The sequence below is a fragment of the Streptomyces sp. HUAS TT7 genome (genome assembly GCF_051550175.1).
Classification (GTDB): Bacteria; Actinomycetota; Actinomycetes; order Streptomycetales; family Streptomycetaceae; genus Streptomyces.
Map to the genome: position 1 here is coordinate 7024697 of NZ_CP196175.1, position 57184 is coordinate 7081880.

General features: G+C 70.9%; 55 protein-coding genes (2 of these 55 cut by a window edge). 44 read left to right on the forward strand and 11 right to left on the reverse strand.

What is annotated here, in order from left to right; translation table 11 throughout:
* Positions 1 to 653, reverse strand: partial view of an elongation factor G-like protein EF-G2 gene (locus ACSHXC_RS31695; protein WP_438294813.1) — the 5' end (the start) only. Its footprint begins 1546 nt before the window's first position; the window shows 653 of its 2199 coding nt (coding positions 1-653); it begins with the start codon at positions 651 to 653; the stop codon falls past the left edge of the window.
* A 273-nt stretch (positions 654 to 926) separates the two neighbouring features.
* Between ACSHXC_RS31695 and pgsA the strand changes: the two genes are divergently transcribed.
* From pgsA to ACSHXC_RS31710, 3 genes are read left to right on the forward strand one after another with little or no spacing between them, the layout of a single operon-like run.
* Positions 927 to 1583, forward strand: a complete 657-nt coding sequence (gene pgsA, locus ACSHXC_RS31700) for a phosphatidylinositol phosphate synthase (RefSeq protein WP_344376046.1) — start codon at positions 927 to 929, stop codon at positions 1581 to 1583.
* Positions 1580 to 2476, forward strand: a complete 897-nt coding sequence (locus ACSHXC_RS31705) for a phosphatidylinositol mannoside acyltransferase (protein WP_438294814.1) — start codon at positions 1580 to 1582, stop codon at positions 2474 to 2476. Before pgsA ends, ACSHXC_RS31705 begins: the two co-directional genes overlap by 4 nt.
* Complete coding sequence (locus tag ACSHXC_RS31710; RefSeq protein WP_438294815.1) at positions 2473 to 3633, forward strand: glycosyltransferase family 4 protein; 1161 nt, start codon at positions 2473 to 2475, stop codon at positions 3631 to 3633. Before ACSHXC_RS31705 ends, ACSHXC_RS31710 begins: the two co-directional genes overlap by 4 nt.
* A 35-nt stretch (positions 3634 to 3668) precedes the next feature.
* Here the strand turns inward: ACSHXC_RS31710 and ACSHXC_RS31715 are convergent, their stop codons facing one another.
* On the reverse strand, positions 3669 to 4850 hold the full coding sequence (locus tag ACSHXC_RS31715; protein WP_438294816.1) for a hypothetical protein: 1182 nt from the start codon (positions 4848 to 4850) through the stop codon (positions 3669 to 3671).
* A gap of 135 nt (positions 4851 to 4985) precedes the next feature.
* On the opposite strand from ACSHXC_RS31715, the gene ACSHXC_RS31720 reads away from it, so the two are divergent.
* The 12 genes from ACSHXC_RS31720 to ACSHXC_RS31775 all read left to right on the forward strand — a co-directional run bounded on the left by ACSHXC_RS31720 (position 4986) and on the right by ACSHXC_RS31775 (position 17294).
* Entirely contained in the window at positions 4986 to 5531 is a 546-nt protein-coding gene (locus ACSHXC_RS31720; protein WP_438294817.1) for a hypothetical protein, read from the forward strand.
* Positions 5532 to 5661: 130 nt separating this feature from the next.
* Positions 5662 to 6582: a pyridoxal 5'-phosphate synthase lyase subunit PdxS gene (gene pdxS, locus ACSHXC_RS31725; RefSeq protein WP_053723628.1), complete on the forward strand. Its 921-nt coding sequence runs from the start codon at positions 5662 to 5664 to the stop codon at positions 6580 to 6582.
* A gap of 6 nt (positions 6583 to 6588) precedes the next feature.
* Positions 6589 to 7173 carry a pyridoxal 5'-phosphate synthase glutaminase subunit PdxT gene (pdxT, locus tag ACSHXC_RS31730; protein WP_386042410.1) on the forward strand — a complete coding sequence of 195 codons (585 nt, stop codon included), beginning with the start codon at positions 6589 to 6591 and terminating at the stop codon, positions 7171 to 7173.
* 62 nt (positions 7174 to 7235) lie between these two features.
* The gene (locus ACSHXC_RS31735) at positions 7236 to 7988 is read left to right on the forward strand and encodes a YebC/PmpR family DNA-binding transcriptional regulator (protein WP_328313930.1); all 753 of its coding nucleotides are present in this window, start codon (positions 7236 to 7238) and stop codon (positions 7986 to 7988) included.
* Positions 7989 to 8107: 119 nt separating this feature from the next.
* Entirely contained in the window at positions 8108 to 8638 is a 531-nt protein-coding gene (ruvC, locus tag ACSHXC_RS31740) for a crossover junction endodeoxyribonuclease RuvC (protein ID WP_438294818.1), read from the forward strand.
* On the forward strand, positions 8635 to 9240 hold the full coding sequence (gene ruvA, locus ACSHXC_RS31745; RefSeq protein ID WP_438294819.1) for a Holliday junction branch migration protein RuvA: 606 nt from the start codon (positions 8635 to 8637) through the stop codon (positions 9238 to 9240). Before ruvC ends, ruvA begins: the two co-directional genes overlap by 4 nt.
* Positions 9241 to 9323: 83 nt before the next feature.
* Positions 9324 to 10415, forward strand: coding sequence for a Holliday junction branch migration DNA helicase RuvB (gene ruvB, locus ACSHXC_RS31750; protein ID WP_344376063.1), 1092 nt, complete (start codon positions 9324 to 9326; stop codon positions 10413 to 10415).
* A 164-nt stretch (positions 10416 to 10579) separates the two neighbouring features.
* Positions 10580 to 11050 (forward strand): preprotein translocase subunit YajC, encoded by a 471-nt coding sequence (gene yajC, locus ACSHXC_RS31755; RefSeq protein ID WP_438294820.1) that lies wholly within the window; start codon positions 10580 to 10582, stop codon positions 11048 to 11050.
* A gap of 144 nt (positions 11051 to 11194) precedes the next feature.
* Positions 11195 to 12940: a protein translocase subunit SecD gene (gene secD / locus ACSHXC_RS31760; RefSeq protein WP_438294821.1), complete on the forward strand. Its 1746-nt coding sequence runs from the start codon at positions 11195 to 11197 to the stop codon at positions 12938 to 12940.
* 1 nt (position 12941) lies between these two features.
* On the forward strand, positions 12942 to 14045 hold the full coding sequence (secF, locus tag ACSHXC_RS31765) for a protein translocase subunit SecF (protein WP_438294822.1): 1104 nt from the start codon (positions 12942 to 12944) through the stop codon (positions 14043 to 14045).
* Entirely contained in the window at positions 14042 to 14593 is a 552-nt protein-coding gene (locus ACSHXC_RS31770) for an adenine phosphoribosyltransferase (protein ID WP_438294823.1), read from the forward strand. The genes secF and ACSHXC_RS31770 overlap by 4 nt, the downstream gene beginning before the upstream one ends.
* A gap of 196 nt (positions 14594 to 14789) precedes the next feature.
* Entirely contained in the window at positions 14790 to 17294 is a 2505-nt protein-coding gene (locus ACSHXC_RS31775) for a RelA/SpoT family protein (protein ID WP_438294824.1), read from the forward strand.
* Positions 17295 to 17356: 62 nt separating this feature from the next.
* Here ACSHXC_RS31775 and ACSHXC_RS31780 read toward each other — a convergent pair whose 3' ends face one another.
* Entirely contained in the window at positions 17357 to 18586 is a 1230-nt protein-coding gene (locus ACSHXC_RS31780; protein ID WP_438294825.1) for a DUF349 domain-containing protein, read from the reverse strand.
* A gap of 202 nt (positions 18587 to 18788) precedes the next feature.
* On the reverse strand, positions 18789 to 19571 hold the full coding sequence (locus ACSHXC_RS31785; RefSeq protein WP_438294826.1) for a peptidylprolyl isomerase: 783 nt from the start codon (positions 19569 to 19571) through the stop codon (positions 18789 to 18791).
* Between the two features lie 152 nt (positions 19572 to 19723).
* Between ACSHXC_RS31785 and ACSHXC_RS31790 the strand changes: the two genes are divergently transcribed.
* Together ACSHXC_RS31790 and hisS are read left to right on the forward strand one after the other, a co-directional pair.
* On the forward strand, positions 19724 to 20434 hold the full coding sequence (locus ACSHXC_RS31790; RefSeq protein ID WP_438294827.1) for an MBL fold metallo-hydrolase: 711 nt from the start codon (positions 19724 to 19726) through the stop codon (positions 20432 to 20434).
* A gap of 14 nt (positions 20435 to 20448) precedes the next feature.
* Positions 20449 to 21711, forward strand: coding sequence for a histidine--tRNA ligase (gene hisS / locus ACSHXC_RS31795; RefSeq protein WP_438294828.1), 1263 nt, complete (start codon positions 20449 to 20451; stop codon positions 21709 to 21711).
* 214 nt (positions 21712 to 21925) lie between these two features.
* Here the strand turns inward: hisS and ACSHXC_RS31800 are convergent, their stop codons facing one another.
* The 4 genes from ACSHXC_RS31800 to ACSHXC_RS31815 are packed head-to-tail and all read right to left on the reverse strand — an operon-like array spanning position 21926 to position 25474.
* A complete protein-coding gene (locus ACSHXC_RS31800; protein WP_438294829.1) occupies positions 21926 to 22546 on the reverse strand; it encodes a response regulator in 621 nt (206 codons plus the stop codon).
* Positions 22543 to 23802 carry a sensor histidine kinase gene (locus tag ACSHXC_RS31805; protein WP_438294830.1) on the reverse strand — a complete coding sequence of 420 codons (1260 nt, stop codon included), beginning with the start codon at positions 23800 to 23802 and terminating at the stop codon, positions 22543 to 22545. Before ACSHXC_RS31805 ends, ACSHXC_RS31800 begins: the two co-directional genes overlap by 4 nt.
* Positions 23760 to 24608 carry an ABC transporter permease gene (locus tag ACSHXC_RS31810; RefSeq protein ID WP_438294831.1) on the reverse strand — a complete coding sequence of 283 codons (849 nt, stop codon included), beginning with the start codon at positions 24606 to 24608 and terminating at the stop codon, positions 23760 to 23762. The genes ACSHXC_RS31805 and ACSHXC_RS31810 overlap by 43 nt, the downstream gene beginning before the upstream one ends.
* On the reverse strand, positions 24605 to 25474 hold the full coding sequence (locus ACSHXC_RS31815; RefSeq protein WP_438294832.1) for an ABC transporter ATP-binding protein: 870 nt from the start codon (positions 25472 to 25474) through the stop codon (positions 24605 to 24607). The genes ACSHXC_RS31810 and ACSHXC_RS31815 overlap by 4 nt, the downstream gene beginning before the upstream one ends.
* A 148-nt stretch (positions 25475 to 25622) precedes the next feature.
* On the opposite strand from ACSHXC_RS31815, the gene ACSHXC_RS31820 reads away from it, so the two are divergent.
* Both ACSHXC_RS31820 and ACSHXC_RS31825 read left to right on the forward strand, forming a co-directional pair.
* The gene (locus ACSHXC_RS31820) at positions 25623 to 26261 is read left to right on the forward strand and encodes a vitamin K epoxide reductase family protein (RefSeq protein ID WP_438294833.1); all 639 of its coding nucleotides are present in this window, start codon (positions 25623 to 25625) and stop codon (positions 26259 to 26261) included.
* A 55-nt stretch (positions 26262 to 26316) separates the two neighbouring features.
* Positions 26317 to 27672, forward strand: a complete 1356-nt coding sequence (locus ACSHXC_RS31825) for a replication-associated recombination protein A (RefSeq protein ID WP_438294834.1) — start codon at positions 26317 to 26319, stop codon at positions 27670 to 27672.
* 305 nt (positions 27673 to 27977) lie between these two features.
* Here the strand turns inward: ACSHXC_RS31825 and ACSHXC_RS31830 are convergent, their stop codons facing one another.
* A complete protein-coding gene (locus tag ACSHXC_RS31830; protein WP_438294835.1) occupies positions 27978 to 28658 on the reverse strand; it encodes a DUF2470 domain-containing protein in 681 nt (226 codons plus the stop codon).
* Between the two features lie 225 nt (positions 28659 to 28883).
* On the opposite strand from ACSHXC_RS31830, the gene rpsD reads away from it, so the two are divergent.
* The gene (rpsD, locus tag ACSHXC_RS31835; RefSeq protein ID WP_120728451.1) at positions 28884 to 29498 is read left to right on the forward strand and encodes a 30S ribosomal protein S4; all 615 of its coding nucleotides are present in this window, start codon (positions 28884 to 28886) and stop codon (positions 29496 to 29498) included.
* A 21-nt stretch (positions 29499 to 29519) separates the two neighbouring features.
* Here the strand turns inward: rpsD and ACSHXC_RS31840 are convergent, their stop codons facing one another.
* Positions 29520 to 31664: an ATP-binding protein gene (locus tag ACSHXC_RS31840; RefSeq protein WP_438294836.1), complete on the reverse strand. Its 2145-nt coding sequence runs from the start codon at positions 31662 to 31664 to the stop codon at positions 29520 to 29522.
* A 167-nt stretch (positions 31665 to 31831) separates the two neighbouring features.
* Between ACSHXC_RS31840 and ACSHXC_RS31845 the strand changes: the two genes are divergently transcribed.
* The 14 genes from ACSHXC_RS31845 to nusB all read left to right on the forward strand — a co-directional run bounded on the left by ACSHXC_RS31845 (position 31832) and on the right by nusB (position 45194).
* Entirely contained in the window at positions 31832 to 32272 is a 441-nt protein-coding gene (locus ACSHXC_RS31845) for a DUF948 domain-containing protein (RefSeq protein WP_053723652.1), read from the forward strand.
* Positions 32273 to 32279: 7 nt separating this feature from the next.
* On the forward strand, positions 32280 to 32609 hold the full coding sequence (locus ACSHXC_RS31850) for a DUF6167 family protein (RefSeq protein WP_344376093.1): 330 nt from the start codon (positions 32280 to 32282) through the stop codon (positions 32607 to 32609).
* Positions 32609 to 35278 carry an alanine--tRNA ligase gene (gene alaS, locus ACSHXC_RS31855; protein WP_438294837.1) on the forward strand — a complete coding sequence of 890 codons (2670 nt, stop codon included), beginning with the start codon at positions 32609 to 32611 and terminating at the stop codon, positions 35276 to 35278. The genes ACSHXC_RS31850 and alaS overlap by 1 nt, the downstream gene beginning before the upstream one ends.
* Entirely contained in the window at positions 35278 to 35742 is a 465-nt protein-coding gene (gene ruvX / locus ACSHXC_RS31860) for a Holliday junction resolvase RuvX (RefSeq protein ID WP_438294838.1), read from the forward strand. The genes alaS and ruvX overlap by 1 nt, the downstream gene beginning before the upstream one ends.
* 101 nt (positions 35743 to 35843) lie before the next feature.
* Positions 35844 to 37580 carry an endolytic transglycosylase MltG gene (gene mltG / locus ACSHXC_RS31865; protein WP_438294839.1) on the forward strand — a complete coding sequence of 579 codons (1737 nt, stop codon included), beginning with the start codon at positions 35844 to 35846 and terminating at the stop codon, positions 37578 to 37580.
* Positions 37561 to 38403: a shikimate dehydrogenase gene (locus ACSHXC_RS31870; RefSeq protein WP_438294840.1), complete on the forward strand. Its 843-nt coding sequence runs from the start codon at positions 37561 to 37563 to the stop codon at positions 38401 to 38403. Before mltG ends, ACSHXC_RS31870 begins: the two co-directional genes overlap by 20 nt.
* 233 nt (positions 38404 to 38636) lie before the next feature.
* Positions 38637 to 39821: a chorismate synthase gene (aroC, locus tag ACSHXC_RS31875; RefSeq protein WP_438294841.1), complete on the forward strand. Its 1185-nt coding sequence runs from the start codon at positions 38637 to 38639 to the stop codon at positions 39819 to 39821.
* The gene (locus ACSHXC_RS31880) at positions 39818 to 40336 is read left to right on the forward strand and encodes a shikimate kinase (protein WP_438294842.1); all 519 of its coding nucleotides are present in this window, start codon (positions 39818 to 39820) and stop codon (positions 40334 to 40336) included. The genes aroC and ACSHXC_RS31880 overlap by 4 nt, the downstream gene beginning before the upstream one ends.
* Complete coding sequence (aroB, locus tag ACSHXC_RS31885; RefSeq protein WP_438294843.1) at positions 40333 to 41427, forward strand: 3-dehydroquinate synthase; 1095 nt, start codon at positions 40333 to 40335, stop codon at positions 41425 to 41427. Before ACSHXC_RS31880 ends, aroB begins: the two co-directional genes overlap by 4 nt.
* The gene (aroQ, locus tag ACSHXC_RS31890; RefSeq protein WP_406509455.1) at positions 41424 to 41873 is read left to right on the forward strand and encodes a type II 3-dehydroquinate dehydratase; all 450 of its coding nucleotides are present in this window, start codon (positions 41424 to 41426) and stop codon (positions 41871 to 41873) included. The genes aroB and aroQ overlap by 4 nt, the downstream gene beginning before the upstream one ends.
* A gap of 131 nt (positions 41874 to 42004) precedes the next feature.
* Positions 42005 to 42958 (forward strand): Pro-rich N-terminal domain-containing protein, encoded by a 954-nt coding sequence (locus tag ACSHXC_RS31895; protein WP_438294844.1) that lies wholly within the window; start codon positions 42005 to 42007, stop codon positions 42956 to 42958.
* A 62-nt stretch (positions 42959 to 43020) separates the two neighbouring features.
* Complete coding sequence (locus ACSHXC_RS31900) at positions 43021 to 44127, forward strand: M24 family metallopeptidase (protein ID WP_438294845.1); 1107 nt, start codon at positions 43021 to 43023, stop codon at positions 44125 to 44127.
* A gap of 69 nt (positions 44128 to 44196) precedes the next feature.
* Entirely contained in the window at positions 44197 to 44763 is a 567-nt protein-coding gene (gene efp, locus ACSHXC_RS31905; RefSeq protein WP_053724515.1) for an elongation factor P, read from the forward strand.
* Positions 44764 to 44765: 2 nt separating this feature from the next.
* Positions 44766 to 45194: a transcription antitermination factor NusB gene (nusB, locus tag ACSHXC_RS31910; protein WP_189962228.1), complete on the forward strand. Its 429-nt coding sequence runs from the start codon at positions 44766 to 44768 to the stop codon at positions 45192 to 45194.
* A 156-nt stretch (positions 45195 to 45350) separates the two neighbouring features.
* Here the strand turns inward: nusB and bldD are convergent, their stop codons facing one another.
* On the reverse strand, positions 45351 to 45851 hold the full coding sequence (gene bldD, locus ACSHXC_RS31915; RefSeq protein ID WP_014044812.1) for a transcriptional regulator BldD: 501 nt from the start codon (positions 45849 to 45851) through the stop codon (positions 45351 to 45353).
* A 295-nt stretch (positions 45852 to 46146) separates the two neighbouring features.
* Here bldD and pyrR point away from each other — a divergent pair, with 295 nt between their 5' ends.
* From pyrR to gmk, 10 genes are all read left to right on the forward strand, one after another.
* On the forward strand, positions 46147 to 46749 hold the full coding sequence (gene pyrR / locus ACSHXC_RS31920; protein ID WP_189962229.1) for a bifunctional pyr operon transcriptional regulator/uracil phosphoribosyltransferase PyrR: 603 nt from the start codon (positions 46147 to 46149) through the stop codon (positions 46747 to 46749).
* Positions 46750 to 46845: 96 nt separating this feature from the next.
* Positions 46846 to 47829 (forward strand): aspartate carbamoyltransferase catalytic subunit, encoded by a 984-nt coding sequence (locus ACSHXC_RS31925; RefSeq protein ID WP_189962230.1) that lies wholly within the window; start codon positions 46846 to 46848, stop codon positions 47827 to 47829.
* 2 nt (positions 47830 to 47831) lie between these two features.
* Positions 47832 to 49118 (forward strand): dihydroorotase, encoded by a 1287-nt coding sequence (locus ACSHXC_RS31930; protein WP_438294846.1) that lies wholly within the window; start codon positions 47832 to 47834, stop codon positions 49116 to 49118.
* Complete coding sequence (locus tag ACSHXC_RS31935; protein WP_438294847.1) at positions 49115 to 49705, forward strand: PH-like domain-containing protein; 591 nt, start codon at positions 49115 to 49117, stop codon at positions 49703 to 49705. Before ACSHXC_RS31930 ends, ACSHXC_RS31935 begins: the two co-directional genes overlap by 4 nt.
* Entirely contained in the window at positions 49702 to 50844 is a 1143-nt protein-coding gene (gene carA, locus ACSHXC_RS31940) for a glutamine-hydrolyzing carbamoyl-phosphate synthase small subunit (protein ID WP_438294848.1), read from the forward strand. Before ACSHXC_RS31935 ends, carA begins: the two co-directional genes overlap by 4 nt.
* Positions 50837 to 54145 (forward strand): carbamoyl-phosphate synthase large subunit, encoded by a 3309-nt coding sequence (gene carB, locus ACSHXC_RS31945; RefSeq protein ID WP_438294849.1) that lies wholly within the window; start codon positions 50837 to 50839, stop codon positions 54143 to 54145. Before carA ends, carB begins: the two co-directional genes overlap by 8 nt.
* Positions 54146 to 54215: 70 nt before the next feature.
* A complete protein-coding gene (locus tag ACSHXC_RS31950; protein ID WP_438294850.1) occupies positions 54216 to 55328 on the forward strand; it encodes a quinone-dependent dihydroorotate dehydrogenase in 1113 nt (370 codons plus the stop codon).
* Positions 55325 to 56158: an orotidine-5'-phosphate decarboxylase gene (gene pyrF, locus ACSHXC_RS31955; protein ID WP_438294851.1), complete on the forward strand. Its 834-nt coding sequence runs from the start codon at positions 55325 to 55327 to the stop codon at positions 56156 to 56158. Before ACSHXC_RS31950 ends, pyrF begins: the two co-directional genes overlap by 4 nt.
* A 373-nt stretch (positions 56159 to 56531) precedes the next feature.
* Positions 56532 to 56855 carry an integration host factor gene (locus tag ACSHXC_RS31960; RefSeq protein ID WP_053724505.1) on the forward strand — a complete coding sequence of 108 codons (324 nt, stop codon included), beginning with the start codon at positions 56532 to 56534 and terminating at the stop codon, positions 56853 to 56855.
* Between the two features lie 38 nt (positions 56856 to 56893).
* Positions 56894 to 57184, forward strand: partial view of a guanylate kinase gene (gene gmk / locus ACSHXC_RS31965; protein WP_438294852.1) — the beginning only. Its footprint extends 303 nt past the window's final position; only the first 291 of its 594 coding nucleotides appear in the window; it begins with the start codon at positions 56894 to 56896; its stop codon lies beyond the right edge, outside the window.

Below are 57184 nucleotides of genomic sequence, written 5' to 3' on the forward strand. Positions count from 1 at the left end.
GTCTCCTTGCGCTCGCCGGACTCGTAGTCGAAGACCCGCTGCGAGAGCAGCCCGGTCAGGCCGGTCACCGGCGCGTGCCCGTCGGGGCCGGCCGGGCCGTGCACCGGGAGGTACAGCGGGAGCACCGCGTCGGGGTCGTCGCCGCCGAAGGCCTCGGCGCAGATCCCGGTCATCGCGTCGAAGTCGGCGCGGGCCGCCTCCAGGTGCGTGACCACGATCGCGCGCGGCATCCCGACGGCCGCGCACTCGTCCCAGACCATCCGGGTCGAGCCGTCCACGCCGTCCGCCGCCGAAACGACGAAAAGGGCCGCGTCCGCCGCTCGCAGACCGGCCCTGAGTTCCCCGACGAAGTCGGCGTATCCGGGGGTGTCCAAGATATTGATCTTGAAGCCGCCCCATTCGACCGGAACCAGCGACAGCTGTACGGAGCGCTGCTGCCGGTGCTCGATCTCGTCGTAGTCGGAGACGGTCCCGCCGTCCTCGACCCGGCCCGCGCGGTTGACGGCCCCCGCCGCCAGCGCGAGCGCTTCCACCAAGGTGGTCTTCCCGGATCCGCTGTGGCCGACCAGCACCACGTTCCGTACGGATGAGGGGTGGTCGGCCGCTGTAGCCCTGCCGGCGGCCCCGGGGTGTGCGTTTGCCTTGTCGCCCATGTCCGTTCCTCCCGGTTTCGTGCGCGGTGAGGTGGTGAGGGGGGCGCGGACACGCGGACTCCGCGTGCGGAGGCGGCATCTGCGACGCCCGCGGTAATTCGAGCTTTCCACTCCGGTCACTGTGCGTCCATACGTCGTACGGGACCGCACGCGGACAGTGGCCCGCCGGTCACGCGGCGGGTGCCCGGCGGTGCGGCCGCGCAGTCGTGGCTACGATGGGTCGGCCGGTGGCCAGCAGGGGCCGCGCGGCCACACCGACCCCTCGGGAAGGCCATGCTGAACAAGTACGCGCGTGCATTCTTCACGCGTGTCCTCACGCCGTTCGCCGCATTTCTGCTCCGCCGTGGAGTCAGCCCCGACGCGGTGACCCTCATCGGTACGGCCGGAGTGATGGCGGGTGCGCTGGTCTTCTTCCCTCGTGGAGAGTTCTTCTGGGGCACCATCGTCATCACCCTCTTCGTCTTCTCCGACCTGGTCGACGGCAACATGGCCCGCCAGGCCGGGATCTCCAGCCGCTGGGGAGCCTTCCTCGACTCGACGCTCGACCGGGTCGCCGACGGCGCGATCTTCGGCGGCTTCGCCCTCTGGTACGCCGGGCAGGGCGACGACAACGCGCTGTGCGCGGTGGCCATCTTCTGCCTGGCCAGCGGCCAGGTGGTGTCGTACACGAAGGCGCGCGGCGAGGCGATCGGGCTGCCGGTCGCGGTCAACGGCCTGGTGGAGCGCGCCGAGCGGCTCGTGATCTCGCTGGTGGCCGCGGGCCTGGCCGGACTGCACAAGTTCGGTGTGCCAGGCATCCAGGTGCTGCTCCCCATCGCGCTGTGGATCGTCGCCGTGGGCAGCCTCGTCACGCTGATCCAGCGCGTGGTGACGGTCCGCCGGGAGTCCGCCGAGGCCGATGCGCAGGCGGCCGGTGAGGCGGGCGCATGAAGGACAGGCTGACCGACGCGCTGTACGGCCTTGGCTGGGCCACCGTCAAAAAGCTGCCGGAACCCGTCGCGAACGGGCTCGGCCGGCGCATCGCGGACCAGGTGTGGAAGCGGCGTGGCAAGAGCGTGCTGCGCCTGGAGTCCAACCTGGCGCGCGTCGTCCCCGACGCCACTGGGGAGCGGCTCGCGGCCCTCTCGCAGGCCGGCATGCGCTCCTACATGCGGTACTGGATGGAGTCCTTCCGGCTGCCGTCGTGGAGCAAGGACCGGATGGCCAGCGGCTTCGTGCCCGAGGACGTCCACCACCTCACAGAGGGTCTCGCCTCCGGGCGCGGAGTCGTCCTCGCCCTGCCCCACATGGGCAACTACGACCTCGCGGGCGCCTGGGTCACCACCAAGCTGGACACCCCGTTCACCACGGTCGCCGAGCGCCTCAAGCCCGAGACGCTGTACGACCGCTTCGTCGCCTACCGCGAGAGCCTCGGCATGGAGGTCCTGCCGCACGTCGGCGGCTCCGCCTTCGGCACGCTGGCCCGGCGGCTGCGCGCGGGCGGCCTGGTCTGCCTGGTCGCCGACCGCGACCTGTCGGCGTCCGGCGTCGAGGTCAAGTTCTTCGGCGAGGCGACCCGGATGCCCGCCGGACCGGCCATGCTGGCCCAGCAGACCGGCGCGCTGCTGCTTCCGGTGACGCTCTGGTACGACGACTCGCCCATCATGAAGGGCCGGGTCCACCCGCCCATCGAGGTGCCCGAGACAGGTGACCGGGCCTCCAGGACGTCCTCGATGACACAGGCGCTGGCCGATGCCTTCGCCACCGGAATCGCCGACCACCCGGAGGACTGGCACATGCTGCAACGGCTGTGGCTCGCCGACCTTGAGGAGCGACGGCCGTGAAGGTCGGCATCGTCTGCCCGTACTCGTGGGACGTCCCCGGCGGCGTCCAGTTCCACATCAGGGACCTCGCCGAGCACCTGATCCGCCTCGGCCACGAGGTCTCGGTCCTCGCCCCCGCCGACGACGAGACCCCGCTGCCGCCCTATGTCGTCTCGGCGGGCCGGGCCGTCCCGGTCCCGTACAACGGCTCGGTGGCGCGGCTCAACTTCGGGTTCCTTTCGGCCGCGCGGGTGCGGCGCTGGCTGCACGACGGCACCTTCGACGTCATCCACATCCATGAGCCGGCCTCGCCCTCGCTCGGCCTGCTCTCGTGCTGGGCGGCGCAGGGCCCCATCGTGGCGACCTTCCACACCTCCAATCCCCGATCGCGCGCGATGATCGCGGCGTACCCGATCCTCCAGCCCGCCCTGGAGAAGATCAGCGCGCGCATCGCGGTCAGCGAGTACGCGCGGCGCACCCTGGTGGAACACCTCGGCGGTGACGCGGTGGTGATTCCCAACGGCGTCGACGTCGACTTCTTCGCGAAGGCCGAGCCGAAGAAGGAGTGGCAGGGCCAGACCCTCGGCTTCATAGGGCGCATCGACGAGCCCCGCAAGGGCCTGCCGGTCCTCATGAAGGCGTTCCCCAAGATCCTCGCGGAGCGCCCGGAGACCCGGCTCCTTGTCGCGGGCCGGGGCGACGAGGAGGAGGCGGTGGCCTCGCTGCCGGCCGAGATGCGCTCCCGGGTCGAGTTCCTGGGCATGGTGAGCGACGAGGACAAGGCGCGGCTGCTGCGCAGCGTGGATCTGTACGTCGCGCCCAACACCGGTGGCGAGAGCTTCGGGATCATCCTGGTCGAGGCGCTGTCGGCGGGCGCCGCGGTCCTCGCCAGCGACCTGGACGCCTTCGCGCAGGTCCTGGACCAGGGCGCGGCGGGCGACCTCTTCGCCAACGAGGACGCCGACGCGCTCGCCGCGGCGGCCGTACGCCTGCTCGCCGACCCGGCTCGCCGCGCGGGCCTGAGCGAACGCGGCTCGGCGCATGTGCGGCGCTTCGACTGGGCGACGGTCGGCGCGGACATCCTCGCGGTGTACGAGACGGTGACGCACGGGGCGGCGGCGGTGGCCACGGACGAACGCACCGGATTCCGGGCGCGGTTCGGGCTGGCCAGGGACTGACTCCGGCCCCGGCCGGGCTCGGCGGAGTGCGCCGGTCAGGCCGGGGTCAGCAGCGGCCACACGTCGGCGGCGGCCGTGGCGCCCCACACCGGGTCGCCGTGGCCGTACCCCGCCACCACGCGGAAGCCGACCCGGCCGTTGCCGCCGGCCCGGATCAGCTCGGCGCCCCGGGGGTGGTCGCCGCGGCCGAGCTCCGTGTTCACCCAGACCACCTCGGCCCGGATCCCCGCCCAGTCGACCGAGTACCCCGTGCCGTCGGCGGCCCACACCGACATCAGGTCGCGGAGCAGCGCGTTCGGCACGAGCCCACTGCCCAGCGCGGCGGTCGCCTCGGCCCACACCTCCAGCGGGCTGTGATCGAGTGCGAACCGGTCGTCCGCCGGACTCGCCCCGAACTCGTACGTCCCCGCGCTGAACCCCTGCCGGTAGATCCAGTTGGTGAGCCCGGGCAGTGAACTCGTGCGGATCAGCGCGAAGTGCGCGAGCCCCGCGTTGGTGAACCGGGCCGCCGGATCGGGCGGCCACGGCACCGGGCTCACCCCGCCGGGATCGGCCACGGCGCGCGCCAACAGCCCTTTCAGGCCAGGGTCGTTGACGTGCGTGCCCTGGTCGATGAGCCCCTGGAGCGCCGTGCGCGACTGTGCGGCGCGTACCGCGAGCTCGCCGGTGTACGGGCCCGTGGTGTCGAGGGCGACCACGCGGCGCAGCCGGTGCGAGGTGTCCGTGGACGCCAGGTCCAGGGCGAGCACGGCCCCGGCCGAATGGCCCACGAACTGGTGGGGGAGCGGAAGCACCCCGGTCACGGCGTCGATCACCGAGCGGGCGTCGCGGGCGTGTGCGGCGAGGCCCCACTCGGCCGTGATGTCGGCGGCCGTCGCCAGGTCCTCGCGCGGGCCGATCCCCACCACGAGCAGGCCCGTGCCGCGCAGGTGGTGGGCGAGGTTGCGGGCGCGCGGCGTGAAGAAGTTCGCGGCGAAATTGAGGCCGCCGCCGGGCAGCAGGAAGGCGATGCCGGTCGGCGGACGGCGGGTGTCGGCCAGCACGTCGACGCCGAGCGGCGCGCCCCGGCCGCCGACCGTGAACCGGGTGTGCGCCCAGCCGTCCCCGTGCTCGACCCGCGCGTCCCGGCCGCCGAGCGCCTCGGCGATCCGCCGTGCCGCGTCGCGCGGGACCGTCGCCCCGGCCGTGCTCCCGGTCACCAACTGGCGTGCGTCCACAGCCCGTTCCCCCTGTCCGTCCGATCCGCCCGTATCAAGGGATCCAGCCTTCCTCACGGCACCGCGCCTTCCAGGAGCGGGCTCGTCCCCTGGGCGGGACGGCCGGCCCCGGGCACCCCGGTAGCCTTGCCGCCCGTGACCGTAACCCTCATCTGGATCGTCGTCGCCCTCGTCGCGATCGGCCTCTATCTCAGCTGGACCGCCGGCCGGCTCGACCGGCTGCACGCCCGCATCGACCTGGCCCGCGCCTCCCTGGACGCCCAGCTGCTGCGCCGCGCCTCGGTCACCCAGGAACTGGCCACGAGCGGGGTGCTCGACCCGGCCGCCTCGATCGTCCTTTACGAGGCCGCGCACGCGGCACGCCAGGCGGAGGAGGAGCACCGGGAGGTCGCCGAGAGCGAGCTCAGCCAGGCGCTGCGGGCGGTCTTCGGGGAGCCCGCGCAGGTGGAGGCCGTACGGGAGGCGCCGGGCGGTGTGGAGGCCGCCGAGGAGCTGGCGCAGGCGGTGCGCAGGGTGCCGATGGCGCGGCGCTTCCACAATGACGCCGTCCGGGCGGCGAGGGCGCTGCGCAGGCACCGTACGGTGCGTTGGTTCCGCCTTGCGGGCCATGCCCCGTTCCCGCTGGCCGTCGAGATGGACGACGAGCCGCCGACGGCCCTGGCCGACCGCCCGGGCACCTGATCCGTAGCCATCGGCGGTGGCTGACCGGGGAAAACGATCCACCGGGTACACATTGGCCCTTGATGTGGACTGGTCCGCCGGGGTTCTCTCGGGGCAGCAGAATCCCTTCTTCACTCAGTGAGGTCGCTCCGTGTCCAGCACGCCTTCCAGCACCCCCCAGTCCGACAGCCCCGCCATCGGCACCGCCCGCGTCAAGCGCGGCATGGCCGAGCAGCTCAAGGGCGGCGTGATCATGGACGTGGTCAACGCCGAGCAGGCGAAGATAGCCGAGGACGCGGGCGCCGTCGCCGTCATGGCCCTGGAGCGGGTTCCGGCCGACATCCGCAAGGACGGCGGCGTGGCCCGGATGTCCGACCCGAACATGATCGAGGAGATCATCGGCGCGGTCTCCATCCCGGTGATGGCCAAGTCCCGCATCGGCCACTTCGTCGAGGCCCAGGTCCTGCAGTCGCTCGGCGTCGACTACATCGACGAGTCCGAGGTCCTCACCCCGGCCGACGAGGTCAACCACAGCGACAAGTTCGCCTTCACGACCCCGTTCGTGTGCGGCGCCACCAACCTGGGCGAGGCCCTGCGCCGCATCGCCGAGGGTGCGGCCATGATCCGCTCCAAGGGCGAGGCCGGCACCGGCAACGTCGTCGAGGCCGTCCGCCACCTGCGCCAGATCAAGAACGAGATCGCCAAGCTGCGCGGCTTCGACAACAACGAGCTGTACGCCGCCGCCAAGGAGCTGCGCGCCCCGTACGAGCTGGTCAAGGAAGTCTCCGAGCTCGGCAAGCTCCCCGTCGTGCTGTTCTCCGCCGGTGGCGTGGCCACTCCCGCCGACGCCGCGCTGATGCGCCAGCTCGGCGCCGAGGGCGTGTTCGTCGGCTCCGGCATCTTCAAGTCGGGCGACCCGGCCAAGCGCGCCGCCGCCATCGTGAAGGCCACCACCTTCTTCGACGACCCGAAGATCATCGCGGACGCCTCCCGCAACCTGGGCGAGGCCATGGTCGGCATCAACTGCGACACGCTGCCCGAGACCGAGCGCTACGCCAACCGCGGCTGGTAATCACTCATGAACACCCCCGTTATCGGTGTCCTGGCCCTCCAGGGCGACGTACGGGAGCACCTCATCGCCCTGGCCGCGGCGGACGCCGTGGCCAGGCCGGTCAGGCGCCCCGAGGAGCTCGCCGAGGTGGACGGCCTGGTCATACCCGGCGGCGAGTCCACCACCATCTCCAAGCTGGCCGCGCTGTTCGGCATGCTGGAGCCGCTGCGCGAGCGGGTCCGCGCGGGCATGCCCGTGTACGGCACCTGTGCCGGGCTGATCATGCTCGCCGACAAGATCCTCGACCCGCGTTCGGGCCAGGAGACCATCGGCGGCATCGAGATGATCGTCCGCCGCAATGCCTTCGGCCGCCAGAACGAGTCGTTCGAGGCGACCGTGGAGGTTTCGGGCGTCGGCCCCGTAGAAGGCGTGTTCATCCGCGCGCCCTGGGTCGAGTCCGTCGGCGCCGAGACCGAGGTGCTCGCCGAGCACGGCGGCCACATCGTCGCGGTACGCCAGGGCAACGCCCTCGCGACCTCGTTCCACCCCGAGCTGACCGGCGACCACCGCATGCACGCCTTGTTCGTGGACATGGTGCGCGCCGCAGGGTGACAAGGTCCCGGTAGGATCTCTGCCGAACGACGCAGAATGGGTTACGCGAAGGAGACAGGCAGATGTCCGGCCACTCTAAATGGGCTACGACGAAGCACAAGAAGGCCGTGATCGATGCCAAGCGCGGCAAGCTCTTCGCGAAGCTGATCAAGAACATCGAGGTCGCGGCCCGCACCGGCGGCGCCGACATCGACGGCAACCCGACGCTCTTCGACGCCGTACAGAAGGCCAAGAAGCAGTCGGTGCCCAACAAGAACATCGACTCCGCGCTCAAGCGCGGTGCCGGTCTCGAGGCGGGCGGTGCCGACTACGAGACGATCATGTACGAGGGTTACGGCCCGAACGGTGTCGCGGTGCTCATCGAGTGCCTCACCGACAACCGCAACCGTGCCGCCTCCGACGTACGTGTCGCGATGACCCGCAACGGCGGCTCCATGGCCGACCCGGGATCCGTCTCGTACCTGTTCAACCGCAAGGGTGTTGTCGTCCTGCCCAAGGGCGAGCTCTCCGAGGACGACGTCCTGGAGACGGTGCTCGAAGCGGGCGCCGAGGAGGTCAACGACCTCGGTGACTCCTTCGAGATCATCTCCGAGGCCACCGACATGGTCGCGGTCCGCACCGCGCTCCAGGAGGCCGGCATCGACTACGACTCGGCCGAGGCCAACTTCGTCCCGACCATGCAGGTCGAGCTGGACGAAGAGGGCGCGCGGAAGATCTTCAAGCTGATCGACGCGCTGGAGGACAGCGACGACGTCCAGAACGTCTTCGCCAACTTCGACGTCTCCGACGAGGTCATGGAGAAGGTCGACGCGTAGCGCTGCCGCGATGTGAGCGGTTCCGGCGGGCCGATGGGACACGTCCCATCGGCCCGCCGCCGTTGTCAGTGGCAGCGGATAGCCTGGCAGCAGGTCAAAGATCACCGAGGGGAGGGGCCGTGCGCGTACTGGGGGTGGACCCCGGGCTGACCCGGTGTGGTGTCGGCGTGGTCGAGGGGGTCGCGGGCCGGCCGCTGACGATGCTCGGAGTCGGCGTCGTACGGACCCCGGCGGACGCCGAGTTGGGCCACCGCCTCGTCGCCATCGAGCGCGGCATCGAGGAGTGGCTCGATGCCCACCGGCCCGAATGCGTCGCCGTGGAGCGGGTGTTCAGCCAGCACAACGTGCGTACGGTGATGGGCACCGCCCAGGCCAGCGCGGTCGCCATGCTGTGCGCGTCCCGGCGCGGCATCCCCGTCGCCCTGCACACGCCCAGCGAGGTCAAGGCCGCCGTCACCGGCAGCGGAAGGGCCGACAAGGCGCAGGTCGGCGCCATGGTGACCCGGCTGCTCCGGCTCGACGCCCCGCCCAAACCGGCCGACGCCGCCGACGCGCTCGCCCTCGCCATCTGCCACATCTGGCGCGCCCCCGCGCTCAACCGGCTCCAACAGGCCCACGCCCAGCACTCCGTACGGAAGGTCACCCGATGATCGCCTTCGTCAGCGGCCCGGTCGCCGCCCTCGCTCCCGACACCGCGGTGGTCGAGGTCGGCGGCATCGGCATGGCCCTCCAGTGCACGCCCAACACCTTGGCCGAACTGCGCATCGGCCAGCACGCCAAACTCGCCACGTCGCTGGTCGTACGGGAGGACTCGCTGACCCTGTACGGCTTCGCGGACGACGACGAGAAGCAGGTCTTCGAGCTGCTCCAGACCGCCAACGGCGTCGGCCCCCGCCTCGCCCAGGCAGTCCTTTCCGTGCACACCCCGGACGCGCTGCGCCGCGCGTTCGCCACCGGTGACGAGAAGGCGCTCACCGCGGTGCCCGGCATCGGCAAGAAGGGCGCCCAGAAGCTCCTCATCGAGCTGAAGGACCGGCTCGGCGCGCCCGTAGGCAACGCCCCGGCGGTCGGCGCGCCGGTCACCTCGGGCTGGCGCGACCAGCTGCACGCGGCCCTCATCGGCCTCGGCTACGCGACCCGGGAGGCGGACGAGGCGGTCGCCGCCGTGGCCCCCCAGGCCGAGGCCTCGGACCGGCCGAACATCGGGGCCCTCCTCAAGGCCGCCCTGCAGACCCTGAACCGCGCCCGCTGAACCAGGGGGTGTCCGGCCCCGACCCACCGGGCACCCCGTAGCACCCGCACCACCCATCGCGACCACGATCCGAGGCACACGTCATGAACTGGGAAGACAGCTCCGACACGGCGGATCTGTCCGCGACGGCCGGCGACCGCCTCGTCGGGGCCGACGCCGACGGCGAGGACACCGCCGTCGAAGCCGCCCTGCGCCCCAAGGACCTGGACGAATTCGTCGGCCAGGAGAAGGTCCGCGAGCAGCTCGACCTGGTCCTGCGCGCGGCCCGCGCCCGCGGCGCCACCGCCGACCACGTCCTGCTCTCGGGCGCCCCCGGCCTCGGCAAGACCACCCTCTCGATGATCATCGCGGCCGAGATGGGCGCCCCGATCCGCATCACCAGCGGCCCCGCCATCCAGCACGCGGGCGACCTCGCCGCGATCCTGTCCTCCCTCCAGGAGGGCGAGGTCCTCTTCCTCGACGAGATCCACCGGATGTCCCGGCCGGCGGAGGAAATGCTCTACATGGCGATGGAGGACTTCAGGGTCGACGTCATCGTCGGCAAGGGCCCCGGCGCCACCGCCATCCCGCTGGAGCTGCCGCCCTTCACCCTGGTCGGCGCCACGACCAGGGCCGGCCTGCTGCCGCCCCCGCTGCGCGACCGGTTCGGCTTCACCGGGCACATGGAGTTCTACGAGCCCTCCGAGCTGGAGCGGGTCATCCACCGCTCGGCCCGCCTGCTCGACGTGGAGATCGACACCGGCGGCGCCGCCGAGATCGCGGGCCGCTCGCGTGGCACCCCCCGCATCGCCAACCGGCTGCTGCGCCGCGTCCGCGACTACGCCCAGGTCAAGGCGGACGGCGTCATCACCCCGGAGATCGCCTCGGTGGCACTCGGCGTGTACGAGGTTGACGCCCGCGGCCTGGACCGCCTGGACCGAGCCGTCCTGCAGGCCCTCCTGAAGCTGTTCGGCGGGGGCCCGGTGGGCCTGTCCACGCTGGCGGTCGCCGTGGGGGAGGAGCGCGAAACGGTGGAGGAGGTGGCCGAGCCCTTCCTGGTCCGCGAGGGCCTGCTCGCCCGTACCCCGCGCGGCCGGGTGGCCACACCCGCCGCCTGGGCCCACCTCGGCCTCGTACCGCCGCAGCAGGGCGGCGGCACGGCAGGAAGCGGACAACAGGGTCTGTTCGGGGCGTGACGGCGCGGAGGGTCGCACCGCGAGGAACCCCGGTGGGATGCTGGGCGTTGTTCCATCTGTGCGGACTCGCTTAGACTCCGCCGATGCCGCCCTTCCAGGTTGGCGTACCCACCCCCGAAGATCAGGCCGCGATCCGTCGCGGTCGTGCGAAGGAAGTTCCCCCCGTGAGTCTCGTGACCCTCCTCCCCTTCATCGTGCTCATCGGGGCCATGTTCCTGATGACGCGGTCGGCGAAGAAGAAGCAGCAAGCGGCCGCGGCCATGCGAGATGAAATGCAGCCCGGCACCGGTGTCCGCACGATCGGGGGCATGTACGCGACCGTCAAGGAAGTCGGTGACGAGACCGTACTTCTGGAGGTGGCGCCCGGCGTCCACGCCGTCTACGCGAAGAACGCCATCGGCGCGGTCCTGGACGACGCGGAGTACAACCGCATCGTGCACGGCGACACCGAGGAGGAGCTCCCGGCGGTGCCGGACGACGCCTCTTCGCTGACCGAGGCCGCCGCCGAGGCCGCCGACACCAAGGACGGCAAGGACGCCAAGATCGACCTGGGCAAGAAGGACGAGGCGGAGGACGCCGCCGAGCCCAAGGACGGCAAGGACGGCAAGGCCGACGGCGGGGCCGACGCGAAGTAGTCACGCACCGGGACCGCACGGCGCCCGACCGGCGCGGGCGGTCCCCGGAGCGCGCCCACTTCCGCGGGGGACGTCCCCACAACACTTCGTGGCCGCCTACGCGCATACCCGGCGCGGGGTGGTTGGACAGGGAGAAACGACAAGGTGGCAGCACCGAACAAGGGCCGAAGGCCGGCGGCGGGGGGTCAGAGCAAGCCGGGCCGTGCCCTGGCCTTCATCCTCATCGCCATGGTCGCGCTCACCGGTGGGATGTTCATTTCCCACAACACCACTCCGAGGCTGGGGATCGACCTCGCGGGCGGTACGAGCATCACGCTCAAGGCCAAGCCCGAGCCTGGCCAGGAGTCGGCGATCAACAAGGCCAACATGGACACGGCGGTCTCCATCATGGAGCGGCGTGTCAACGGTCTCGGTGTGACCGAGTCCGAGGTTCAGACCCAGGGCAGCGACAACATCATTGTCAACATCCCCAAGGGTACGAACTCCGAGCAGGCCCGCCAGCAGGTCGGCCAGACCGCCAAGCTGTACTTCCGGCCGGTCCTGACCGCCCAGCCCACCGCGGCTCCCACCCCGAGCGCTTCCCCGAGCGCCTCGACCAGCGGCAAGCCCACCCCCTCGGGCACCCCCAGTGCCTCCGGCAAGGGCACGCCGTCCGGCTCCCCGAGCGCCTCCGGCTCGCCCAAGGGCCGTGCGCTCTCCGACGCGCTGAAGGCCTCGCCCACGCCCGGCGCGAGCAAGCCGAGCAGCCCCACGCCGAACCCGTCGGCCCCCTCCGGTGACGCGGCGGCCGCCGCCAAGCTCCAGGCCCAGTTCGCCGCGCTCGACTGCTCCACCAAGGAAGCCCGCTCCAAGGCCGGCGAGGGCGCCAAGTCCACCGAGCCGACCGTGGCGTGCGACCAGACCGGCGCGGAGAAGTTCATCCTCGGCCCGGCCGAGGTCGACGGCACGGACGTCTCCAAGGCGCAGGCCGTGATCAACCAGCAGAACGGTCAGTGGATCGTTCAGATGGACTTCACCGGCGGCGGCTCGAAGAAGTTCGCGTCGATCACCGGCAAGCTCTCGAAGCAGCAGTACCCGAACAACCGCTTCGCGATCGCGCTGGACAACCAGGTCGTCTCGGCCCCCACCGTGAGCACCACGCTCAGCGGCTCCGCCGAGATCTCCGGCAACTTCAACCAGCAGACCGCGCAGGACCTGGCCAACGTGCTCTCCTACGGTGCGCTGCCGCTCACCTTCCAGGAGCAGAGCGTCACCACGGTGACCGCGGCCCTCGGCGCCGACCAGCTGCACGCCGGTCTGATCGCCGGTGCCATCGGCCTCGCGCTGGTCATCATCTACCTGGTCGCCTACTACCGCGGCCTCGCGCTGATCGCCATCCTCAGCCTCGTCGTCTCGGCGATCCTGACCTACACGATCATGGCGCTGCTCGGCCCGGGCATCGGCTTCGCGCTGAACCTGCCCGCGGTCTGCGGTGCGATCGTCGCCATCGGTATCACCGCGGACTCGTTCATCGTGTACTTCGAACGCATCCGTGACGAGATCCGCGAGGGCCGCACCCTGCGTCCCGCCGTCGAGCGGGCCTGGCCGCGTGCCCGGCGCACCATCCTGGTCTCCGACTTCGTGTCGTTCCTGGCCGCAGCGGTGCTGTTCATCGTGACCGTCGGCAAGGTCCAGGGCTTCGCGTTCACGCTGGGCCTGACCACCCTGCTCGACGTGGTCGTGGTGTTCCTGTTCACCAAGCCGGTGATGACGATCCTCGCCCGCAGGAAGTTCTTCGCGAGCGGCCACCCCTGGTCCGGTCTGGACCCGAAGCGGCTCGGCGCCAAGCCCCCGCTGCGCCGCGCCCGCCGCACCACCTCCGCCCCTGTCGACAACCCGAAGGAGGCGTGAGATGTCGAAGCTCGGCACTCTCGGCGCCAAGCTGTACCGCGGTGAGGTCGGTTACGACTTCGTCGGCAAGCGGAAGATCTGGTACGGCATCTCGATCCTGATCACCATCACGGCCATCGTCGGCCTGGCGGTACGGGGTCTGACGATGGGCATCGAGTTCCAGGGCGGCGCGGTCTTCACCACGCCCAAGACCTCGGTCTCCGCCTCGCAGGCGGAGGACGCGGCGCAGACCGCGTCCGGGCACGACGCCATCGCCCAGAAGCTCGGTGACGGCACGGTCCGCATCACCATCGGCGGTGTCGACACCGCCAAGTCCGACCAGATCAAGACGCAGCTCGCCAAGGACCTCAAGGTCAACGCGAACGACATCAACGCCGATCTGGTGGGCCCCAGTTGGGGTGAGACGATCGCCAACAAGGCCTGGACCGGCCTGATCGTCTTCATGATCCTGGTGGTGATCTACCTCGCCATCGCCTTCGAGTGGCGCATGGCGCTCGCGGCCCTGGTCGCCCTGATCCACGACCTCACGATCACGGTCGGCATCTACGCCCTGGTCGGCTTCGAGGTCACCCCGGGCACGGTGATCGGTCTGCTCACGATCCTCGGTTACTCCCTCTACGACACCGTCGTCGTCTTCGACGGGCTCAAGGAGGGCCAGAAGGGGATCACCAAGCAGACCCGCGTCACCTACAGCGAGATGGCGAACAAGAGCCTCAACGGCACCCTGGTCCGCTCCATCAACACCACGGTCGTGGCGCTGCTCCCGGTCGCGGGCCTGCTGTTCATCGGTGGCGGCGTCCTCGGCGCCGGCATGCTGAACGACATCTCGCTCTCGCTGTTCGTCGGCCTCGCGGCCGGTGCGTACTCCTCGATCTTCATCGCCACTCCGCTGGTCGCCGATCTGAAGGAGACCATGCCGGAGATGAAGGCCCTCAAGAAGCGGGTGCTCGCCAAGCGCGCGGCGGCCGCCGCCAAGGGCGAGAGCGCGGAGCCGCAGGACGAGGCGCCGTTCGAGGACGCCGAGGACGACGACGCGACGCCCGCCGGTGCGGTCGTCGGCCAGCGCCGCCAGCCGAACCGCAACAACCGGGGGAAGCGCCGATGACCAGCGTCTCCACCGAGACCGCGGGGCTGCTCCTCAGCCGCATCCGTGACGTGCCGGACTATCCCAAGCCGGGCGTGATGTTCAAGGACATCACCCCGCTGCTCGCGGACCCGGAGGCGTTCACGGCCCTCACCGACGCGCTCGCCGCTCTGTGCGTCCGGCACGGCGCGACGAAGATCGTCGGCCTGGAGGCGCGCGGCTTCATCCTGGCGGCCCCCGTCTCGGTCCGCGCCGGGATCGGCTTCATCCCCGTACGCAAGGCGGGCAAGCTCCCGGGAGCGACGCTCAAGCAGGCGTACGAGCTGGAGTACGGCACCGCGGAGATCGAGGTGCACGCCGAGGACCTCAGCGCGGGCGACCGCGTCATGGTCATCGACGACGTGCTCGCCACCGGTGGCACCGCCGAGGCCTCCCTGGAGCTGATCCGCCGGGCCGGAGCCGAGGTCGCGGGTGTCGCGGTTCTGATGGAGCTCAGCTTCCTCAGCGGCCGGGAGCGCTTGCAGAGCGCCCTGCGCGGCGCCCCGCTGGACGCCCTGATCACGGTCTGAGCAGGCAGCAGAACACCGCCGAGGCGGGCCCGGAGGAATCCGGTGCCCGCCTCTGGTGTTTCTTCAGGCAGAGCCGTCACACCGGCCGAGGGCGAGCGGAGGCTCTTGGCTCGATACCATGGGTACTTCCGGGCCTGACCGGGGGACCCGGACCCTCCCCCAGACTCCGTCCGGGGGGACCCCCAGAGGAGCGCTTTTGCCAGACGAGGCCCAGCCACTCTCCGCCGCGCAGCCCGACCAGCAGGCCACACAGCCCGCGGCGGTCCCGGCCACGCCCCCCGAGCCCGCGGCGAAGCCGAAGCCCGCGGCGCCCGAGGGCGCGCCGGCCAAGGCACCGGCCAAAACTCCCGCTCCGGCGCCGGTCGCCAAGCCCGTGGTGCCGGCCGGCTCCGTGTCGCGCTCCGGCGGCGGCTCGTCCAACCGGGTGCGCGCCCGCCTCGCCCGGCTGGGCGTACAGCGCTCCTCCGCGTACAACCCGGTGCTCGAACCGCTGCTGCGGATAGTGCGCAGCAACGACCCCAAGATCGAGACGGCGACGCTGCGCCAGGTCGAGCGCGCCTACCAGGTCGCCGAGCGCTGGCACCGCGGTCAGAAGCGCAAGAGCGGCGACCCGTACATCACGCACCCCCTCGCGGTGACGACGATCCTCGCCGAGCTCGGCATGGATCCGGCCACCCTGATGGCGGGCCTGCTGCACGACACCGTCGAGGACACCGAGTACGGCCTGGACACTCTGCGCCGCGACTTCGGCGACCAGGTGGCGCTGCTCGTCGACGGCGTCACCAAGCTCGACCGGGTGCAGTTCGGCGACGCCGCGCAGGCCGAGACCGTACGCAAGATGGTCGTCGCCATGGCCAAGGACCCCCGCGTCCTGGTCATCAAGCTCGCCGACCGCCTGCACAACATGCGCACCATGCGGTATCTCAAGCGCGAGAAGCAGGAGAAGAAGGCGCGCGAGACCCTGGAGATCTACGCGCCGCTCGCCCACCGCCTGGGCATGAACACGATCAAGTGGGAGCTGGAGGACCTCGCCTTCGCGATCCTCTACCCCAAGATGTACGACGAGATCGTGCGCCTGGTCGCCGAGCGCGCCCCCAAACGCGACGAGTACCTCGCCATAGTGACCGACGAGGTCCAGTCCGACCTGCGCGCGGCCCGCATCAAGGCGACCGTCACCGGCCGCCCGAAGCACTACTACTCCGTCTACCAGAAGATGATCGTCCGCGGCCGTGACTTCGCGGAGATCTACGACCTGGTGGGCATTCGGGTCCTGGTCGACACGGTCCGCGACTGCTACGCGGCCCTCGGCACCGTGCACGCGCGATGGAATCCGGTCCCCGGCCGGTTCAAGGACTACATCGCGATGCCCAAGTTCAACATGTACCAGTCGCTGCACACGACGGTGATCGGCCCCAACGGCAAGCCGGTCGAGCTCCAGATCCGTACGTTCGACATGCACCGCCGCGCCGAGTACGGCATCGCCGCGCACTGGAAGTACAAGCAGGAGGCCGTCGCCGGTGCCTCCAAGGTGCGCACCGACGTGCCCCGCAAGACCGGCAAGGACGACCACCTCAACGACATGGCGTGGCTGCGCCAGCTGCTCGACTGGCAGAAGGAGACCGAGGACCCCAGCGAGTTCCTGGAGTCCCTGCGCTTCGACCTGTCGCGCAACGAGGTCTTCGTCTTCACCCCCAAGGGCGACGTCATCGCGCTCCCGGCCGGCTCGACCCCCGTCGACTTCTCGTACGCCGTCCACACCGAGGTCGGCCACCGGACCATAGGCGCACGGGTCAACGGGCGCCTGGTTCCGCTCGAATCGACCCTGGACAACGGCGACCTGGTGGAGGTCTTCACCTCCAAGGCGGCCGGTGCGGGCCCCTCGCGGGACTGGCTCGGCTTCGTCAAGTCGCCGCGCGCCCGCAACAAGATCCGCGCCTGGTTCTCCAAGGAGCGCCGCGACGAGGCGATCGAGCAGGGCAAGGACGCCATCGCGCGCGCCATGCGCAAGCAGAACCTGCCGATCCAGCGGATCCTGACCGGCGACTCGCTGGTCACCCTCGCCCACGAGATGCGCTACCCCGACATCTCCTCGCTGTACGCGGCGATCGGCGAGGGCCATGTGGCCGCCCAGGGCGTCGTCCAGAAGCTGGTGCAGGCGCTCGGTGGCGAGGAGGCCGCCAACGAGGACATCGCCGAGTCGGCGCCGCCCTCGCGGGGCCGCAGCAAGCGCCGCAAGAACGCGGATCCGGGCGTGGTCGTCAAGGGCGTCGACGACGTCTGGGTCAAGCTCGCCCGCTGCTGCACGCCCGTCCCCGGCGACCCCATCATCGGCTTCGTCACCCGTGGCAGCGGCGTCTCGGTGCACCGGGCGGACTGCGTGAACGTGGACTCGCTGTCCCAGCAGCCCGAGCGGATCCTCGAAGTGGAGTGGGCGCCGACCCAGTCCTCGGTCTTCCTGGTCGCCATCCAGGTCGAGGCCCTGGACCGCTCGCGCCTCCTGTCGGACGTCACCCGTGTCCTGTCCGACCAGCACGTCAACATCCTCTCGGCCGCCGTACAGACCTCCCGCGACCGCGTCGCCACCTCGCGCTTCACCTTCGAGATGGGCGACCCCAAGCACCTCGGTCACGTACTGAAGGCGGTCCGGGGAGTCGAGGGCGTGTACGACGTGTACCGCGTGACCTCGGCGCGCCGGCCGTAGGACAGGACGAAGCCCCCGGAACCGCAGGGTTCCGGGGGCTTCTCCATGCGGTGGCGGACCGATCAGCCGCCGAACTCCTCAAGGCCCTTCAGAGCCTGGTCGAGCAGGGCCTGGCGGCCCTCCAGCTCGCGGGCGAGCTTGTCGGCCTTCGCGTCGTTGCCGGCCGCGCGGGCCGCGTCGATCTGCTTCTGCAGCTTGTCGACGGCGTCCTGGAGCTGGCCCGTGAGGCCCGCGGCACGCGCCCGCGCCTCCGGGTTCGTACGACGCCAGTCGGCCTCCTCGGCCTCCTGGATCGCCCGCTCCACTGCGTGCATCCGGCCCTCGACCTTGGGACGCGCGTCCCGGGGTACGTGGCCGATGGCCTCCCAGCGCTCGTTGACCGAGCGGAACGCGGCGCGGGCCGCCTTCAGGTCGGTCACCGGGAGGATCTTCTCGGCCTCGACGGCCAGCTCCTCCTTGAGCTTGAGGTTCTCGGTCTGCTCGGCGTCACGCTCCGCGAACACCTCGCTGCGCGCCGCGAAGAAGACGTCCTGGGCGCCGCGGAAACGGTTCCACAGCTCGTCCTCGGCCTCGCGCTGGGCGCGGCCCGCCGCCTTCCAGTCCGCCATCAGATCGCGGTAGCGCGCCGCCGTCGCACCCCAGTCCGTGGACCCGGACAGGGCCTCGGCCTCGGCGACCAGCTTCTCCTTGACCTTGCGGGCGTCCTCGCGCTGCGCGTCCAGGGACGCGAAGTGCGCCTTGCGGCGCTTGGAGAACGCCGAGCGGGCGTGCGAGAAGCGGTGCCACAGCTCGTCGTCCGACTTGCGGTCCAGGCGCGGCAGACCCTTCCAGGTGTCCACCAGGGCCCGCAGCCGCTCGCCCGCCGAGCGCCACTGCTCGCTCTGCGCCAGCTCCTCGGCCTCGGCGACCAGCGCCTCCTTGGCGTGCTTGGCCTCGTCGGTCTGCTTGGCCTTCTGGACCTTGCGCTCCTCGCGGCGCGACTCGACGGTCCCCACGAGCTTGTCGAGGCGCCCCCGCAACGCGTCGAGGTCACCGACGGCGTGATGCTCGTCCACCTGCGAGCGCAGATGGTCGATCGCGGTCTGCGCGTCCTTCGCCGACAGGTCGGTGGTCTTCACCCGTCGTTCGAGGAGGCCGATCTCGACTACCAGGCCCTCGTACTTGCGCTCGAAGTAGGCCAGGGCCTCCTCTGGAGAGCCCGCCTGCCACGATCCGACGACCACTTCGCCCTCGGCTGTACGCACATACACGGTGCCCGTCTCGTCGACGCGGCCCCACGGGTCGCTGCTCACAGCGCCTCCTCCACATGATGCCTGCGCGGGGGGTTCGTCCCCCGGGGCATCGTCCACAGTTTCCCGGCGGGTCTCGCCCGCCCTCCACAGCGCGTACGAGCCCGCGCTGCACAACGCCAATCTAGGCGACCGGCCGCCCGGCTGTCCGCACTCAGCGCGGCCGAATTCAGCGGTTCACGCCCGGTGCCGGGCGGCCTGGGCGTCACTCTTTGGTGACGGCGGCCTTCTCGATGCTGACGGCCTTCTTGGGCGCCCCGTCGCCCGAACCGCCCTCGACACCCTCCTTGGCGACGTCCTCGACGGCCTTGAGACCGGCCGCGTCCATCGTGCCGAACGGCGTGTAGCTGGGCGGCAGCTTGGTGTCCTTGTAGACCAGGAAGAACTGGCTGCCGCCGGTGTTCGGCCGGCTGGTATTGGCCATCGCGACCGTGCCCGCCGGGAACGTCACCGTGCCGTCCGCGCCCGCCTTGCCGAGGGCGGTCAGATTCTCGTCGGGGATCGTGTAGCCGGGGCCGCCCTGACCGGTGCCCTGCGGGTCGCCGCACTGGAGCACGTAGATGTTCTGCGTGGTCAGCCGGTGGCACTTGGTGTTGTTGAAGTAGCCCTTGTCGGCGAGGGACTTGAACGAGTTCACGGTGTGCGGGGTCTTGGCCGCGTCCATCGCGATCTTGATCTCGCCGGCGTTGGTCTTCAGCGACATGTCGTACTTGGCCTTCGCGTCGATCGCCATCTTCGGCTCCGGCGACGCGCTGGGCTGCGCGGACGGGCTGTCCGAAGGGGACGCGGTGTCCGACTTCTTGTCGCTGTCGCCGGAGAAGGCGCCCGTGGCGAAGGCCGCGCCGCCCGCCGCCACGACCACCGCGAGGGCGGCCGCGATGACGGTGTTGCGACGCCTGGCCTTGCGCCGCGCTTCCTCCCGGCGCTTCTGCTGCCGCTCGAACTTCTCGCGCGCGAGCTGGCGCCGACGCTGTTCGCTGCTGACCACCGGTCGTCTCCTTGTGCGGTCTCGTGGGGTGCGGGTACGTGCGTACGAGCTGACTGTGACCCGTACCGTATATGGGTTCGCTGTGACCGGAGCAGCGCCGGTAGGCTCTGAGCAGCCGTAATCACCCGCCGCGCAAGAAATCGAGGACGATCGTGCTGATTGCCGGGTTCCCCGCCGGGGCCTGGGGGACCAACTGCTACCTGGTCGCCCCCGCCGCAGGCGAGGAATGCGTGATCATCGACCCCGGCCACCAGGCCGCCCAGGGCGTCGAGGAAACGCTGAAGAAGCATCGGCTCAAGCCCGTCGCCGTCGTCCTCACCCACGGCCACATCGACCACTGCGCCTCGGTCGTCCCGGTCTGCGGAGCCCACGACGTACCCGCCTGGATCCACCCCGAGGACCGCTACATGATGAGCGACCCGGAGAAGGCGCTCGGCCGAGCCTTCGGCGCGCAGCTCATGGGCGAGCTCACGGTGGGGGAGCCGGACGACGTCAAGGAGCTCACCGACGGCGCCCAACTGGCGCTCGCGGGCATGGAGCTCACCGTGTCGCACGCGCCCGGCCATACCAAGGGGTCGGTGACGTTCGGGCTGCCCGAGGCGGAGGACATCCCTCCGATCCTGTTCTCGGGCGACCTGCTCTTCGCCGGCTCCGTCGGACGCACCGACCTGCCCGGCGGCAGCCACGCCGAGCTCCTCGAGTCGCTGGGCCGTGTGTGCCTGCCGCTCGACGACTCGACCGTGGTGCTGTCCGGCCACGGCTCCCAGACGACCATCGGCCAAGAGCGCGCCACCAACCCGTATCTGCGGCAGGTGGCCGCCGGCCAGGGAGAGGGCATCGCCTCTCCCCGACGAGGAATGTGACGAGAAGCCTTCCCATGAGTACTTTCCAGGCCCCCAAGGGCACCTACGACCTGCTCCCGCCGGACTCGGCGCGCTTCCTCGCCGTGCGCGAGGCCATCGCCGCGCCCCTGAAGCGGTCCGGTTACGGCTACATCGAGACCCCCGGCTTCGAGAACGTCGAGCTCTTCGCGCGCGGTGTCGGCGAGTCCACCGACATCGTCACGAAGGAGATGTACGCCTTCACGACCAAGGGCAACGACAAGCTCGCACTGCGCCCCGAGGGCACCGCCTCCGTGCTGCGCGCGGCCCTGGAGGCCAACCTGCACAAGGCGGGCAACCTCCCCGTCAAGCTCTGGTACTCGGGCTCCTACTACCGCTACGAGCGCCCGCAGAAGGGCCGTTACAGGCACTTCTCGCAGGTCGGCGCCGAGGCGATCGGTGCGGAGGACCCGGCGATCGACGCCGAGCTGATCATCCTGGCGAACGACGCGTACCGCTCGCTCGGCCTGCGCAACTTCCGCATCCTGCTGAACTCGCTGGGCGACAAGGAGTGCCGCCCCGTCTACCGCGACGCCCTCCAGGACTTCCTGCGCGGGCTCGACCTGGACGAGGACACGCTGCGCCGGGCCGAGATCAACCCGCTGCGGGTGCTCGACGACAAGCGGGACGCGGTCCAGAAGCAGCTGACGGGTGCCCCGCTCCTGCGCGACTACCTGTGCGATGCCTGCAAGGCGTACCACGAGGAGGTGCGCGAGCTCCTGACGGCGGAGGGCGTCGCGTACGAGGACGACGCGCGGCTGGTGCGCGGCCTCGACTACTACACCCGCACGACGTTCGAGTTCGTCCACGACGGTCTGGGCTCGCAGTCCGCGGTCGGCGGCGGCGGCCGCTACGACGGTCTCTCCGAGATGATCGGCGGCCCCGCGCTGCCGTCGGTGGGCTGGGCGCTGGGCGTCGACCGCACGGTCCTCGCCCTGGAGGCCGAGGGCGTCACCCTCGAACTTCCCTCCACGACCAGCGTGTTCGCGGTCCCGCTGGGCGAGGAGGCGCGGCGCGTGCTGTTCGCGAAGGTCACGGAGCTGCGGCGGGCGGGCATCGCGGCGGACTTCTCCTTCGGTGCGAAGGGCCTGAAGGGAGCGATGAAGTCCGCGAACCGCTCCGGCGCGCGCTTCACCCTGGTCGCGGGCGAGCGGGACCTGGCGGAGGGCGTGGCCCAGCTGAAGGACATGGAATCGGGGGAGCAGGGTCCGGTGGCCCTGGATTCGATCCTGGATGAGGTACGGAAGCGGCTGGGCTGAGGGAGCGGGGTGGGCAGTGGCCCAGCACTGGGGCTGTGCCCACCCTCCCCCCCAGCGGGGGAAACCCAGCCCGTCCGGCGTTTGAGGACGAGCGCCCTTAAGGCGCGAACGGGGTCCGGGGCGAAGCCCGCAGGGGTCCGGGGGCGTAGCCCCCGGCGCCTCTCACTTCAGCCCCTCCCACCCCCGGAAGGCCTGGGGAAGAGGCGGGGTGGGGTCAAAGCAGCCCCAACCCCATCGCCCGCGTTACCGCCGCCGTGCGGTCGTCCACCCCCAACTTCCCGAAGATCCGCACCACATGCGTCTTCACCGTCGACTCCGCGACGAACAACCGCCGCCCGATCTCGGCATTCGTACACCCCTCGGCCACCAGCCGCAGCACGGAAACCTCCCGCTCGGACAGCCGCGGCCGCTCGGGCCGAGCACGGAGCTGGTCGACGAGGCGCCCCGCGACGGAGGGTGCGAGCACCGTCTCGCCCCGCGCGGCAGCCCGCACCGCCTGCGCCAGCTCCCCCCGCGCGAGGTCCTTGAGCAGATACCCCGCCGCCCCCGCCTCCACGGCCCGCAGAATGTCCCGGTCCGTTTCGTACGTCGTCAGGACGATCACCCGGCACGGCAGCCCCGAGGCGGTGAGGCGCTCGATCGACTCGACCCCGTCGCCGCCCGGCATCCGCAGATCCATCAGCACGATGTCCGGCCGCAGCTCCGCGCACAGCGCCTCGGCCTGCGGGCCGTTGGCGGCGTCGGCCACCACCTCCAGGTCGGGTTCGGCCGCGAGCATCCCGCGCAGGCCCTCCCGTACCACCGGATGGTCGTCGGCGAGCAGGATGCGGATCACGGAGAACTCCTCAAGTGCGCTGCGGGGACGGGTAGTTGGACGGTGACCGTGGTGCCCCCGCCCGGCGCGCTGCGGATCTCGGCGGTGCCGCCCACTTCGGCGGCCCGGGCCCGGAGACCGGCAAGGCCGTACCCCGTACGCGGCGCCGAGAGGTCGAAGCCGTCGCCCTCGTCGCGTACGGACACGGTCAACGAGGCCTCACCGTATGCGAGCGTGAGCCGCACCGGCGCCCCGGGGCCCGCGTGCTTGCGGGCGTTGGACAGCGCCTCCTGGCAGGACCGCAGGGCGACCACTTCGAGCCCGGCGGGCAACTCCCTTACTTCGCCCGTCACTTGGAGCGAGGCCGGGGCCTCGTGCCGGTCGGCGAGGCGGCGTACCGCATCGGGCAGAGAGCCGCCGTCGAGGTCCGCGGGGGCGCCGCCGGCGACCAGGGCCCGGGCCTCCGCCAGGTTCTGGCGGGCGGTGGACTCCATGAGGTCGAGATGGCGCCGGGCCAGCGGAACGTCGTGGTCCAGTTCCGTCTGGACGGCCTGTACCAGCATCAGCACGCTGGTGAAGCCCTGCGCGAGGGTGTCGTGGATCTCCCGCGACATCCGCTCCCGCTCGGTGAGCGCGCCGCGCTCCGCCGAGAGCCGGGTCACCTCCTCGCGGGACTCCTCCAGCTCCGCGATCAGGGTGGCCCGTTCCTTGCTCTGCTCGATGATCCGGATGACCCAGACGCCGAAGAAGCCGGAGAAGGCGAGCGTGGCCACCGCGAAGACGGAGTTGAAGAAGACCACCTGGGACTCGGGCCGCCAGATCAGCGCCCAGCCCGCCACGGGCACGACGTTCACGACCGCCATCGTGATCATCGCCTTGCGCACCGGCAGGAGCATGAAGCAGGGCGGCGCGAGCGCGAACGTGATCAGCCTGGTCTCGCCGACCAGGAACGCGGGCGGCAGGAAGATCACCACCGAGGCCACGATGTAGCGCAGGGACTGCCGCTCGTCGGCCCCGTCGCTCAGCATCGCGGGCCGCCCGGCTCGCAGATACCACGGGATCAGGAGCGACATCAGCGCCACCGCGGTGATCCGGTACGGCAGCGAGGGGAGGTCGGCGCCGAGCACGAACACCGCCGTCGCCAGCCACACCACCGCGAAGTAGGCGTCCCACGGCAGGAACGAGCGGTCCCACACATGGGTGTCGCGCGCTCCCGCCGCGGCCGTGAACTCCGTCAGCCGTCGCGGCGGCTCTTCCACCTGAAGGTCAGCAGACACAGGACCAATCCTCCGATGCACCAGGCGCCGAGCACCAGCGCGATCCGTCCGAACTCCCAGTTGCCCGCCTGTTCGAGAACCGCGGCGGACTGTGGCAGGAACACCCCGCGGAAGCCCTGGCACATCCACTTCAGCGGGAAGAACGCGCTGATGTTGAGCAGCCAGTCCGGCAGCGTACCCACCGGAATGTAGACACCGGAGATGAACTGGAGCACCAGGAAGGGCAGCACGACCACCGAGCTCGCGCTTCTGCCCGACTTGGGCAGGCTGCTGATCGCGATGCCGAGCAGGGCGCAGCCGGTGATGCCGAGGACGAAGATCCACGAGAACTCCAGCCACTTCGTCGCCGTCGTCGGCAGATCGAGGTCGAACAGGGTCGCCCCGAAGAGCAGCAGGACGGCCGTCTCGGCGATGCCGGTGGCGAGCACCAGCCAGACCTTGCCGAGGAAGTACGCGGCCGGTGGCATCGGCGTGCCGCGCAGCCGGCGAAGCACCTTCTCGTCCCGCTCGATGGCTATCGAGATGCCGAGCGACTGGAAGCTGACCGACATGATGCCCGCCGCGATCATGCCGGCGGCGTACAGCTGGGAGGCGGTGATCCCGGCGTTCTCGACCTGGCCGCTGAAGATCGACGCGAACAGGGCGAGGAAGACGACCGGGAAGGCGAAGGTGAAGATCACCTGGTCTCGCCGGCGGACGAACTGCTTGATCTCCAGGCCGCCGCGGCGCAGGCCGAGGGACCAGGTGCCGGGCAGCCGGGGAGTTCCCGTACGAGAGGGAACAAGGGTGTCGGCGGTGGTGGTCATCGTGCTTCCTCCTGCTGCGGGTCCAGCTGGCCGGTGAGCCGCAGATAGACGTCCTCAAGGGTGGGCCGGCCGATCCTGAGGCCGGGGATCTCGCCGTCGAAGCGGTGCATCAGCTCGGCGACGGTGCGGGTCGGCGTCTCGGTGCGCAGGGTGCGCGGCGATCCGTCGGCCTCGGTCCACTCGACGGTGGCGCCGGTGCCGAGGCTCTGCCGCAGCGCGGCGGGCTCGCCCTCGGCGACGACCTTGCCGCCCGCGATCACCGCGAGCCGGTCGGCGAGCGCTTCGGCCTCCTCCAGGTAGTGCGTGGTCAGGACGATGGTGGTGCCCTCGCCCGCGAGCAGCCGGATCAGCTCCCAGAACTGGCGCCGGGCCGCCGGGTCGAAGCCGGTCGTGGGCTCGTCCAGGAGCAGCAGCTCGGGGCCGCCGATCACGCCGAGCGCGACATCGAGGCGCCGCCGCTGGCCGCCCGAGAGGCCCTTGATCCGGGCCGACGCCTTCTTCTCCAGGCCGACCAGCGCGATCACCTGCTCCGGGTCGCGCGGCTTCGGGTAGTAGCGGGCGAAGTGGTGCACGGTCTCGCGGACCGTGAGCTCGGCGGGCGCCGACTCGTCCTGCCATACGATGCCGACCCGCGAGCGCCAGGCCCGCCCGGCGCTCGCCGGATCGGCCCCGAGGACCGACACCTCGCCGCCGTCCCTGCTGCGGTGGCCCTGCAGTATCTCCACCGTGGTGCTCTTGCCGGCCCCGTTGGGGCCGAGGATGCCGAAGACCTCTCCGTGCCGGATGCCGAGGTCCAGTCCGTCGACCGCGGTGACCTCGCCGTACTGCTTGCGAAGTCCGCGTACATCAACCGCCAGTTGTGTCATGGCAAAGAGCGTCCCGCTCAGCCGTTGCCCCGGGCACCCTCGTGCGGACCTCCTTATGTCCATCGAACGGTGGACAGCGCGCCTCGTGCGGCAGAATGAGGCGGCGGCAGGACAGGCAACCACGATGACGGGATGACGGAACGGCGCTATGACCACAACACTTGACGACGTCTCCTCCGATTCCGGCCATCAGGAGGTGAGCAGCAAGGGGGCGATCGGCGGCAGCCGCGCCTTCGCCTGGCTGCTCGTGATCACCGGCGTGGCCGGCCTGGTGGCGGCCTGGGTCATCACGCTCGACAAGTTCAAGCTCCTCGAAAACCCGAACTTCGTGCCGGGCTGCAGCCTCAACCCGGTCGTGTCCTGCGGCAACATCATGAAGAGCGAGCAGGCGGCCGCGTTCGGCTTCCCGAACCCGATGCTGGGTCTGGTCGCGTACGGCATCGTCATCTGCGTCGGCATGAGCATCCTGGCCGGCGGCCGGTTCCGCCGCTGGTACTGGCTGACCTTCAACGCGGGCACCCTCTTCGGCGTCGGATTCTGCACCTGGCTCCAGTTCGAGTCGCTGTACCGGATCAACTCGCTGTGCCTGTGGTGCTGCCTGGCGTGGGTCGCCACGATCTTCATGTTCTGGTACGTGACGTCGTTCAACCTCCGCAGGGGCCTGCTGCCCGCGCCGAACTGGGCGAAGAAGTTCCTGTCCGAGTTCACCTGGGTGCTGCCCGCGCTGCACATCGGGATCATCGGCATGCTGATCCTGACCCGCTGGTGGGACTTCTGGACCAGCTGACCGGCATCGCCGCAGCTCGGCGGCGTTGTCAGTGGCGTGCCATAGGCTCGTGGACGTGGAACCCGATCTCTTCACCGCAGCCGCAGAGGACCGCCAGGAGAACGACCCGGCGGGCAGCCCTCTGGCCGTACGGATGCGCCCGCGCGTCCTCGACGAGGTGGTCGGCCAGCAGCACCTCCTGAAGCAGGGCTCGCCGCTGCGGCGCCTGGTGGGGGAGGGCGCCGGCGGCCCGGCCGGACCGTCCTCGGTGATCCTGTGGGGCCCGCCGGGCACGGGCAAGACGACGCTCGCGTACGTCGTGTCGAAGGCCACCAACAAGCGGTTCGTCGAGCTCTCGGCGATCACCGCCGGGGTGAAGGAGGTCCGCGCGGTCATCGACGGCGCGCGCCGCGCCATCGGCGGCTTCGGCAAGGAGACCGTCCTCTTCCTCGACGAGATCCACCGCTTCTCCAAGGCCCAGCAGGACTCGCTGCTCCCCGCGGTCGAGAACCGCTGGGTCACTCTGATCGCGGCGACGACGGAGAACCCGTACTTCTCGGTGATCTCCCCGCTCCTGTCCCGCTCCCTCCTGCTCACCCTCGAACCGCTCACCGACGGCGACCTGAAGGCGCTGGTCCAGCGGGCGCTGACCGAGGAGCGCGGTCTGGGCGGCGCGGTCACCCTCCCCTCGGACGCCGAGGCCCACCTGCTGCGCATCGCGGGCGGCGACGCACGCCGGGTGCTGACCGCCCTGGAGGCGGCGGCAGGCTCCGCGCTCGCCAAGTCGGAGCAGGAGATCACGCTCCAGACGCTTGAGGAGACGGTCGACCGGGCGGCCGTGAAGTACGACAAGGGCGGCGACCAGCACTACGACGTGGCGAGCGCCCTGATCAAGTCCATCCGAGGCTCCGACGTGGACGCGGCGCTGCACTATCTGGCCCGGATGATCGAAGCGGGCGAGGACCCGCGCTTCATCGCCAGGCGCCTGATCATCTCCGCGAGCGAGGACATCGGCCTGGCCGACCCGACCGCCCTGCCCACGGCGGTGGCGGCGGCCCAGGCCGTGACTCTCATCGGCTTCCCCGAGGCGGCCCTGACGCTGAGCCACGCCACGATCGCGCTGGCGCTCGCCCCGAAGTCCAACTCCGCGACGACGGCGATCGCCGCGGCGATGGAGGATGTGCGGTCCGGCCTGGCGGGGCCCGTTCCGCCGCACCTTCGGGACGGCCACTACAAGGGCGCGGCCAAGCTGGGGCACGCGCAGGGCTATGTCTACCCGCACGATGTGCCGGGTGCGATCGCCTCCCAGCAGTACGCGCCGGACGTGGTGGCGGATCGGCGTTACTACGAGCCGACGCGGTATGGGGCGGAGGCGCGGTACGCGGATGTGGTGGAGAGGGTGCGGGAGCGTCTGGGCAGACCCCAGGACTAGCCCCCCACCCCGCCCCTTCCCGAGACCCTCCGGGGGTTTGAAGGACCCTGGGGCTCCGCCCCAGACCCCGTTCGCGCCTGAAGGGCGCTCGTCCTCAATCGCCGGACGGGCTGGGTATGCCAGCACGCGGTGCCGCTAGGGGCGCGGGGAACTGCGCGAGCACCACGCACGGCCCGCACCCGACCAGCCACCTGTTCAGCCCCTCCGGCGTTTGAGGAGCGGGGGCCCGGGGGCAGCGCCCCCGGCAACGAACCTCAAGCTCACTCCCACCTCCCGGAGGGTCTGGGGAAGGGGCGGGGTGGGGGCTAGCTCGCCGCCGCCTCGAAGAGCCGGTGCATGGCTCGGCGCAGGGCCGTGATGTCCTCGACCGGTTCGGGGAAGTCGAAGCGCGCGTCGAAGGTGTGGCCGTCGGCCTGGCCGAAACGTACCCGCAGACCGAACCGGTCGAGCGCCAGCGGGGTGACCCCGACCACCCCCTCCCGCTCCACGAGCCCGCACAGCAGCCGCACCTGCTCGCCGTGGGCGGAGTCGAGATGCTGGAGGAGCTCGGTCTCGTGCCGTACGAGGGGATCGGGCGTGGCCCGGGCGAAGTCCTCGGGGTCCACCGCGCTCGCGCCCCACAGGTCGTCCACATACGCCTCGCCGACTTCTAGGCGGAGCATCATGCGGCCGGGTGCCGCCTGCCCCGGCACCCGGGTCAGCCAGCCGGAGACCCAGGCGCGGCCCCGGATACGGTGGGGGACGGAGACCGGAGCCACGTCCGTGATCTCCAGCACGGCCCGGACCTCGTCGTCTTGGGCGTGCGTGGCGGCCCGTACGGCCGGGGAATCGGCGGGGAGGACAAGGAACAGGTCGCCGTCGGGGCCGACGCTGCGGACGTCGGTCATCAGCTGCTCCGGGCGGGCCGACGCGAGGCCGGGTACGAGCAGTACCGCCGAGCAGGTACTATGTACGAGAGTTCGTGTGCGCTCGGCTGCTGACGGCATCCGCGCGATTTCAAGTCCGCTGGGACGCGGCTGACCACGATCTGATCGGACCTCCGTCACGTGCCCGGCTCCAGGGGAGTCGGGAAAGTCGGCCTCCCGCGCAAGCGGCGTTTGGCCGGCCTTCTTCGTGCTGTCCGTGATGTGACTGGTGTTCCCCGGACGCGACATGCGATCTCCTTGAGTAAGGTGAGCCTAACCTAACCCAACCATGGAGGTTTGGAGAACGTGCCTAACCAGTCGCGTCCCAAGGTCAAGAAGTCTCGTGCGCTCGGCATCGCGCTGACGCCGAAGGCCGTCAAGTACTTCGAGGCCCGCCCCTACCCGCCGGGCGAGCACGGCCGTGGCCGCAAGCAGAACTCGGACTACAAGGTCCGTCTGCTCGAGAAGCAGCGTCTGCGCGCCCAGTACGACATCAGCGAGCGCCAGATGGCGCGTGCCTACGACCGCGCCAAGAAGGCCGAGGGCAAGACGGGCGAGGCGCTGGTCGTCGAGCTCGAGCGTCGCCTCGACGCCCTGGTTCTGCGTTCGGGCATCGCCCGCACCATCTACCAGGCCCGCCAGATGGTCGTGCACGGTCACATCCAGGTCAACGGCGCCAAGGTCGACAAGCCGTCGTTCCGCGTCCGTCCGGACGACGTCGTGACCGTCCGCGAGCGCAGCCGCGAGAAGGTCCCCTTCCAGGTTGCCCGCGAGGGTGGCTACGCCGGCGAGGGCGAGACCCCGCGCTACCTCCAGGTGAACCTGAAGGCCCTGGCCTTCCGCCTGGACCGCGACCCGAACCGCAAGGAAATCCCGGTCATCTGCGACGAGCAGCTCGTCGTCGAGTACTACGCCCGCTGATCCAGGCGTAACACCGGAGCCTCAGCGCTTCAGCCCGCCGTCCCCCCGCTCCGCACGGAGCGGGAGGCGGCGGGCTTTCGCATGTGCGGCCTCCTCCCGCGAGGGCGCCGACTCCCATACCGCGTCGGCCGGTTGACCCATCGCCCGCGCCACCGCCGCGTCCGCGTCGAGCAGCGTGCCGCGCCTGCGGTGCTCCTCGTACGCCGCGTCGCCGAGCCGCTGTCTGGTCCGCTCCTCGCACAGCGCATGCGCCGCGTAGAAGTAGCCCGAGCCGAACAGGGGCAGGCCCACCGAAGGCCAGATCCGCTCGGCGGCCCCCTGCAGGACGGCCGCCTCCGCCGGATCCCCGGTGTCCACCTCGACGAGCGCCAGCATCTCCAGGGTGAGCACCGTGCCCACCAGATCGTGGAAGGCGTGGTTGACCGCGAGGGTCTCCCGGAGCAGCCTGCGCGCGCGGTCCGGATCGCCGCCGTACCAGGCCGCGTACGCCAGGACGTACAGCGCATAGGCGCGGGCCCAGCGCTCGCCGTGGTCCTCGCAGATCTCCACGACCTGCTCGCACTCCGAGACGGCCTCCTCCAGACGGCCCCGGAAGCCCACCGCCATCGCCATCTCGACCCGGCCCATCAGCACGTTGCTGTTGAGCTCCCCGACCTCGTCGTATTCGGTGAGAGCCGCGCGCAGCAGCTCCTCGGCGCGCGGCATGTCGTCGGTGACCAGGGCCAGACAGCCCGTGCGGTGCACGGCGTACGCCGCGGCCACCGGATCGCCGCGCAGCTCGGCCTCCTCGCGGCACTCCTGCAGCGCGGCGATCGCCGCCACCGCGTCGCCCTGCAGCACCGCCACATGGCCGAGCACCCACAGCGCCTTGAGGCGTGAACCGTCGTGCTCGCCCTCGGCGTCCAGGACCTGGGCCAGCCAGTGCCGCCCCTCGGCGAGGCGCCCGCACCCGGCCCAGTAGAACCAGAGCGTGGCCGCGAGGTACTGGGCCAGGTGCGCGTCCTCGGGCGAGGCCAGCGAGAACTCCATCGCCGCGCGCAGATTGGGCAGTTCGCTCTCCACGTGCGAAGCCACCTCGGCCTGGCGGGGGCTGAACCAGTCCAGCTCGCACCAGGTGGCGAGCCCCAGGTACCAGTCGCGGTGGCGCCGGCGCAGCCGGTCCGCGTCGCCTGTCGCCGCCAGCCACTCGGCGCCGTACTCGCGGACCGTGTCGAGCAGCCGGTAGCGGATGCCGAAGGGGCCGTCCTCGGGCGCCACCACCGACTGGTCGAGCAGCTCGCCCAGGACGTCGAGCACCTCCTCCTGCGGCAGATCGGGGCCCACGCAGATGTACTCGACGGCCTCCAGGTCGAATGCCCCGGCGAACACCGAGAGCCGCGCCCACAGCAGCCGCTGCATCGCCGTGCACAGCTCGTGGCTCCAGCCGATGGTCGTCCGCAGCGTCCGGTGGCGGGGGAGCGCCCCGCGCCCGCCCCCGGTGAGCAGCCGGAACCGGTCGTCGAGACGGCGCAGCAACTGCTCGACCGACAGCGTGCCGAGCCGCCCGGCCGCCAGCTCCAGGGCCAGCGGAATCCCGTCGAGGCGGCGGCACAGCTCGGCGGCGGCCATCTCGTGCCCCTCGGCCGGCCGCTCGCCGGCCCGGACGCCGGCCGCGCGCTCCGTGAAGAGCCGCAGCGCGTCCTCGTCGCCCATCGGGGCCAGCGCGAAGACCTGCTCGCCGTCGATCCTGAGCGACAGCCGCCCCGCGGCGAGGACCCGAAGGCCCGGGCAGGCCCGCAGCAGCTCCCGTAAGAGCTCGGCGCAGGAGTCCACCAACTGCTCGAAACCGTCGACCACCAGCAGCAGCCGGCGCTCGGCGAGGTGGTCGAGCAGCAGCCGGCGCGGCGGTCTCGCGGTGTGATCGGTCAGGCCGAGCGCCTCGACGACCGCGTGGTCGAGCAGGCCCGGATCGTTCAGGGCGGACAGCTCGACCAGCCGGACCCCATCGCAGTACCGTTCCTGCTCCGTCGCGGCAGCCGCGGCCCGCAGTGCGAAACGAGTCTTGCCGACCCCGCCGACGCCGGTCACGGTGACCAAGCGCGCCTCGCGGAGCAGTCGGTCCAGGCGTTCCAGTTCTCGGCCTCGCCCGACGAAGCGGTTCAACTCTGCGGGCAGATGGGAGCGCATGGAACACGCAGAGTACTCAAGGGTATGCACTGCGTACAATCGGGTTGCGCTACTCCGTTTGTGACGGCCCGGAATGCGGTACGGGAAGCCATCCCCGGCGCGATAGGGTCGCAGGACTACCTTTTTCGAGGTTTTCGGGTTCCGACGGGTTGCGGGGAGCGGTGCAAGTGTCCGGTGGAGAGGTGGCCGGGATCCTGGTGGCCGTCTTCTGGGCGATCCTGGTGTCCTTCCTCGCGGTCGTTCTCGTGAGGCTGGCCCAGACGCTGAAGGCGACGACCAAGCTGGTCGCGGACGTCACCGACCAGGCCGTCCCGCTGCTCGCGGACGCCTCCACCGCGGTGCGCTCCGCCCAGACCCAGCTGGACCGGGTCGACGCCATCGCATCGGACGTCCAGGAGGTCACCTCCAACGCGTCCGCGCTCTCCACCACCGTCGCCTCCACCTTCGGCGGCCCGCTGGTGAAGGTGGCGGCCTTCGGTTACGGGGTGCGCCGGGCGATCGGCCGCAAGGGCGCCGCCCCGGCCGATGTGCCCGCTCGGGAGAGCCGACGTAACGTGATCGTCGGGCGGACCGTGCCGTCCGCGCGGCGGTCGAAGCGAAAGGGCTGACGCTGCGATGTTCCGCCGTACGTTCTGGTTCACCGCGGGCGCGGCCGCCGGAGTCTGGGCCACCACCAAGGTGAACCGGAAGCTGAAACAGCTCACCCCGGAGAGCCTGGCCGCGCGCACCGCCGACAAGGCGGTCGAAGCCGGCCACCGGCTCAAGGACTTCGCCCTCGACATCAAGTCCGGCATGGCGCAGCGCGAGGCCGAGCTCAACGACGTCCTGGGCATCGGCGAGAGCGAGCCGCCGCGCGAACTTCCCGCGCAGCGCCGCCTCGTCGCCATCGAGACCACACAACAGCAGTACCCCAAGCATTCGTACAACCGGAATGAGGACCACTGATGGAGTCGGCCGAGATTCGCCGCCGCTGGCTGAGCTTCTTCGAGGAGCGCGGGCACACCGTCGTCCCTTCGGCGTCGCTCATCGCGGACGACCCGACTCTGCTGCTCGTCAACGCGGGCATGGTCCCCTTCAAGCCGTACTTCCTCGGTGAGACCAAGCCGCCCGCGCCGCGCGCCACCAGCGTGCAGAAGTGCGTGCGTACGCCGGACATCGAAGAGGTCGGCAAGACCACCCGGCACGGCACGTTCTTCCAGATGTGCGGCAACTTCTCCTTCGGGGACTACTTCAAGGAAGGCGCCATCAAGTACGCCTGGGAGCTGCTCACCAGCTCCGTGGCGGACGGTGGCTACGGCCTGGAGCCCGAGAAGCTCTGGATCACGGTCTACCTCGACGACGACGAGGCCGAGCGCATCTGGCACGAGGTCGTCGGTGTGCCGAAGGAGCGCATCCAGCGCCTGGGCAAGAAGGACAACTTCTGGTCCATGGGCGTGCCCGGACCGTGCGGCCCCTGCTCCGAGATCAACTACGACCGCGGCCCCGAATTCGGCGTCGAGGGCGGCCCGGCCGTCAACGACGAGCGGTACGTGGAGATCTGGAACCTGGTCTTCATGCAGTACGAGCGCGGCGCCGGGGAGAACAAGGAGGACTTCCCGATCCTCGGCGACCTGCCCTCCAAGAACATCGACACCGGCCTCGGTCTCGAACGCCTCGCGATGATCCTGCAGGGCGTGCAGAACATGTACGAGACCGACACCCTGCGCGTCGTCATGGACAAGGCCACCGAGCTGACGGGCGTGCGCTACGGCGACAAGCACGAGTCCGACGTCTCGATGCGTGTCGTCGCCGACCACATCCGTACGTCCGTGATGCTCATCGGCGACGGTGTGACCCCGGGCAACGAGGGCCGCGGCTATGTGCTGCGCCGCATCATGCGCCGCGCCATCCGCAACATGCGCCTCATGGGCGCCACCGGCCCGGTCGTCCAGGACCTGATCGACGTCGTCATCAAGACGATGGGCCAGCAGTACCCGGAGCTCGTCACCGACCGCAAGCGCATCGAGACGGTCGCCCTCGCCGAGGAGGCCGCCTTCCTCAAGGCGCTGCGCGGCGGCACCAACATCCTGGACACCGCCATCACCGAGACCAAGGCCACCGGTGGCACGGTCCTGGCCGGCGACAAGGCGTTCCTGCTCCACGACACCTGGGGCTTCCCGATCGACCTCACCCTGGAGATGGCCGCCGAACAGGGCCTGGCCGTGGACGAGGACGGCTTCCGCCGCCTGATGAAGCAGCAGCGCGACCAGGCCAAGGCCGACGCCCGCGCCAAGAAGACCGGCCACGCCGACCTGTCCGCCTACCGCGAGGTGGCCGACGCCTCCGGCGAGACCGACTTCACCGGCTACAGCTCCACCGAGAACGAGTCGACCATCGTCGGCCTGCTCGTCGACGGCGTGCCCTCGCCCGCCGCCACCGAGGGCGACGAGGTCGAGGTCGTCCTCGACCGCACCCCCTTCTACGCCGAGGGCGGCGGTCAGCTCGCCGACCAGGGCCGGATCAAGCTCGACACCGGCGCGGTCATCGAGATCCGCGATGTGCAGAAGCCGGTGCCCGGCGTCCACGTGCACAAGGGTGTCGTCCAGGTCGGCGAGGTGACGGTCGGCGCGTCCGCGTACGCCGCCATCGACACCAAGCGCCGCCGCGCGATCGCCCGCGCCCACTCCGCTACGCACCTCACCCACCAGGCGCTGCGCGACGCGCTCGGCCCGACGGCCGCCCAGGCCGGCTCCGAGAACTCGCCGGGCCGCTTCCGCTTCGACTTCGGTTCGCCGAACGCCGTTCCCGGCACGGTCCTCACCGACGTCGAGCAGAAGATCAACGACGTGCTCTCGCGCGAACTCGACGTGCAGGCCGAGGTCATGTCGATCGACGAGGCCAAGAAGCAGGGCGCCATCGCCGAGTTCGGCGAGAAGTACGGCGAGCGGGTCCGCGTCGTCACCATCGGCGACTTCTCCAAGGAGCTGTGCGGCGGCACCCACGTCCACAACACCGCCCAGCTGGGCCTGGTGAAGCTGCTCGGCGAGTCGTCCATCGGCTCGGGCGTGCGCCGCATCGAGGCGCTGGTCGGCGTGGACGCGTACAACTTCCTGGCCCGTGAGCACACGGTCGTCGCCCAGCTCCAGGAGCTGGTCAAGGGCCGTCCCGAGGAGCTGCCGGAGAAGATCTCCTCCATGCTCGGCAAGCTGAAGGACGCCGAGAAGGAGATCGAGAAGTTCCGCGCGGAGAAGGTGCTGCAGGCCGCCGCCGGTCTCGTCGACTCCGCCAAGGACGTGCGCGGCACCGCGCTGGTCACCGGTCAGGTGCCGGACGGCACGTCCGCCGACGACCTGCGCAAGCTGGTCCTGGACGTGCGCGGCCGCATCCCGGGTGACCGCCCTGCCGTCGTCGCGCTGTTCACCACGGCCAACGGCCGCCCGGTGACCGTCATCGCCACCAACGAGGCGGCCCGCGAGCGCGGTCTCAAGGCCGGCGAGCTGGTCCGCACCGCCGCCAAGACCCTCGGCGGCGGCGGGGGCGGCAAGCCGGACGTCGCCCAGGGCGGCGGCCAGAACCCGGACGCGATCGGCGACGCGATCGATGCCGTCGAGCGCCAGGTAGCTGAGACCGCCTGATGCGACGAGGACGCCGACTGGCGATCGATGTCGGAGACGCCCGGATCGGGGTCGCCTCGTGCGACCCCGACGGGGTGCTCGCCACGCCGGTGGAGACCGTGCCGGGACGCGATGTCCCGGCCGCCCACCGGCGGTTGCGGCAGCTCGTCGAGGAGTACGAGCCGATCGAGGTGGTCGTCGGACTGCCCCGCTCCCTCAACGGGGGCGAGGGCCCGGCGGCGGCCAAAGTCCGTGTGTTCACCCAGGAGTTGGCGCGCCGCATCGCCCCGGTCGGGGTGCGGCTCGTCGACGAACGGATGACGACGGTCACCGCGAGCCAGGGGCTGCGCGCCTCCGGCGTGAAGTCCAAGAAGGGGCGTTCCGTCATCGATCAGGCAGCCGCCGTGATCATCCTTCAGAACGCGCTTGAAGCCGAACGGGTGTCGGGCAACCCTCCCGGCGAAGGCGTCGAAGTGGTTATCTGATCGCGATACGGTAACGTTCCGGCCGATGCGGAGGCATTCGAACAGTCGCCGCACAGTAAAAGAGGCGGACCGTCCGGATGCCTCGCGGCTCTAGGGGACCGATGACTGAGTATGGCCGGGGCGCAGGCTCCGAACCGTGGCACCCAGAGGATCCCCTCTACGGGGACCAGGGGTGGGGAGCGCAGCAGGCTGCCTCCGGTCAGGCTCCGTACGGCCCCGAGCAGCAGCCGCAGCAGCAGTACCAGCAGCAACCTCAGCAGCAGTACTACCCGCAGCAGCCGCAGGGCCCGTACGCGCCGCAGCCGCAGTACGCCGAGCAGCAGCTCCAGCAGGGCTACGTCGAACAGCCCCAGCAGGGCTACCCGCAGCAGCAGTACGCGGCACAGCCCTCCCAGCCCCAGCATTTCAACGGGGGCGGGGGCGGGGGCGGGGGCTGGGACACCACGGGCCAGCAGGCCGCCATGCCGTACGCGGGCCAGCAGCCCGATCCGTACAACAACGGCTACGCCGGCGAGGGCAACGACCTCTACGGCACCCCCGAGGCGTATCCGCCGCCGCAGCCGCCCGGCCAGCGCCAGGCACCCACCGTGCCCGAGGTGCCGGAGCAGGGCGGTGAGTGGGACGCCGAGCCGCAGGAGGAGAACCACCCGTTCTTCACCGGGGCCGACGATGGCGAACGCGAAGACGACGAGCCGCGCGAGTCCCGCCGCGGCAAGGGAGGCGGCGGTGGCCGCGACCGGCGCGGCAAGACCAAGAAGAAGGGCAAGAGCGGGCGCGCCTGCCTCGTCCTCGCGGTGATCTTCGCCGTCGGCGTCGGTGGCGTCGGCTATGTGGGCTACGACTTCTACCAGAAGAAATTCGGGGCGGCCCCCGACTACGCAGGTGAGGGCACCAGCGAGACCGTCACCGTCGAGATCCCGACGGGCGCGGGCGGCTCCGAGATCGGCCAGCTCCTCAAGCAGGCCGGTGTCGTCAAGAGCATCGACGCCTTCGTCCAGGCCCAGAACGACGATCCCAAGGGCAAGACGATCCAGGCCGGCGCCTACACGTTGAAGAAGGGCATGTCCGCGGCCAACGCGGTCAAGCTCATGCTCAATCCGAGCAGCCGCAACTCCCTCATCATTCCCGAAGGCAAACGCAACTCCTGGGTCTACGGGGAGATCGACACCCGGCTCGGCCTGCCCGCGGGCACGACCAAGGACATCGCGGTCAAGAACGCCGGCAGCATGGGCCTGCCCGACTGGGCCAAGGGCCACAAGAACGTCAAGGACCCGCTGGAAGGATTCCTCTACCCGGCGAGCTACCCGGTCGCCAAGGGCATGAAGCCCGAGGACGTCCTGAAGAAGATGGTCAACCGGGCCAGCTCCGAGTACGGCAAGCAGGACCTGGCCGCCGAGGCCAAGAAGCTCAACCTGGACGGCCCCTGGCAGCTCATCACCGTGGCCAGCCTCGTGCAGGCGGAGGGCAAGACGCACGACGACTTCCGCAAGATGGCCGAGGTCGTCTACAACCGCCTCAAGCCCGACAACACCCAGACCAACCAGAAGCTCCAGTTCGACTCGGCGTACAACTACCTCACGGGCAAGAGCAACATCAAGATCGGTCTCGGCGAGATCAACAGCAACCCGGACCCGTACAACACCTACAAGTGGAAGGGCCTGACCCCCGGGCCGATCGGCAACCCCGGCACCGACGCGCTGGCCGCCGCGCTGGACCCGACGAAGGACGGCTGGATGTACTTCGTCGCCACGGACGGCATGCACAAGACCGAATTCGCCAAGACGCTGGCCGAGTTCAACAAGCTGAAGGAAGAGTTCAATGCCCAGTCCGGCCAGTGAGGGCGCGCGGCGGGCGGCCGTGCTCGGGTCGCCCATCGCACACTCGCTCTCCCCGGTCCTGCACCGGGCCGCGTACGCCGAACTCGGCCTCGGCCACTGGTCCTACGACCGGTTCGAGGTCGACGAGGCGGGCCTTTCCGGCTTCTTCGCGGGGCTCGACACGTCCTGGGCGGGCCTGTCCCTCACGATGCCGCTGAAGCGGGCGGTCATCCCGCTGCTCGACGCGGTGAGCGCGACGGCGGCCTCGGTCGAGGCGGTCAACACCGTCGTCTTCACGGACGACGGCCGCCGCCTCGGCGACAACACCGACATCCCCGGCATCATCGCGGCACTGGGCGAGCGCGGAGTGACCCGGGTCGAGTCCGCCGCCGTCCTCGGCGCGGGCGCGACCGCTTCCTCGGCCCTCGCCGCGCTCGCCCGGATCTGCACGGGGCCGGTCACGGCGTACGTACGCTCCGAGGCCCGGGCCGCCGAGATGCGCGGCTGGGGCGAACGGCTCGGCGTCGACGTCCGCACCGCCGACTGGTCGCGGGCGGCGGACGCCTTCGAGGCGCCGCTCGTCATCGCCACCACCCCGGCCGGCACCACCGACGCCCTGGCCGCGGCCGTCCCCGAGCGGCCCGGCACCCTCTTCGACGTGCTGTACGAGCCCTGGCCGACCGCGCTCGCGGCCGCCTGGTCGGGGCGCGGGGGAGCGGTCGTCGGCGGGCTCGACCTCCTCGTGCACCAGGCGGTGCTCCAGGTCGAGCAGATGACGGGCTGCGACACGGCCCCCCTGGAAGCCATGCGCAAGGCCGGCGAGGCGGCGCTGGCCCAACGCTGAGCCTTCCTTGTGCTTGAGCCTCCCTTGTAAGGAGTGCCCTGCCTACAGGGGCGCGGGGGAACTGCGTGACCAGCCCGGATCCGGCCCGCACTCGGCCACGTCACCGTCCGCTTGCTGGACCGGGGCCCGGCCCACCATCCGGGACGTGGGAGGATCAGTGGTGGCGGGCCAGGGCCGCGCACCCCGGCCGCGCCGCTGTAGTGACCACGACGCGCGAGCAACGAGGAGCACCGTTGAGCAGGTTGCGCTGGCTGACCGCTGGGGAGTCCCACGGACCCGCACTTGTCGCGACGCTGGAGGGTCTTCCCGCCGGCGTGCCGATCACCACCGAGCTGGTGGCGGACCACCTGGCCCGGCGGAGGCTCGGCTATGGGCGCGGCGCCCGCATGAAGTTCGAGCGTGACGAGGTGACCTTCCTCGGCGGTGTGCGGCACGGCCTGTCGATGGGCTCGCCGATCGCGATCATGGTGGGGAACACCGAGTGGCCCAAGTGGGAGCAGGTCATGTCGGCTGATCCCGTGGCCCCGGAGATCCTCGCCGAGCTGGCCCGCAATGCCCCGCTGACCCGCCCGAGGCCCGGCCACGCCGACCTCGCAGGCATGCAGAAGTACGGCTTCGACGAGGCCCGGCCGATCCTGGAGCGCGCCAGCGCCCGGGAGACCGCGGCCCGCGTGGCCCTCGGCGCGGTGGCCCGCTCCTACCTGAAGGAGACGGCCGGCATCGAGATCGTCAGCCACGTGGTGGAGCTGGCCGCGGCCAAGGCCCCGTACGGCGTCTACCCGACCCCCGCCGATGTCGAGAGGCTGGACGCCGACCCGGTGCGCTGCCTGGACGCGGACGCCTCCAAGGCGATGGTCGCCGAGATCGACCAGGCCCACAAGGACGGCGACACCCTCGGCGGGGTCGTCGAGGTGCTCGCCTACGGAGTGCCGGTGGGCCTGGGCTCGCACGTGCACTGGGACCGCCGTCTGGACGCCCGGCTCGCCGCCGCCCTCATGGGCATCCAGGCGATCAAGGGCGTCGAGGTCGGCGACGGCTTCGAGCTGGCCCGGGTGCCCGGCTCCAAGGCGCACGACGAGATCGTGAACACCGCCGAGGGCGTCAGGCGCACCTCCGGCCGCTCCGGCGGTACCGAGGGCGGTCTGACCACCGGTGAACTGCTGCGGGTGCGGGCCGCGATGAAGCCCATCGCCACCGTGCCGCGTGCGCTCGCCACCATTGATGTCGCCACCGGTGAGGCCGCCAAGGCCCATCACCAGCGCTCCGACGTGTGCGCCGTGCCGGCCGCGGGCATCGTCGCCGAGGCCATGGTCGCGCTCGTCCTCGCGGACGCCGTCGCCGAGAAGTTCGGCGGCGACAGCGTGCCGGAGACCCGCCGCAACGTCGAGTCCTACCTCGACCACCTGCAGATCCGGTGAGCAGCGGACCGCTGGTCGTCCTGGTCGGGCCGATGGGCTCGGGCAAATCCACCGTGGGCGCGCTGCTCGCCGAGCGGCTCGGCGCGCCCTACCGGGACACCGACGCCGACATCGTGGCCGCCGAGGGCCGCGCGATCTCCGACATCTTCATCGAGGACGGCGAGCCGCACTTCCGCGCCCTGGAGCGGGAGTCGGTACGCGTCGCGCTCGCCGAGCACACGGGCGTCCTCGCCCTCGGCGGCGGCGCGATCCTGGATGAGGGCACCCGCGCGCTGCTCGCGCCGCACCCCGTCGTCTATCTCTCGATGGACGTCGAGGAGGCGGTCAAGCGCGTCGGCCTGAACACCGCCCGCCCGCTGCTCGCGGTCAACCCGCGGCGGCAGTGGCGCGAGTTGATGGACGCGCGGCGCCATCTCTACACCGAAGTCGCCCGTGCGGTCGTCGCGACCGACGACCGCACCCCCGAAGAGGTCGCCCAGGCGGTCCTCGACGCACTGGAGTTGAAGGACGCATGACGGAGCAGGCACCCACCCGGATCCAGGTCGGCGGCACTGCCGGGACGGATCCATACGAAGTGCTCGTCGGCCGCAACCTGCTGGGCGAACTGGCCGGACTCATCGGCGACCGGGCCGAGCGGGTCGCGATCATCCACCCCGAGGCCCTGGCCGGGACCGGTGACGCGATCCGCGAGGACCTTGCCGCCGAGGGCTACGAGGCCGTCGCCATCCAGGTGCCGAACGCCGAGGAGGCCAAGACCGCCGAGGTCGCCGCCTACTGCTGGAAGGCGCTCGGCCAGTCCGGCTTCACCCGCACCGACGTCGTCATCGGCGTGGGCGGCGGCGCCACCACCGACCTGGCCGGCTTCGTCGCCGCGACCTGGCTGCGCGGGGTGCGCTGGATCTCGGTGCCGACCACCGTGCTCGGCATGGTGGACGCGGCCGTCGGCGGCAAGACCGGCATCAACACCGCCGAGGGCAAGAACCTGGTCGGCTCGTTCCACCCGCCCGTCGGCGTCCTGTGTGACCTGGCCGCGCTCGACTCGCTGCCGGTCAACGACTACGTGTCGGGCATGGCCGAGGTCATCAAGACCGGCTTCATCGCCGACCCGGTCATCCTCGACCTCATCGAGTCCGACCCGGCCGGCGCCCGCACCCCCGAGGGCCCGCACACCGCCGAGCTCATCGAGCGCTCCATCCGGGTCAAGGCCGAAGTGGTCTCCAACGACCTGAAGGAATCGGGCCTGCGCGAGATCCTCAACTACGGCCACACCCTGGCCCACGCCATCGAGAAGAACGAGCGCTACAAGTGGCGGCACGGCGCGGCCGTCTCCGTCGGCATGGTCTTCGCGGCAGAACTCGGCCGTCTGGCGGGCCGGTTGGACGACGCGACCGCCGACCGGCACAGCGCGATCCTGGAGTCCGTCGGCCTGCCGCTCACCTACCGCGGCGACCAGTGGCCCAAGCTCTTGGAGAACATGAAGCTGGACAAGAAGTCCCGCGGCAACCTGCTGCGCTTCATCGTCCTGGACGGCCTCGCCAAGCCGACCGTCCTGGAGGGCCCCGACCCGTCGGTGCTGCTCGCCGCCTACGGCGAGGTCTCCGCATGACCCGGCGAGTGTTCGTCCTCAACGGCCCCAACCTGGGCCGCCTCGGCTCGCGCGAGCCCGACGTGTACGGCGCCACCACCTACGCCGGCCTCGTCGAGGTCTGCGAGGCGCTCGGCAAGGAGCTCGGCTTCGAGGTCTCGGTCCGCGAGACCAACGACGAGGGCGAGCTCATCCGCTGGCTGCACGAGGCTGCGGACGGCCGGATTCCGGTCGTCATCAACCCGGGCGCCTTCACTCACTATTCGTACGGAATGCGCGACGCGGCCGCCCAGCGGACCGCGCCGCTCATCGAGGTCCACATCTCGAACCCGTACGCCCGTGAGCAATTCCGCCACACCTCGGTGATCGCACCCGTCGCCACCGGCACCGTCGCGGGCTTCGGTATCGGCTCCTACCGCCTGGCGCTGCGCGCGCTCGCCGACGAACTGGCCGACGAACTCGGCTGACGGGCACTGTTGCCGCTCCCCGGCCGTTCACACTGTGGCGGCCGGGAGAGGTACGGTTCTGCACCGGGCCGCCCCACACCGACGGGCGCCCGACCAGCGCCAGTTGCCTGTACGAGACGGAGTGGCACCGGATGCAGCACGCAGGGGGGGCTCCACTGCCGCCGCCCCACGCCCCGGGGCAGCCCCCGCACGACTGGGCCCAGCCGATCGAGCCGGAGGCGACGGCTCCGCTGCGCCCCGGCGCGCCCCCGCCCGCACCGGGCGCCCCGCCCTACAAGCCCGGGCCCCCGCCCGGCTCCGGGCCCGCGACCGCCCAGCTCCCGGCCCACCCCCAGTCGCCGCCCGCCCCGGCCCACCACCCCGGAGCCCCGCACACGGCGGGCAGCCAGCAGCCGGCCGGCCAGGGCTGGCACGGGCCCGCCCCGCAGCACGCCTCGGCGCGGCCGCCGTCCCGGGACACCACCGGGCACGTCGCACTGCCGCCCGGCGGGCCGGTACCGATACCGCAGGCGCCCGAGGGGACCGGCGCCACCACGCTCGCGGTGCTCCTCATCGGCCCCGCGGGAGCCGGCAAGACGACCGTGGCCCGGTACTGGGCGCAGCACCGCCGGGTGCCCACCGCGCACATCAGCCTCGACGACGTACGCGAATGGGTGTGCTCGGGGTTCGCCGACCCCCAGTCGGGCTGGAACGACCACTCCGAGGCCCAGTACCGCCTGGCCCGCCGCACCTGCGGCTTCGCCGCGCGCAACTTCCTGGCCAACGGCATCTCCTGCATCCTCGACGACGCGGTCTTCCCCGACCGGCCGGTCGTCGGCCTCGGCGGCTGGAAGCGGCACGTGGGCCCCGGGCTGCTCCCGGTCGTGCTCCTGCCGGGCCTCGAAGTGGTCCTGGAGCGCAACGCGGAGCGCAGCGGCAACCGCCGCCTCTCGGACGAGGAGGTCGCCGGCATCCACGGCCGCATGGCCGGCTGGTACGGCTCGGGCCTGCCGATCATCGACAACTCCCAGTACGACGTGCCCACCACGGCCCGCCTCCTGGACGACGTCCTGGCCAGAACGATCGCGAGCCCGCCGAGCTGGTAACCGGGCCCCCGGTCGGACGCGCAGAATCAGCCAACTCCCGCCCCCGCTCATACGCTCGGGGCATGTCAGAGGTGTTCGCGGTCCGCCGCGGCTGGCTGCGGGACCGCTGCGCGGCCGCAGGCAGCGCGGCCGCCCTGGTCTCCCGCCCGGCCAACGTCCGCTACCTCGCGGGCGGCGCCCCGCCCGGTGCGGTCCTGCTCGTGGGCCCGGCCGAGGACGTACTGCTGTGCCCGCGCACGCCGTCGGGCGACCTGATCGAGGGGCACCTGGACGAGCAGCTCCGGCTCACCGTGCTGCCCGCCCCCGGCGGCGACCCGGCCGTAGCGGCCGCCGACCTCGCCCAGACCAGCGGCGCCGACTCGCTGGCCGTCGAGGAGCACCACCTGTCGGTGGCCCGCCACCGCGCGCTCGGCTCGGTGGCGCCCCGGCTGCTCCTGAGCGACCTGGGCGGCGCCGTCGAGCAGCGCCGCCTGGTCAAGGACGAGGACGAGATCGCCTGTCTGCGCATCGCCGCCGAGATCACCGACCAGGCCCTGGGCGAGCTCCTGGAGTCGATCCTGGTGGGCCGCACCGAGCGCCACCTCGCGCTCGAACTGGAGCGGCGTCTGGTCGACCACGGCGCGGACGGGCCCGCCTTCATGACCTCGGTCGGCACCGGCCCCAACTCCGGCCGGGCCGGCCACCGCCCGGCCGACCGCCGGGTCGAGGAGGGCGACTTCCTCTCGGTCTGCCTGGGTGCCACCTACCGCGGCTACCGCTGCGAGATCGGCCGTACCTTCGTGATCGGCACCACCCCGGCCGACTGGCAGATCGAGCTGTACGACGCCGTTTTCGCAGCCCAGCGGGCCGGCCGGGAGGCCCTCGTACCGGGCGCCGAGTACCGCGCGGTGGACCGCGCAGCCCGCCAGGTGCTGGACTCCGCGGGCCACGCCGAGGCCTTCGGGCCGCTCACCGGACACGGCGTCGGGATCGAAATCGACGAGGAGCCGCAGCTCGCACCTGGAGCCATGGGTAAACTGGAGACTTGCGTGCCGGTCACCGTCGAACCGGGGGTCCACCTCCCGGGCCGGGGCGGCGTCCGGATCGATGACACGCTCGTCGTACGCCCCGAGGCGGACGGCGGCCCCGAGCTACTCACCATCACGACCAAGGAGCTGCTAGCGCTCTAGCACGCGTACGTGCCCCGTGTACGTACCCTCGGTCGTCCACCAGCTTTCAGTCCAGGAGATTCCGCAACCGTGGCTTCCACGAACGACCTCAAGAACGGCCTGGTGCTCAAGCTCGACGGAGGCCAGCTCTGGTCCGTCGTCGAGTTCCAGCACGTCAAGCCCGGCAAGGGCCCGGCCTTCGTGCGCACCAAGCTCAAGAACGTGCTCTCCGGCAAGGTGGTCGACAAGACCTTCAACGCCGGTGTGAAGGTCGAGACGGCCACCATCGACCGCCGCGACATGCAGTTCTCGTACATGGACGGCGAGTACTTCGTCTTCATGGACATGGACACGTACGACCAGCTGATGGTCGACCGCAAGGCTGTCGGCGACGCCGCCAACTTCCTGATCGAGGGCTTCACCGCCTCGGTCGCGCAGCACGAGGGCGAGGTGCTCTACGTCGAGCTCCCCGCCGCCGTCGAGCTGGTCATCCAGCACACCGACCCGGGCGTCCAGGGCGACCGCTCCACCGGCGGCACCAAGCCGGCCACCCTGGAGACCGGTTACGAGATCGGCGTCCCGCTCTTCATCACCACCGGTGAGAAGATCAAGGTCGACACCCGCACCGGCGACTACCTCGGCCGGGTGAACAGCTAACCGTGGCTGCCCGGAACAAGGCCCGCAAGCGCGCCTTCCAGATCCTCTTCGAGGCAGACCAGCGCGGTGAGTCCGTGCAGACGGTCCTCGCGGACTGGGTGCGGCACTCGCGGTCCGACGACCGTCAGCCGCCGGTCGCCGAGTACACGATGCAGCTCGTCGAGGGATACGCGGGTCACGTGGACCGCATCGACGACCTGATCTCCACGTACGCGGTGGGCTGGACGCTCGACCGGATGCCGGTCGTCGACCGGAACATCCTGCGGCTCGGCGCGTACGAGCTCGTCTGGGAGGACGAGACGCCCGACGCGGTCGTCATCGACGAGGCCGTCCAGCTGGCGAAGGAGTTCTCCACGGACGACTCGCCGGCCTTCGTGAACGGGCTGCTCGCCCGTTTCAAGGACCTCAAGCCGAGCCTGCGCCGCGACTAGCCTCCGGCGGGGACGAGGCCCACGAAGGGCCCGCAGCACCACGTGTGCTGCGGGCCCTTCGGCGTGTTCGCGCGACCGCGTACGCAAACGCCGTCGGGCCCGGTGGGAGCGGAGTGCTCCCACCGGGCCCGACGGCACGTTTCTGCTGAAGGGGCGTCAGCCCTCTTCGTGGGCGACCGCGCGGCGCGCGTCGGCGTCCAGGACGCCCCAGCTGATCAGCTGCTCGGTCAGCACCGAGGGCGACTGGTCGTAGATCACGGCGAGGGTGCGCAGGTCGTCCTGGCGGATCGAGAGGACCTTGCCGTTGTAGTCGCCGCGCTGCGACTGGATGGTCGCCGCGTAACGCTGCAGCGGGCCCGCCTTCTCCGGCGGGACGTGCGCGAGGCGCTCAAGGTCGAGAACCAGCTTCGGCGGCGGCTCGGCGGCCCCGCCCGGCGTGGTGCCCGGCAGCAGCTCCTGCACCGGAACGCCGTAGAAGTCCGCCAGCTCGGCAAGGCGCTGTACGGTCACGGCACGGTCGCCGCGCTCGTACGAGCCGACCACGACGGCCTTCCAGCGGCCCTGGGACTTCTCCTCCACACCGTGGAGGGAGAGGCCCTGCTGGGTGCGGATGGCGCGGAGCTTGGCCCCGAGCTGTTTTGCGTATTCGCTGGACATATAGCTCCCCGGACGCTGTGACAACGTGCGGCTCCGCCGCGCGGCTGTAACTCACTGTGAGGTTACGCAGCGTTACTTGGCCGCGTCAAGCCGAATGGTCCACACCCTCGCCCCGGAGGAGTGACAGGCTCCGCGTGGGCCGGGCCCTACAGGTCACGGCGATTCGTCGGGCGCACTCACCCGTTCGGGTGATGACCCGGTGTCGGGCGCCTTCCGCCCCCTGGTACCGTTGGTGACGCAATTCCGACGTCCTTTAAGGTCCGTCCCGTGAGGCGGAGAAGGAGGTCCGTTTCATATGGACACGCAGCACCCGCAGAACCAGCAGGATCCGGCGCACCCCGATGCGGCGCGGCCCGTTCTCGAAGGCCCCGACATCGCCCGCGTCCTGACCCGTATCGCCCACGAGATCGTCGAACGCGCCAAGGGCGCCGACGACGTCGTACTCCTCGGCATTCCGACCCGCGGCGTCTTCCTCGCCGAGCGGCTCGCCGTGAAGCTGGAGGAGATCACCGGGCGCAAGACCCCGGTCGGCTCCCTCGACATCACCATGTACCGCGACGACCTGCGGATGAAGCCCGCCCGTGCGCTCGGCCGCACCGAGATCCCCGGCGACGGCATCGACGGCCGCCTGGTCGTCCTCGTCGACGACGTGCTCTTCTCCGGCCGCACCATCCGCGCCGCCCTCGACGCGCTCGGCGACATCGGCCGCCCCCGCGCCGTCCAGCTCGCGGTCCTCGTCGACCGAGGCCACCGCGAACTCCCGATCCGCGCCGACTACGTCGGCAAGAACCTCCCCACGTCGCTGAGGGAGACGGTCAAGGTCCAGCTCGCCGAGGAGGACGGCCGCGACGCCGTGCTGCTCGGTGTCAAGCAGACCGCCCCGGCCGGCGAGCAGTAGGCCCCACCCGACCTCCGTACGGCCCACCCGGACCCGTACGGCCTGCTTCTGCGCGCCCGCATGCCCAAACCTCCACCACACCTGGAGAACCCCCAGATGATGCGTCACCTCATCTCGGCCGCCGACCTCACCCGCGACGACGCCGTCCTCGTCCTCGACACCGCCGAGGAGATGGCCCGCGTCTCCGACCGGCCGATAAAGAAGCTCCCCGCGCTGCGCGGCCGGACGATCTGCAACCTCTTCTTCGAGGACTCCACCCGCACCCGGATCTCCTTCGAGGCGGCCGAGAAGCGCCTGTCGGCCGATGTCATCAACTTCGCCGCCAAGGGCTCCTCGGTCTCCAAGGGCGAGTCCCTGAAGGACACCGCGCAGACCCTGGAGGCGATGGGCGTCGACGCCGTCGTCATCCGGCACAGCGCGTCCGGCGCCCCCTATCGCCTGGCCACCTCCGGCTGGATCGACGCGCCGGTGATCAACGCAGGCGACGGCACCCACCAGCACCCCACCCAGGCGCTGCTCGACGCGTTCACCATGCGCCGCCGCCTGGTCGGCAAGGACGCGCTCGGCCAGGACCTGGCCGGCAAGCGCATCACCCTCGTCGGCGACGTGCTGCACAGCCGGGTGGCCCGCTCCAACGTCGACCTGCTGCACACGCTGGGCGCCGAGGTCACCCTGGTGGCCCCGCCGACGCTGCTCCCGGTCGGCGTCGAGCACTGGACCTGCGACGTGTCGTACGACCTGGACGCCGTGCTGCCGAAGTCCGACGCGGTGATGATGCTGCGTGTGCAGCGCGAACGCATGAACGCCGCCTTCTTCCCGACCGAGCGCGAGTACTCGCGGCGCTACGGGCTCGACGGCGACCGGATGGCCAAGATGCCGGAGCACGGCATCGTCATGCACCCCGGCCCGATGGTCCGCGGCATGGAGATCACCGCCGAGGTCGCCGACTCCGACCGCTGCACGGTCGTCGAGCAGGTCGCCAACGGCGTCCACACCCGCATGGCGGTCCTGTACCTGCTGCTCGGCGGCAATGAGCCCGCCGTCAGCCACGCCCGTCCCACCGATTCGGAGAACAAGTAACCATGAGCAAGATCCTTATCCGTGGTGCGAAGGTCCTCGGCGGCGACGTCCAGGACGTCCTGATCGACGGCGAGACGATCGCCGCCGTCGGCACCGGCCTGGACGCGGGGGACGCGACCGTCGTCGACGCCGAGGGCCAGATCCTGCTGCCCGGCCTGGTCGACCTGCACACCCACCTGCGCGAGCCCGGCCGCGAGGACTCCGAGACGGTCCTCACCGGCACCCAGGCAGCCGCACGCGGCGGCTACACCTCGGTCTTCGCCATGGCCAACACCTTCCCCGTCGCCGACACCGCGGGCGTCGTCGAGCAGGTCTGGCGGCTCGGCAAGGAGTCCGGCTACTGCGACGTGCAGCCCATCGGCGCCGTCACCGTGGGCCTGGAGGGCAAGAAGCTCTCCGAGCTCGGCGCCATGCACGACTCCGCCGCCGGCGTCACCGTCTTCTCCGACGACGGCAAGTGCGTCGACGACGCCGTGATCATGCGCCGCGCCCTGGAGTACGTGAAGGCCTTCGGCGGCGTCGTCGCGCAGCACGCCCAGGAGCCCCGCCTCACCGAAGGCGCCCAGATGAACGAGGGCGTCGTCTCGGCCGAGCTCGGCCTCGGTGGCTGGCCCGCCGTCGCCGAGGAGTCGATCATCGCCCGCGACGTGCTGCTCGCCGAGCACGTCGGCTCCCGCGTGCACATCTGCCACCTGTCGACCGCCGGCTCCGTCGAGATCGTCCGCTGGGCCAAGTCCCGCGGCATCGACGTGACCGCCGAGGTCACCCCGCACCACCTGCTCCTCACCGACGAGCTGGTGCGCTCGTACAACCCGGTCTACAAGGTCAACCCGCCGCTGCGTACGGAGAAGGACGTCCTGGCGCTGCGCGAGGCGCTCGCCGACGGCACCATCGACATCGTCGCCACCGACCACGCCCCGCACCCGCACGAGGACAAGGACTGCGAGTGGGCCGCGGCCGCCATGGGCATGGTCGGCCTGGAGACCGCGCTCTCCGTCGTCCAGCACACGATGGTCGAGACCGGCCTGCTCGACTGGGCCGGCGTCGCCGACCGCATGTCCCACAAGCCCGCCGAGATCGGCCGGGCGAAGGGCCACGGACGCCCCGTCTCGGCAGGCGAACCCGCCAACCTGACCCTGGTGGATCCGGCATACCGTGGTGAGGTGAACCCCGCGGGCTTCGCCTCCCGCAGCCGCAACACCCCCTACGAGGGCCGCGAGCTGCCCGGACGCATCACCCACACCTTCCTGCGGGGCCGGGCAACGGTCGTGGACGGGAAGCTGGCGTGACGTACGCATCACTGATCAATCTGGCCGCCGAGGAGAAGTCCGCCGAGGTGACCAACTGGGGCGGACGGATCGGCTGGCTCGTCGGTCTCGCGCTCTTCGTGGCGCTCGTCTACTGGCTGATGCGCCAGGGCTGGCAGTGGCGCGGCCGCCTCCAGGCCGACCTGCCCGCCCTCCCCACCGCGCCCGAAGCGCCGGGTGAGGCGAAACTGAAGCTGAGCGGCCGCTACCACGGCTCCACCACCGCCGGGCAGTGGCTCGACCGCATCGTGGCGCACGGCCTGGGCGTACGCAGCAGGGCCGAGCTCACCCTGACGGACGCAGGCCTGGACGTCGTACGCCCCGGGGCGGCCGACTTCTTCGTCCCGGCCGCGCAGCTCTGCGGAGCCCGGCTCGACAAGGGCATCGCGGGCAAGGTCCTCACCGAGGGCGGCCTGCTCGTCGTCACCTGGAGCCACGGCGACAAGCTCATCGACTCGGGCTTCCGCTCCGACCGGGCCGAGCAGCACCCGGCCTGGGTCGAAGCCATCAACTCCATGACCCAGACCTCTGAACAACCCACCGACACGACGGAAGGCGCCGCACGATGACGACCTCCACCCGGGGAGCCGCCAAAGCTCCCGCCGTACTCGTCCTGGAGGACGGCCGTATCTTCCGCGGCCGCGCCTACGGGGCCGTGGGGGAGACCTTCGGCGAGGCCGTGTTCTCCACCGGCATGACCGGCTACCAGGAGACCCTGACCGACCCGTCGTACCACCGCCAGGTCGTCGTGATGACCGCCCCGCACGTCGGCAACACCGGCGTCAACGACGAGGACCCCGAGTCCTCCCGCATCTGGGTGGCCGGCTACGTCGTGCGCGACCCCGCCCGCATCCCGTCCAACTGGCGCTCGCGCCGCTCCCTGGACGACGAGCTCGTCCAGCAGGGCGTCGTCGGGATCTCCGGCATCGACACCCGAGCGCTCACCCGCCACCTGCGCGAGCGCGGCGCCATGCGCGTCGGCATCTTCTCCGGCGAGGCCGTCGCGGACGACGCGGCGCTGCTCGCCCGCGTGAAGGAAGCGCCCCAGATGATCGGGGCGGACCTCTCCGCGGAGGTCGCCACCAAGGAGACCTACGTCGTCCCCGCGATCGGTGAGAAGAAGTTCACCGTCGCCGCCGTCGACCTCGGCATCAAGGGCATGACCCCGCACCGCATGGCCGAGCGCGGCATCGAGGTGCACGTGCTGCCCGCGACCGCCACCGCCGAGGACGTGTACGCGGTCAACCCCGACGGCGTGTTCTTCTCCAACGGCCCGGGCGACCCGGCCACCGCCGACGGCCCCGTCGCCGTCATGCAGGCCGTCCTGGAGCGCAGGACGCCGCTGTTCGGCATCTGCTTCGGCAACCAGATCCTGGGCCGCGCGCTCGGCTTCGGCACGTACAAGCTGAAGTACGGCCACCGCGGCATCAACCAGCCGGTGCAGGACCGCACGACCGGCAAGGTCGAGGTCACCGCGCACAACCACGGCTTCGCCGTCGACGCGCCGCTCGACAAGGTCTCCGAGACGCCCTACGGGCGCGCCGAGGTCTCCCACGTCTGTCTGAACGACCAGGTCGTCGAAGGCCTCCAGCTGCTCGACCAGCCGGCCTTCAGCGTCCAGTACCACCCCGAGGCGGCCGCGGGCCCGCACGACGCCGCGTACCTGTTCGACCGCTTCGTATCTCTGATGGAGGGCCAGCGTGCCTAAGCGCTCCGATATCCAGTCCGTCCTGGTCATCGGCTCCGGTCCGATCGTCATCGGCCAGGCCGCCGAGTTCGACTACTCCGGCACCCAGGCCTGCCGCATCCTCAAGGCCGAGGGCCTCAGGGTCATCCTGGTCAACTCCAACCCGGCCACGATCATGACCGACCCGGAGATCGCCGACGCCACGTACGTCGAGCCGATCACCCCCGAGTTCGTCGAGAAGATCATCGCCAAGGAGCGCCCCGACGCCCTCCTGCCCACCCTCGGCGGCCAGACCGCGCTCAACACCGCGATCTCCATGCACGAGCAGGGCGTCCTGGAGAAGTACGGCGTCGAGCTCATCGGCGCCAACGTCGAGGCCATCAACAAGGGCGAGGACCGCGACCTGTTCAAGGGCGTCGTCGAGGCCGTCAAGGCCAAGATCGGCTACGGCGAGTCCGCCCGCTCGGTCATCTGCCACTCCATGGACGACGTACTCAAGGGCGTCGACGAGCTCGGCGGCTACCCGGTCGTCGTGCGCCCCTCCTTCACCATGGGCGGCGCCGGCTCCGGCTTCGCGCACGACGAGGAGGAGCTGCGCCGCATCGCGGGCCAGGGCCTCACGCTCTCGCCGACCACCGAGGTGCTCCTGGAGGAGTCCATCCTCGGCTGGAAGGAGTACGAGCTGGAGCTCATGCGCGACAAGCACGACAACGTCGTGGTCGTCTGCTCCATCGAGAACTTCGACCCGATGGGCGTGCACACCGGCGACTCGATCACCGTCGCCCCGGCGATGACGCTGACCGACCGCGAGTACCAGCGCCTGCGCGACATCGGCATCGCGATCATCCGCGAGGTCGGCGTCGACACCGGCGGCTGCAACATCCAGTTCGCGATCAACCCGGACGACGGCCGCGTCATCGTCATCGAGATGAACCCGCGCGTCTCGCGGTCCTCCGCGCTCGCGTCGAAGGCCACCGGCTTCCCGATCGCCAAGATCGCGGCCAAGCTCGCCATCGGCTACACGCTCGACGAGGTTCCCAACGACATCACCGAGAAGACGCCGGCGTCCTTCGAGCCGACCCTCGACTACGTCGTCGTGAAGGCCCCGCGCTTCGCCTTCGAGAAGTTCCCCTCCGCCGACTCCACCCTCACCACCACCATGAAGTCGGTGGGCGAGGCCATGGCGATCGGCCGCAACTTCACCGAGGCCCTCCAGAAGGCGCTGCGCTCCCTGGAGAAGAAGGGCTCGCAGTTCGACTTCACGGGCCCGGTCGGCGCCAAGGACGTCCTCCTGGAGGAGGCCAAGCGCCCGACCGACGGCCGGATCAACACCGTCATGTACGCGATCCGGGCCGGCGCCACCCAGGAGGAGGTCTTCGAGTCCACGAAGATCGACCCCTGGTTCGTCGACCAGCTCTTCCTCATCAAGGAGATCGCCGACGAGCTGGCCGCCGCCGACAAGCTCGGCCCCGAGCTGCTCGCCGAGGCCAAGCGGCACGGCTTCTCCGACGCCCAGATCGCCGACATCCGCGGCCTGCGCGAGGACGTCGTCCGCGAGGTCCGGCACGCCCTCGGAGTGCGCCCGGTCTACAAGACGGTCGACACCTGCGCCGCCGAGTTCGCCGCCAAGACCCCGTACTTCTACTCCTCGTACGACGAGGAGAGCGAGGTCGCGCCGCGCACCAAGCCCGCCGTGATCATCCTGGGTTCGGGCCCGAACCGCATCGGCCAGGGCATCGAGTTCGACTACTCCTGCGTCCACGCCTCCTTCGCGCTGAGCGACGCGGGCTACGAGACCGTGATGGTCAACTGCAACCCGGAGACCGTCTCGACGGACTACGACACCTCCGACCGCCTGTACTTCGAGCCGCTCACGCTCGAAGACGTCCTGGAGATCGTCCACGCCGAGACGCTCGCCGGCCCGGTCGCGGGCGTCGTCGTCCAGCTCGGCGGCCAGACCCCGCTCGGCCTGTCGCAGGCGCTCAAGGACAACGGCGTCCCGGTGGTCGGCACCCCGCCCGAGGCCATCCACGCCGCCGAGGACCGCGGCGCGTTCGGCCGCGTGCTCGCCGAGGCCGGCCTGCCCGCGCCCAAGCACGGCACCGCCACCACCTTCGCGGGCGCCAAGGCCATCGCCGACGAGATCGGCTACCCCGTCCTCGTACGCCCCTCGTACGTGCTCGGCGGCCGCGGCATGGAGATCGTGTACGACGAGGAGCGGCTGGCCTCGTACATCGCCGAGTCCACCGAGATCTCGCCGACCCGCCCGGTGCTCGTCGACCGCTTCCTGGACGACGCGATCGAGATCGACGTGGACGCCCTCTACGACGGCACCGAGCTCTACCTCGGCGGCGTCATGGAGCACATCGAGGAGGCCGGCATCCACTCCGGCGACTCGGCGTGCGCGCTGCCCCCGATCACGCTCGGCGGCTTCGACATCAAGCGCCTGCGTGCCTCGACGGAGGCCATCGCCAAGGGAGTCGGCGTCCGCGGACTGATCAACATCCAGTTCGCGATGGCGGGCGACATCCTGTACGTCCTCGAAGCCAACCCGCGCGCCTCGCGCACCGTGCCCTTCACCTCGAAGGCCACCGCGGTGCCGCTCGCGAAGGCCGCCGCCCGCATCTCGCTCGGCGCGACCATCGCCGAGCTGCGCGCCGAGGGCATGCTCCCGAAGGAGGGCGACGGCGGCACGCTGCCGCTGGACGCGCCGATCTCCGTCAAGGAGGCCGTGATGCCGTGGAGCCGCTTCCGCGACGTCCACGGGCGCGGCGTCGACACCGTGCTCGGCCCGGAGATGCGCTCCACCGGTGAAGTCATGGGCATCGACTCGGTGTTCGGCACCGCGTACGCCAAGTCGCAGGCGGGCGCCTACGGTCCGCTGCCGACGAAGGGCCGCGCGTTCATCTCGGTCGCCAACCGGGACAAGCGCACGATGATCTTCCCGGCGCGCGAACTGGTCGCCCACGGCTTCGAGTTGATGGCCACCTCCGGCACCGCCGAGGTCCTGCGCCGCAACGGCATCAACGCCACGGTCGTGCGCAAGCTGAGCGAGGGCGAGGGCCCGAACGGCGAGAAGACGATCGTCCAGCTGATCCACGACGGCGAGGTCGACCTCATCGTCAACACGCCGTACGGCACCGGCGGCCGCCTCGACGGCTACGAGATCCGTACGGCGGCGGTCGCCCGCTCCGTGCCCTGCCTGACCACGGTCCAGGCGCTCGCGGCAGCCGTCCAGGGCATCGACGCGCTCAACCACGGTGACGTGGGCGTCCGTTCGCTCCAGGAACACGCGGAACACCTGACCGCGGCCCGCGACTAGCAGACGGCGAAGAGGGGGACACCGGAAACGGTGTCCCCCTCTTCACGAGCCCCTGAGGACACCGAGAAATATGTACAAGCTCTTCTTCAACCTCGTCTTCAAGCGGATGGACCCGGAGCAGGCCCACTACCTGGCCTTCCGCTGGATCCGCCTCGCGGCCCGCGTTCCCGTCCTGCGCACCTTCGTCGCCGCCGTGCTCGCCCCCCGCCACAAGGAGCTGCGCACCGAGGCGCTCGGCCTGCGCATGCACGGCCCGTTCGGCCTCGCCGCCGGCTTCGACAAGAACGCGGTCGCGATCGACGGCATGTCGATGCTCGGCTTCGACCACATCGAGATCGGCACCGTCACCGGCGAGCCCCAGCCCGGCAACCCGAAGAAGCGCCTGTTCCGCCTCGTGCCGGACCGCGCGCTGATCAACCGCATGGGCTTCAACAACGAGGGCTCGGCGGCGGTGGCCGAGCGCCTGGCGGCGCGCAAGGCCGTGTTCCGTACGACCGTGGGCGTCAACATCGGCAAGACCAAGGTCGTCCCCGAGGCCGAGGCCGCCGCCGACTATGTGAAGTCGACCGAGCGCCTGGCCCGGCACGCCGACTACCTGGTCGTGAACGTCTCCTCGCCGAACACGCCCGGCCTGCGCAACCTCCAGGCCACCGAGTCGCTGCGCCCGCTCCTGACCGCCGTGCGCGAGGCCGCCGACCGCAGCGTCCAGGACCGCCGCGTCCCGCTGCTCGTCAAGATCGCCCCCGATCTCGCCGACGCGGACATCGACGCGGTCGCCGACCTCGCCGTCGAACTCGGCCTGGACGGCATCATCGCCACGAACACCACGATCGCCCGGGACGGGCTCGGCCTGAAGTCCTCTGCCGACCTCGTCAAGGAGACCGGCGGCCTGTCCGGCGCCCCGCTCAAGGAGCGCTCCCTGGAGGTCCTGAGCCGCCTGTACGCCCGCGTCGGCGACCGCCTCGTCCTCATCGGCGTGGGCGGCATCGAGAACGCCGAGGACGCCTGGCAGCGCATCCTGGCCGGCGCCACCCTGGTCCAGGGCTACAGCGCCTTCATCTACGAGGGCCCCTTCTGGGGCCGCGCGATCCACAAGGGCCTCGCGGCCCGGCTCGCCACCTCCCCGTACGCAACGCTCGCCGAGGCCGTCGGCGCCGAGACCCGGAAGAAGGCCGCCGCATGATCCCCTTCGGTACCCGACTGCGCGAGGCGATGGACACCCGCGGCCCGCTCTGCGTGGGCATCGACCCGCACGCGTCCCTGCTCGCGGACTGGGGCCTGAACGACGACATCGCCGGTCTCGAGCGCTTCACCCGCATCACGGTCGAGGCGCTCGCCGACCGGGTGGCCGTCCTCAAGCCGCAGTCCGCGTTCTTCGAGCGGTTCGGCTCGCGCGGCATCGCCGTCCTGGAGAAGGCCGTCGAGGAGGCCCGCGCGGCCGGCACGCTGGTCCTGATGGACGCCAAGCGCGGAGACATCGGCTCCACCATGGCGGCGTACGCGGCCACCTACCTGGACCCGGCGTCCCCGCTCTTCTCGGACGCCGTGACCGTCTCGCCGTACCTCGGCTTCGGCTCGCTGCGCCCGGCGCTCGATCTGGCGGCCAAGTCAGGCTCGGGCGTCTTCGTGCTCGCCCTGACCTCCAACCCGGAGGGCGCCGAGGTCCAGCGCTCGACGGCGGTGGACGGCCGGCCGCTGGCCCAGCTGATGCTGGACCACATGGCCGCAGAGAACGCGGACGCCTCGCCGATGGGCTCGGTGGGCGCGGTGGTCGGCGCGACGCTGGGCGACGCCGGGGTGAACCTCGACATCAACGGCCCGCTGCTCGCCCCCGGCATCGGCGCCCAGGGCGCGACCCCGGCCGACCTCCCCGGCGTCTTCGGCTCCGCCGTGCGCAACGTGGTCCCGAGCGTCAGCCGCGGCGTGCTGCGCCACGGCCCCGACGTGAACGCCCTGCGCGAGGCGGCGGCCCGCTACGCCGACGAGGTCCGCGCGGCGATTCCCCAGGCGTGATCCACCGCGGCGCCCCGGTGTGACATACGTCGCACCGGGGCGCCGCGCTTTCCGGACGTGCGACAACGGCAGCAGGGCCGGTTCGCGGAACGGCGAAACCGCTCGTGCGGAGAGGCCGTGGGGTGTGCGCACACGGAACGTTGACAATTTCCTTACTCAAAACCGGGGTGTTTTGTCCGAAAAGTCCCGGTCGGTTGAGGCTGACCAGGACTTTTCGTCTGTTCTCGCTGACTGGAGCGGCCTTGGCCGCTAGTCTCCGACGAGAGCAGACGAGCACGTGCGCGAGCGCGATGTTCGTTGCTCGCCTGGTGTGGGGCGATTAGGTTCCTCACCGGTCCGTATCCGACAGTTCGACATCCGAGGTGACGTAGGCGTGGCTCTTCCGCCCCTTACCCCTGAACAGCGCGCAGCCGCGCTCGAAAAGGCCGCCGCGGCTCGCCGGGAGCGGGCCGAGGTCAAGAATCGACTCAAGCACTCCGGCGCCTCGCTCCACGAGGTCATCAAGTCGGGCCAGGAGAACGACGTCATCGGGAAGATGAAGGTCTCCGCGCTCCTTGAGTCCCTGCCCGGCGTGGGCAAGGTCCGCGCCAAGCAGATCATGGAGCGGCTCGGGATCTCCGAGAGCCGCCGCGTGCGGGGGCTCGGCTCCAACCAGATCGCGTCCCTTGAGCGCGAGTTCGGCGGCTCCGGGGCCTGACGTCTCGGGCATACCCGAGAAGCTGGAATAATCGCCGCATGGCAGCAACACCCCGGGGGACCACCCCCGTACCCCCGGACGCACGTCCGCGGCTGACCGTGCTCTCCGGCCCCTCCGGGGTCGGCAAGAGCACGGTCGTCGCTCATATGCGCAAGGTCCACCCCGAGGTCTGGCTCTCGGTGTCGGCGACGACCCGCAAGCCGCGCCCCGGTGAGCGGCACGGCGTGCAGTACTTCTTCGTCGACGACGAGGAGTTCGACAAGCTCGTCGCCAACGGCGAACTCCTTGAGTGGGCCGAGTTCGCGGGCAACCGCTACGGAACCCCGCGC

Coding starts and splice junctions, on each gene's coding strand:
- ACSHXC_RS31930 (WP_438294846.1), top strand. CDS start 47,832: ATGAGCAAGATCCTTATCCGTGGTGCGAAGGTCCTCGGCGGCGACGTC.
- secF (WP_438294822.1), top strand. CDS start 12,942: ATGTCGAAGCTCGGCACTCTCGGCGCCAAGCTGTACCGCGGTGAGGTC.
- ACSHXC_RS31870 (WP_438294840.1), top strand. CDS start 37,561: ATGCCCAGTCCGGCCAGTGAGGGCGCGCGGCGGGCGGCCGTGCTCGGG.
- ruvB (WP_344376063.1), top strand. CDS start 9,324: ATGAACTGGGAAGACAGCTCCGACACGGCGGATCTGTCCGCGACGGCC.
- mltG (WP_438294839.1), top strand. CDS start 35,844: ATGACTGAGTATGGCCGGGGCGCAGGCTCCGAACCGTGGCACCCAGAG.
- ACSHXC_RS31820 (WP_438294833.1), top strand. CDS start 25,623: ATGACCACAACACTTGACGACGTCTCCTCCGATTCCGGCCATCAGGAG.
- ruvX (WP_438294838.1), top strand. CDS start 35,278: ATGCGACGAGGACGCCGACTGGCGATCGATGTCGGAGACGCCCGGATC.
- ACSHXC_RS31815 (WP_438294832.1), bottom strand. CDS start 25,474: ATGACACAACTGGCGGTTGATGTACGCGGACTTCGCAAGCAGTACGGC.
- ACSHXC_RS31900 (WP_438294845.1), top strand. CDS start 43,021: ATGTCAGAGGTGTTCGCGGTCCGCCGCGGCTGGCTGCGGGACCGCTGC.
- pyrR (WP_189962229.1), top strand. CDS start 46,147: ATGGACACGCAGCACCCGCAGAACCAGCAGGATCCGGCGCACCCCGAT.
- ruvA (WP_438294819.1), top strand. CDS start 8,635: ATGATCGCCTTCGTCAGCGGCCCGGTCGCCGCCCTCGCTCCCGACACC.
- bldD (WP_014044812.1), bottom strand. CDS start 45,851: ATGTCCAGCGAATACGCAAAACAGCTCGGGGCCAAGCTCCGCGCCATC.
- ACSHXC_RS31840 (WP_438294836.1), bottom strand. CDS start 31,664: ATGCGCTCCCATCTGCCCGCAGAGTTGAACCGCTTCGTCGGGCGAGGC.
- ACSHXC_RS31705 (WP_438294814.1), top strand. CDS start 1,580: ATGAAGGACAGGCTGACCGACGCGCTGTACGGCCTTGGCTGGGCCACC.
- ACSHXC_RS31850 (WP_344376093.1), top strand. CDS start 32,280: ATGTTCCGCCGTACGTTCTGGTTCACCGCGGGCGCGGCCGCCGGAGTC.
- ACSHXC_RS31830 (WP_438294835.1), bottom strand. CDS start 28,658: ATGCCGTCAGCAGCCGAGCGCACACGAACTCTCGTACATAGTACCTGC.
- alaS (WP_438294837.1), top strand. CDS start 32,609: ATGGAGTCGGCCGAGATTCGCCGCCGCTGGCTGAGCTTCTTCGAGGAG.
- ACSHXC_RS31810 (WP_438294831.1), bottom strand. CDS start 24,608: ATGACCACCACCGCCGACACCCTTGTTCCCTCTCGTACGGGAACTCCC.
- aroB (WP_438294843.1), top strand. CDS start 40,333: ATGACGGAGCAGGCACCCACCCGGATCCAGGTCGGCGGCACTGCCGGG.
- pgsA (WP_344376046.1), top strand. CDS start 927: ATGCTGAACAAGTACGCGCGTGCATTCTTCACGCGTGTCCTCACGCCG.
- ACSHXC_RS31770 (WP_438294823.1), top strand. CDS start 14,042: ATGACCAGCGTCTCCACCGAGACCGCGGGGCTGCTCCTCAGCCGCATC.
- aroQ (WP_406509455.1), top strand. CDS start 41,424: ATGACCCGGCGAGTGTTCGTCCTCAACGGCCCCAACCTGGGCCGCCTC.
- ACSHXC_RS31895 (WP_438294844.1), top strand. CDS start 42,005: ATGCAGCACGCAGGGGGGGCTCCACTGCCGCCGCCCCACGCCCCGGGG.
- pdxT (WP_386042410.1), top strand. CDS start 6,589: ATGAACACCCCCGTTATCGGTGTCCTGGCCCTCCAGGGCGACGTACGG.
- pyrF (WP_438294851.1), top strand. CDS start 55,325: ATGATCCCCTTCGGTACCCGACTGCGCGAGGCGATGGACACCCGCGGC.
- carA (WP_438294848.1), top strand. CDS start 49,702: ATGACGACCTCCACCCGGGGAGCCGCCAAAGCTCCCGCCGTACTCGTC.
- ACSHXC_RS31950 (WP_438294850.1), top strand. CDS start 54,216: ATGTACAAGCTCTTCTTCAACCTCGTCTTCAAGCGGATGGACCCGGAG.
- hisS (WP_438294828.1), top strand. CDS start 20,449: ATGAGTACTTTCCAGGCCCCCAAGGGCACCTACGACCTGCTCCCGCCG.
- ACSHXC_RS31735 (WP_328313930.1), top strand. CDS start 7,236: ATGTCCGGCCACTCTAAATGGGCTACGACGAAGCACAAGAAGGCCGTG.
- ACSHXC_RS31925 (WP_189962230.1), top strand. CDS start 46,846: ATGATGCGTCACCTCATCTCGGCCGCCGACCTCACCCGCGACGACGCC.